Raw genomic sequence first — 56,915 nt, 5'->3', positions numbered from 1 at the left:
TCCTACTCCAAAACTTCCGTTATCACACCCGCGCCCACGGTGCGTCCGCCCTCGCGGATCGCGAACCTAAGCTCTTTTTCCATCGCGATTGGCGTGATCAGCTCAACGCTTATAGACACGTTGTCGCCGGGCATCACCATCTCCACTCCGGCAGGAAGGCTGGCAACCCCAGTCACGTCCGTCGTCCGGAAATAAAACTGCGGCCGGTAACCGTTGAAAAACGGTGTGTGCCGCCCCCCCTCTTCCTTGGTCAATATGTAAGCTTCCGCCTTGAACTTCCGGTGCGGGGTGATCGAACCGGGCTTCGCGCACACCTGCCCGCGCTCCACTTCCTCGCGCTTCGTGCCGCGAACAAGAAGCCCGACGTTGTCGCCAGCCATGCCCTCGTCAAGGGTCTTGCGGAACATCTCAACACCGGTCACCACGGTCTTCTGCGTGTCCCGGATGCCGATTATCTCTATTTCCTCGCCAACCTTCACCTTGCCGCGCTCGATACGGCCAGTCACCACCGTGCCGCGGCCCGATATGGTGAACACGTCCTCCACAGGCATCAGGAACGGCTTCTCGATGTCGCGCTTGGGCTCGGGTATGAAGCTGTCTATCGCGTCCATCAGGTCGAATATGCACTTGTTGGCGGCGGCGTCATCCGGCTTCTGCAAAGCCTGGAGCGCCGAGCCCTTCACTATCGGGGTCTTGTCCCCGGGGAACTGGTACTTGTCCAAAAGCTCCCGGATCTCAAGCTCCACAAGCTCGAGCAGTTCCGGATCGTCCACCATGTCCACCTTGTTGAGGAACACAACGATGTACGGAACGCCCACCTGGCGGGCAAGCAGGATGTGTTCGCGCGTCTGGGGCATCGGGCCGTCCGCCGCCGACACCACCAATATGGCGCCGTCCATCTGGGCCGCGCCGGTGATCATGTTCTTCACGTAGTCCGCGTGGCCAGGGCAGTCCACATGCGCGTAGTGGCGCTTGGACGTCTGGTACTCCACGTGCGCCGTGGCTATCGTGATGCCGCGCTCACGCTCCTCGGGGGCCTTGTCTATCTGGTCGAACGGGACGTACTCCGCCCACCCCTTCTTGCTCAACACCTCGGTTATCGCCGCCGTGAGCGTCGTCTTGCCGTGGTCCACGTGACCTATCGTGCCTACGTTAACGTGCGGCTTGTCCCTCTTGAATGACTCTTTCGCCATAATCTCCTACCGGCCTCCCAAACGAGCGAACGAAATTGTAAAGTTTAATTTAGCCAACCAGCACTGTCAAGCGGCGTCCTTACCGCCCTTGCCGTTGTACTTGGCGACTATCTCTTCGGCTATCTGGCGCGGCACTTCCTCGTAGTGCGAGAACTGCATGGTGTACGTGGCGCGCCCCTGCGACATGCTGCGCACGTCCGTGGCGTAGCCGAACATGCCGGCCAGCGGCACGTTGGCCTTTATCACCTTGGCGTTGCCCCGCTCTCCCATCTCCTGCACCCTGCCGCGGCGGGACGAAAGGTCCCCCACGATATCTCCCATGTATGTGTCCGGCGTCACCACTTCCACCGCCATGATAGGCTCCAGCAGAGCGGGGGACGCTTTCCGGCAGCCGTCCTTGAACGCCATGGAACCGGCTATCTTGAACGCCATTTCCGACGAGTCCACCTCGTGGTAAGACCCGTCCGTGAGCGACACCTTCACGTCCACCACCGGATATCCGGCAAGGACGCCTGTGTTCATGGCCTCTTCGACCCCTTTTTGCACCGCAGGCACGTATTCCCTGGGAACCACGCCGCCGACGACCTTGTTCTCGAACTCAAAGCCCTTGCCCGGCTCCTGCGGCTCCACATCCAGCCACACATGGCCGTACTGGCCGCGTCCGCCGGTCTGCCGGACGAACTTGCCCTCTATCGAAACTTTCTTCTTTATCGTCTCGCGGTAGGCCACCATCGGCTTGGACACGTGCGCGTCCACCGAAAACTCCCTCTTGAGCCTGTCCACGATGATTTCCAGGTGAAGCTCCCCCATGCCGGATATAAGGGTCTGGCCCGTTTCCGGATCTGTGTTCACGCGGAAAGTGGGATCTTCGCGGGTCAGCTTGGAAAGCCCTTCGCCGAGCTTCTCCTGCTCCGCCTTCGTCTTAGGCTCGATGGCCACGGCGATGACCGGATCCGGGAAGTCCATCGACTCCAGCACTATGGGCCTGTCGTCCACGCTCAGAGTGTCCCCCGTGGTGGTGCTTTTCAAGCCCACCGCCGCGGCGATGTCCCCCGCGCGCACTTCCTTGATATCTTCGCGCTTGTTGGCGTGCATCCGAAGAAGCCGCCCGACGCGCTCTTTCTTCCCCTTCGTGGTGTTGTAAATGTACGAACCGGCCTCCAGCTCCCCCGAATATACGCGGAAGAAGGCAAGCTGCCCCACGAACGGGTCTGTGATTATCTTGAACGCCAGCGCGGAGAAAGCCTCGGCGTCGTCCGCCTTGCGGCTTTCCGTTTCGCCGGTGTCCGGGTTGATCCCCTCCACCGACGAGATTTCCAGAGGCGACGGCAGGAAGTCCACCACCGCGTCCAGAAGGGCCTGCACCCCTTTGTTCTTGAACGATGCGCCGCAGATCACCGGGATGATCGTCATCGCGCAAGTCCCCTTGCGGATGGCCGCTATTAACTTTTCGGCGGGTATCTCCTCGCCGCCAAGATACATCTCCATCAGGTTGTCGTCCACGTCGGCCAGGGCCTCGATCATTTTCTCGCGGTACTGGGCGGAGATTTCCTTTAAGTCCGCCGGGATTTCAATATGCTTGTAGGTGGAGCCGAGCACGTCGTCGGAGGTGTATATCACCCCTTTCATCGTGACCAGGTCCACAAACCCGGTGAAAGTGTCCTCCGCCCCTATCGGAACGTGGAGGCTGACGGCGTTGTGGCCGAGCCTGTCCTTCACCTGCTTTACCACCTCGAAATAGTTGGCGCCCACCCTGTCCATCTTGTTGACGAAGGCGATGCGCGGAACTTTGTATTTATCGGCCTGGCGCCACACCGTCTCGGACTGGGGCTCCACGCCGCCCACGGCGCAGAACACGCCCACCGCGCCGTCGAGCACGCGAAGGGACCGCTCCACTTCCATCGTGAAGTCCACGTGGCCGGGGGTGTCTATTATGTTTATGGTGTGGTTCTTCCACTGGCAGGTGGTGGCCGCAGAGGTGATGGTGATGCCGCGCTCCTGCTCCTGCACCATGTAGTCCATCACGGCGGTGCCCTCGTGCACCTCGCCGATCTTGTGCGTGATGCCGGTGTAGAACAGGACGCGCTCCGTCGTCGTGGTCTTGCCCGCGTCTATGTGGGCCATGATGCCGATGTTGCGGACTTTTTCGAGAGCTACTTTGCGGGCCACTTGCCTATCTCCTGTCTATTACCACTTATAATGGGAGAAAGCCTTGTTGGCCTCCGCCATCTTGTGCGTGTCTTCCTTTTTCTTTACGGACGAGCCTGTGTTGTTGGCGGCGTCCATTATCTCTCCGGCCAGCTTGTTGAAAAAGCCGCGCTCTCCCCTGCCCCGGGCGCTGTCTATCAGCCAGCGGATGGAAAGGGCCGCGCGCCTGTCGGACTTGACCTCCACAGGTATCTGGTACGTCGAACCGCCCACGCGGCGGGACTTGACTTCCAGGAACGGCTTCACGTTCTCCACCGCCTGCTTGAACACTTCCATCGGGTCCTTTTTCGTCTTCTGGCCCACTATGTCCAGGGCGCGGTAGAAAAGCCCCTCGGCGGTGCTCTTCTTGCCGTCCTTCATGACGACGTTGACGAAACGGCTCACCAGCGTCTCCCCGTATTTCGGGTCCCCGCTTAGGCTTCTTTTTGTGGCTACTCTGCGTCTGGGCATCTTTACATATCCTCTTTATTTCTTGCCGGCAGGCTTGCCGGCCGGCTTGCCGCCCGCCGCCGCGCCCGCCTTGGGCATCTTCGCGCCGTACTTGGACCTGCTCTGCCTGCGCGCGTCCACCCCGAGGGTGTCCAACGCGCCGCGCACCACGTGGTAACGCACGCCGGGAAGGTCCTTCACCCTGCCGCCGCGGATGAGCACAATGGCGTGCTCCTGCAGGTTGTGTCCCACGCCGGGGATGTATGTGGTGACCTCATACCCGTTGGTCAGCCGCACCCTGGTGACCTTGCGGAGCGCCGAGTTCGGCTTTTTCGGGGTGGAGGTATACACCCTCACGCACACGCCGCGCCGCTGCGGGCAGCTTGTGAGCGCCGGGCTTTTGGTTTTCCTGGTGGACTTCTCCCGCCCTTTTCTGACCAGCTGGTTGATAGTCGGCAATTTACTGTCTCTCCAATATCCGTTTACTCTATCGCGGCCTTGCCGCGCTTCTTTATAAGAGCGCGCCGTTACATAAAACGGGCCGCCATCCGGTGAATCCGTTTTCACCGGAAAAGGTAAAGATTAATTGAAACAAAGGCTGATGTCAAGTTCCCAAATACATTTTTTCCAGGTTTCAGGATGGGGCGGGGCGGGCAAAGTAAGGCTTAGCTCTTGAAAAACCTCGGGAAGAACATCGGCGTCCTGCTCCGGTACTCTATATAATCGTTTCCGAGCCTTGTTTCAAGCTCCGGTTCCTCCACTTTTTTCACGAAAATCCGGGCTCCGATCACCAAAACAGGGGTCACAAGGAAAAACAGCGTGGCTGAATTCAATACCGCTCCCGCCCCGAAATACATCATGAATATCCCGCCGAGCATCGGATTGCGGGAATATGAGTATGGCCCGTCTGTCACAAGCCGTGGCGGCGGATTCAACGGAACGGGCGTCCCCCTGGCCGCTATGAACCGCGCTACCGCCCATGTGGCAAGAAAGGCTCCCGCCGCCAGCAGTGGTATGCCTATGAGCGCCGCCAGCCACCCCGGCAGAAATCCCTGGATTCCTAACCGTTTTTCCACAACCACAGGGATCATAAGCGCCGCGGACACAAATGACAAAAATCCCAGCCCCGTGACCGCCGACAACGCGGCTCGCGGACCGGCGGGCAACCTTAACGACCAGGCCATAAGCCTGATCCACTTTTCCTTAAAATCCATATGATGACCTTCGTTCATTGTATCGCCTTTCCTTTTGAAAGAGGATGGATGTTGTTATAGGATATAGACAGCCATCCGGGGGGTGTCCGCCGGGGGATAATAAAACTGATTATCGCAGTATTAGGAGGGTGAAAATATGAAAGCGATTTTGGGAGCCCTGGCCGCATTGGCGATTTCCGCCGGTCCGTCTTTGGCGGCGGATGGAGCCGATGTGTACAACAAGAAGTGCAAGATGTGCCACGATATGCCCGGCAGCGGCAAGACCAAGGTCGGCCCGGACATAAAGGGCACGACGATGACGCTCGAACAGTTCACCAAACAGGTAAGCGAAGGCTCCGAATGGGTAGGCAGGACGGCGCCCAGGATGGCCGGGTTTGAAAAGAAAAAAATGCCCCCGGTGAAGGGCCTTTCCGCCGATGAGATCAAGGCTGTTTACGAATTCAGCAAGGCCACGCACTGATCGAAGCTTCCTGACATTCCGGGGCGAAGCGTAAAACCTTCGCCCTTTTTTTGCCTCCTGATTCTTCTTTCACGGCCATTCATCTTTTCGCCCCTCTTTTAATCTTCAATTAATCTTCGCCGTTTATCCTTCAGGCATGGAACATGACAACGGAGGTCTGAACATGGCTGACAAAAAGGAGACCTTTGCGCCGGGGGAGGCGCATTCGCATTCATAATGACCGGTTGACTTATATGTTTTGACCGTGTGATATTAAGAAGCTATGGCAAATCCGGGGCGTAGCGCAGCCTGGTAGCGCGCCTGCTTTGGGAGCAGGATGCCGGAGGTTCAAATCCTCTCGCCCCGACCATTCTAAAAAACGCGGCGCCACCTTCAATACCGGGGCGTGTCTATATCCAACCCTCTTCACGGTACCACTCGATTGTCCGCCGCGCTCCTTCGCGCACGTCAACTTTCGGCGAGTAGCCAAGCTCCTTTTTCGCCCGTTCTATGGAAAATGCCCGGTTCTTGGCGAAAAACTCCACCCGGCGCCGGAACAGCGGCGGCTCTATTCCGAAAGGCCGGCAGACAGCCTCGCACACCGCCGCGGCCAGCCACACCGGCCAGTACGGCACCGGCGCCTTTTCAAGCTTCACTCCCGCCTCGGCGGCGATTGTCCGGGCCCATTCGTTGAGGGTCAGATATTTCTCACCGCCGATTATGTACACTCCGCCGGGGGAGCGGGGGGACTCGTAGGCGGCGATAAGCCCTTCCACAAGGTCGTCCACGTACACCGGATGGGCCAGGGTCTCCCCGTCCCCGATCATGCGGAACGAGCCGTCGGCGATGAACTTGAACAGCTTTAGCATCCGCCTGTCGCCCGGGCCGTACACCATCGCCGGGCGGGCCACCGTCACCTCCAGCCCCTCGTTTCCGTTAAAGCCGAGCGCCACGCTCTCCCCTTCCGCCTTGGTCACCTGATAGATGTCCTCCGCGTTCACCGGATAGTCCTCGGTGGCGGGGTGATTTTTTATGTTGCCCAGCACCCCGGTGGTGGAACAGTGCAGCGCGCGTTTGGCGCCGTGGCGCGAGGCGGCCTCCAGTAATGCGCGGGTGGCGTGGACGTGCACGTCCCAGAAATCGCTGTCCGGCAGGGCGGCGGACGTGACGATGGAGGCGAGGTTGAAAAGCCCGATGGCGTTGTCCATGAGCCAGTCCACCACTTCGGGGTCGCGTATGTCCCCCTTGTATATCTGCGCCTCCAGCGATTCGAAATACCTGTCGTCCCGGGAGGAGCGCACAAGCACACGCAGCTTGTATCCTCTTTCATACAGCGCGCGGCAAAGCCTTTTGCCGACGAATCCGGAAGCGCCGGTGACCACCACCCTTTCCGCGGGGCCGCGCGGGGCGCGTTCCAGCGCCTTGTCAGCAGGCAAGGGGGTGTTTATCGGGCAGGAATCGTTATCGCCGCTCATGGCTTTCCGGCCAGCAGGTTGTCTTTTATGAACACTCCAAGGTAGTTCACCGGCACGCCGAGGATTGTCTTGCGGGCCAGCATGTCGCACGTGGCGCACGGGTCCAGCCCGGCCACGGCGCGATCTTTCATCCTGCGGCGCATGGCGCGCATCGCATCGCCGTTCCAGACGGAGGCGACGGAAGAGTCCGCCACGGAGCCGATCTTTATCTTGCCGAAAAAGTCCTGTGGGCAGGCGGCCACCGTGCCGTCGAAGAATATGGTCATCGAATACCACAGGAACGTGCAGGGAGTGAACCTGCCGGAGCCGACGCCGCGCCCGTATTCCGAAAAATCGCCGGCCCAGTTGTGCGGCGCGCGCACCACGAACCTGTCCAGCGGCAGCCCGTTGAAGTTTTCCAGGAAGGCGGAGCGCCTCGCCTCGCGCCCTTCCGGCGCCTCCCCCACCTCCATCACCTGCACGATGGAAAAGGGGCCGCGCCCCATCTCTTTTTTTATCGCCAGGAATCTCCGGATGTTCTCCATGGTCGTGTCAAAATCGCCGCCAAGCCGGTTTTTCCCGTACACCTCCTTCGTGTATCCGTCCACAGAGAACGATATGTACGAAAGCCCGGCCTCTATAAGTTTTGCGGCGCGCTCTCCGGTGAGCAGACCCGCGTTGGTGTGCAGCCTTGTCTTGATCCCCCGGTCCGAGCAATAGCGGACCATCTCGTTGAGCTTGGGGTGGATCAGCGATTCGCCCCGGTGGAACAGGTTCACGTCGTTTAGCGCGCCCGCAAGCTCGTCAATCACCCGGGTGAAAAGCTCCATTTTCATCAGACCCTTGTCGAATTTCGCGTCCTCCATGCCGTTCGGGCAGTATCCGCAATGGAAGTTGCACGAAGGGGTCGGCTCTATCCAAATCCGCGTGGGGAGGTGGGGCGCGATCTCGGCCCGTTTCAGGTATGAAATATATACCCGCGAAAGCCTTGCCAGGGACGTTAAGCGGGACATGGTCAGATCTTCTTTAAAATGTGTGAAATGGTGTTCGGACTGAGCAGCCGGAAAAAGTCCAGCCTGGGCGCAAGGTAGCTTAGATACTGGTTTAAAGGGCTCACGCAGGTGACCCAGCATATGGGGTGGTTGCCTTCTTTTATCTCACGGCGCACCTGGTCGGTCCGGGGTGAGAACCATATTTCGTTGAAAGATTTTTCCGACAGGTTCCCAAGTTTCTTGAACGCCACGGGGCACGGATACAGGTCTCCGTTCGGGTGTATCTGCGCGGTGGTGTAACCGGCCACGCAACGGTATTTATACAGCTCGTCCGGCCTGTTGAGGTAGGTCTCGAACTCGTCGAAATAACCTCGCGGATGGGGGAGCATGTCCGGATAGTCGCGGAACAGCCCGTCAAGCTGCTCTTTTAGCGTGGGCAGCAGGTCTTGCGGCAATATCAGGTCGCGGTTGGGCGAATACTTGTCGAAGGTGTTGGTCATCTCGATGGTCAGCCCGTTTATCCCGGCCTCCCTGGCAAGCTTTGCGACGCCGTTGAGCTGCCCGACGTTTTTTGCGTTGATAGTGGTGTTAAAGAACAGCCTGATGCCCGGCTTTGCGGCCCGTAGGTTGCGCACTGCCTGGAACACCCTGTCAAACGCCCCTTTCACCCCTCGGATTTCGTCGTGGGTGGCGGCGTTGTCCCCGTCCATGGAAATGTACAGCATGTCCAGCCCGCAATCGGCGATCTTGCGGGCGATCTTCCCGTTTATCAGGAAGGCGTTGGAATTGCCCCCCACCTTCATCCCCAGCGATTTTGCGTGGGCTATGAGTTCGTAAACAGTCTTCTGCAAAAACATCTCGCCGCCGGAGAAGGAGACATGGCGGACGCCGGATGCGGCCAGGTCGTCCAATATCTTCTTCTGCTTGTCCAGCGGCAGGGTGTTCTTGCGGACCTCTTCGTGCGGTATTTTCCATATCTGGCAATGCTGGCATTTCAGGTTGCAATGGTATGTAAGCTCCCATTGGACCTTCATGGGGCCGCATACGGGGCGCACCCCCCCCAACTTGAACTTCGCCAGGTTTAGAAGCTGCTTTATCATTGCCATAAAATAAATCAAGGGGCCGTATAAGCCCCCTCTTCAATTTCCATCATATACGTAAACGCCGGTCTTTTCTCCTTTCCCCTCCTTTTTCAAGGAGTGGTGGCGGCCTCCGCCGGGGTGGTAATGCAACACAAATATCACCCCCTCCCGCCTTTGGCGGACTCCCCCTTATAAAGGGGGAGAAACATCGCCCTGGCCGGAAGGCGCCGGGAATCCTGCGTAAGCTTCCGCCGTTTTGCGCTTGAAAACATCGTAATTGAAGTTGCGTTCGACAAATTCCTTGCCGCGGCCGCCAATCTCTTCACGCAACTCCTTACTTTTTAATAATAACAGAATGGCGGAGGCGTATTCCACCTTTTCCGGCCGCGCCAGCACGGCGATTTGCCTTGTGAGCGCCTGCGTATGCACCGGCAGGTCGGTTGCGGCCACCGGTTTGCCTGTCTTCAAATAGGTATATATTTTCAGCGGCGTATTCGTCCCCTCGATCCGCGGGGATAGCAGAACGTCCGCCATCTGATAATACAACGCCATCAATTCCACAGGCTTGGGGCCGGTGAAGATCACGTTGCGCCCGATCCCCAGAACGCGCGCGGCGGAGGTATATTTTGCGATGGACGCGGCGTCACCGCCAACGATAACAAAGCGCGCCTCCGGCATGACGGTCGCCACTTCGGCGGCCGATTCGAGCAAAAGGTCTATCCCCTGGTATTTTTCCAGGTTGCCGGTATATACGGCTATGGGGGCGTTTTCAGGGATGTGAATATCGCGCCTGACAGTCTCCACGGTGATCCCCTGAGGCGGGGGGGGTGAGTCCAGCGGGATGTCCTCTATCTGGTGGATGATGGACGGATCAACGTATTTTGCCGCCGCGTCCGTCAGGTATTTGCATACGGTGATCACGCTTGAAGCTTTCTTCAAGGCGTCCGTCTCCATTTTCCCGAAAGCGGACAGCAGCGGCCCATCCTTGAAAAACCCGGAATATTTCAGCTGGTCGGACATGTGCGAGTCCATGTCATAAACATACGGTATCCCGAAAAACATCTTGAGCAAACGCGCGATAAATACCGATTCCTCCACCGCGTGCACAACGTCGTACTTGTTGGTAAAGGCCATCATCGTGGCCTTTGCCATCATCAATGCGTCATAGGCTATTTTCGTTTTGGAGGGGCCGATTGGAGCTTTCCCAAGCCCCGGCGTTTGCCAGACCCTGTGTATGGAAACGTTAGGGATGGCCACGTCCGCCCCGTGGGGGAACGCAAGGATGTCCACGGTGTGCCCAAGCTCAGACAGGGCCATGAGCATCAGCCGGACGTTGAACGGGGTGCCCCGCTCCTCGAAAAAAGGCTGGGGGGCCAGGAACAATATCCGCATCTTTTACGCCTTGAAAACTTTGGTCAATCATAGCTTTTGGTAATGCCCGATGTCTAGAAACAAGAGGAGAAAGTTGAATATATTGACATATCAGGGGCATGGGCATATCGTAAAGCTAGGGAAACAGGAGAATTGGAATATTATGCCTGAAAGAGTGGATGCAGTTGAAAAGGCTCCGCCTCCTCCTCCAAGGGAAAGGCAACGGCCTGCGGAAAGAGCGCCGGAACCCGAAAGGGAGCCGCCACCACCTCCGCCCCCACGGGAGGAAGCGCCTCCACCGCCACCACCTCCGCCACCGCCCAATAGACCTGTGGCCGAAAAAGAGATTGGCGGCACGGTGAACGTGGAAACGTGAATTTCGCGTTTCCCTGGGAAGGTTATTTTGGGTAAACTGCCCAAGGGTGGAAATATTCAGCGTTAAATGAGGAAAACCACATATGCCTGACGTTGGAATGGCCAGGAACGGCATGGACGTGCCGTCGCCGGGCAGACGCTTGAGAAACGCCGCCAAGAAAAGGGCGGACGCTTATGTTGAAAAGAAGGTGATGGACGCCATGGCCTCGCCCAAAGCGGCGCCGGAGGCCACAAACGCCGCACCCACAAAGAACGCCGAACAGGCAAAGACCGCCGCGCCTCAAAAAATGGCCGCGGCCGCGTCAACAGCCGGAGCGAAAATAGACGCCAAGGCGTAAGGGGCGGGAATCCGCCCCCGGTCTTTTATTAGTTAAACCGGTTCCAGGCGGGGATGACGGCGGCCACTTCAAACCTGAACGCATAAGTCCGCAAGTCCCCTTTCACCTTCACCGGCAGGTCCAGCCCGATGGTCTGCCCTTTGTTGGCCTTCGCCTTGTCGTCCTTCAGGTTGAAAAGAGGATACACATACCACGTCCATTCCTCCAGCTTCTCCACGTTCTTCACAGGGGAGACGTAATCTTCCACCGTCTCGCCCGGATTTAGGGTGGAAGGCTCCGGATCGTCCCGTTTGGCGGTGAATATGGATCTCATGTTCGCTAGCGAGTGTTTCGCCCCGTCTATGTTCACGAAGGCCCCCCTCCCCCAGTCAATCACCACCGGCTCGGCGGACACGTTCTTCACGGCGAAGTGTATCTTCTTCTCGTCGAACCAGAAGTTGATCTCCAGCGCGTCGTCCTTGAACTGCTTTTCACTGGAGTAAACGGGCTGGGTCAGGGCGTAATAGTTGGTGTACACATAAGGGGACACTTCCGAGCATCCCGCCGCCGCCATGACGGCCGCCACAAGGGCCAGCGCCGCCGCAATGTTTGGACGTTTCATGCGCGTATCACCTCCATCAATCTCTCCGTGACAGGCACCACGTCCCCCACGTCCTTTCCATAAGCGTCCGCCCCGATCTCCGTGGCGAATCCCTGGGTCACCACCGCGCCCCCAACCATCACCTTGTATGGCAGCGCGGCTGACTTCACCTGGTCCACCACTTCTTTCATCCGCATCATGGTGGTGGTCATCAGCGCGGAAAGGGCTATTATATCAGCATCGTTCTCCCTGGCGGCCTTGAGTATCTCCTCGCATGGGACGTTGCGGCCAAGGTCTATCACGTTGAATCCGAAGTTGGACAGCATTATCACGCACACGTTCTTGCCGATGTCGTGTATGTCCCCCTTGACGGTGGCGAACACCACCGTCCCCTTGTCGGCCTTGCGTCCGCTCGCCTTCAACACAGGATCGAGCACCGCCACGCCCCGTTTCATCGTGTCCGCCGCCGCCACAAGGTGCGGGATGAACTTTTTGCGCTGGGCGAAAAGATCGCCAAGATGCCGTATGGCCGGGGTCATCACGTCCACGAAAATGCCCATCGCCTCGTGCCCTTCGGACAGGGCCAGATTGGTGAGCCCCTCGATGCTGTCCTTGTCCCCGTCCACGATGGCCGAAGATATCTTCTCCAGCGTGGTCTTCGGCGCGGAAGGTTCGCCCGGCTTTGCGGCCTGCTCGTCCTTCGGCTCCATCATGTCTATGTACACCCGGCAGCCCGCGTCCCGCCCGGAGAATAGCGATGCGGCGGCCACGGTGCGCGTCATCTCCTCGTCGTATGGATTGACTATCGCCGCGTCCAGCCCCGCCCCCATGGCCATGGCCAGGAACGCGTTGTTTATCGCCTTGCGCTGGGGCAGGCCGAAAGAGACGTTGGACACCCCCGCGATGGTGGGGCATCCGAACTGGCGGCGCACTTCCCGTATCGTGTCCAGCGTCTGGCGCGCCCCGTCCTGCATGGCGGACACCACCAGCGCCAGGCAGTCGAATATCACCCTGTCCCTGGGTATCCCGTTCTCCTCGAGCCTGCGCAGTATTTTTTCCGCGATCTTCAGCCGGTCCACCGCCCGCTCGGGGATATAATCCGCCGCCAGAAGCGCGATCACCGAAGCGCCGTGCCTTTTTATTATCGGTATCACCTCTCCGAGCCGCTCGTCCTCCCCGTTGATGGAGTTGACCAGCGCCCTGCCCGGGTACAATTTCAATCCGGCTTCCAGCGCGGATGCGTACGAACTGTCCAGCACCAGCGGCAACGGGGTGACGTTCTGCACCGCCACCACCGCTTTTTGCATCATCGCCGCCTCGTCCACAAGCGGCACCCCCATGTTCAGGTCCAGCGCGGTGGCGCCCATCTCGAACTGCTTGCGCGCGTCCGCCACCACCATGTCCATCCGCCCTTCCTTAATCGCCTCGGCGAAGGCTTTGCGCCCGGTGGGATTTATTTTCTCCCCCACCTTCACGAAAGGATGCCCCTCACCGGCGAACACGGTGGTCATCCTGCTGGAAAAGGCCATGCCAGCGGTTTGCGAGCGTTCCCCAGGCTTCTCCCCCTTCACGGCGGCGGCGGCCATGCGTATGTAATCCGGCGTGGTGCCGCAGCATCCGCCGATGATATTCGCCCCGGCGTGCACGAAAGGTTTAGCAAACGAGGCCACCTTGTCCATCGGCATTTCGAACACGGTCTTGCCGCCGCGGTTGATGGGCAGGCCGGCGTTGGGCTGGACCGCCACATACCTCCCGCACGCCGTGGAAAGCCGCTCCACCACGTTGACCATCGGCTCTGGCCCGATGGAGCAGTTCACCCCAAGGATGTCCACCCCCAGCGCGTCGAGGGTGATGGCGGCGGTGAGGGCGTCTGTTCCGGTGTCGGTCAACCCGTCGCCGGTGAATGTCATGGAGGCCATAAGCGGCACGGAGCCGCGCACGTCGTTGGCGGCGATGACGGCCGCCTTTATTTCCATAAGGTCGAACATGGTCTCGATGGAGATCATGTCCACCCCCGCCTCCACCAGGACTTTTATCTGTTCGCGGAATATGTCCACGGCCTCGTCGAAAGAGACCTCCCCTGCCGGGGCCACGATGGCGCCCAGCGGCCCCACGTCCCCCGCCACGAACTTGCCCGGCGCCCCTTTGCGGGCCAGGGCCACGGCGGCGCGGTTGATGTCCGCCAGCTTGCCTTGCGCGTTGTATTCGGAGAGGCGCAGCCTGCTGGCCCCAAATGTGTTTGTCAGCACGATGTCCGATCCGGCGTTGGCGTACTCGCGGTGGACGTCCGCTATCGCGTCGGGATTTTCCAGGTTCCAAAGGTCCGGGGCGTACCCGGCCGGAAGGTTGCGCCCCTGCAGAAGCGCCCCCATGGAGCCGTCCAGGAGAAGTATCCGTTTTTTCAGTTCATCGAGCAAAGCCATCAGGTCACCACGATTGTTTGAACACTTTTATAACGCGGAACGATTTGGAATTATAACCGATGGGGCGGGGAAGACGGTTTTTTATTGTTGCGCTGGTAACCCCGGCGAGCGTAAACCACCCTCGGCGATTCTTGTCATCCCGGCAACAGAAGAACACCGTTTCGCCGGGATCGCCCGGCCTGAACTTCGGTTTTTAGGAATCCGTGGTCAGCGACCACGGGGAAGCGCTACTAGAGGCGACCACCGGGAAGCACTACTAGAGACGGCCACCGGGAAGCACTAAGAATCCGTGGTCAGCGACCACGGGGAAGCGTTACTAGAGACGACCACCGGGAAAGCACTACTAGAGGCGACCACGGGGAGGCGCTACTAGAGACGACCACCGGGAAGCGTTAATAGAGGCGGCCAGCGCGTTTGCGGCCAGAAAGACCCGGCGCCGGACCAGTTGAACGCTCACCGGGGTGTTGTAGCCCGTAAGGGCGGTCACCCCGGTGTCCTATATGCGTGATACGAAGAGTCCGGGATGGCGCGCTTGCGCGCTCAAACACCCCGGACAGCAATAAAACATATCACCCCGGCGAGCGTAAATTCCGTGGTGAACCCCACCAGTGGCTTAGGCCGCCCTCACCGCATGATATAATTGGCATAGATTCAGCTGTATGTGGCAGCGACATCTTTGACCGTCAATATAAAAAAATGTTTTCATGTCCAAATTAAAGGCCAGGCAGTCGAAAAAAGACGGCGTTTACGAAGAGGGGGAGTATCCTGCGGACGACGCCCCCTTGGACGATTCCGCCGTCATGCTCCCCATAAAGCAGCGTCTTTACATGAAGTACAGGCCGCTTCTGTCGGGGCTGTCCGCCCGGTTCACCAACATTTCATACAGCATAGACGACGCTTCGCTGGCCACAAACCTCCATTTCGTGCTGGAGAAGGCCGGATTCACCATGCGTTCCCGCCCCAACCTGCGGGCGCTAAACCTCACCCAGTACCTGGCCCACTGGCTCAAGCGAGGCCACCTGATACTGCTGCATTACCGCCCAAAGCTGACAGACTACAACCTGATCGACCTTTTAAAGGAAATCCGCGCAATCGAGCCCGCCCTTTCGCTGGCTGGGCTTTTGCCGATCTTCGTGAGTCCCGCCTCGTCCAAAAAACAGCTTGAGGTGTTCCGCATGCTGTCCGGATTCGGCGTGCGGTTCGCCATGTTCCTGACGCCCAACGCCTCGCTGGAAAAGAATCTGGATGAAGCGCTGCAAAGCCTCGCCAGCTACCATGAGGCCCTCGAACGCGATTTCTTCGTGGAGGAAAAGGAGCCGAAGGGAGTTTCCGCCAGGGAGACGTCGAAGATCGAGGAGTACGCATATCTTGTGCAGACCGGCGAGGAGTTGATGAGAAAAGGGCGGCTGGAGGACGCCATCAACGTCTTCACCGAGGCCATCGCGATAAAGCCCAATTTCAAGGCGCTCATAAACCGCGGGGACGCATACTACAAGCTTCGCAAAGTGGTGGCGGCGCTCAACGATTACCGCGAGGCGCAAAAGATGCTGGACACCGCGCCGGACCCATACGCAAAGATCAGCGCGTGCTGTTTCACGCTGGCGCGGGAGGCGGCCAGATCCGAAGATTCCGGGAAAGCGCGGCGCTGGGCGGAAGTTGGGATGAAGCACATAAACGACGCCGTGGGGGTGATAAAAAAAGTCCAGCGCGAAGCGAAGAACATCCCCGGCATGACAGCCCCGGCCACCCCATACGGCCCAGTGCTTTTCGCGCTGACGGAGGCGGATTTCCGCGAAATGGGGCTGGAAGACGAATGGAAGCGGATAACCGAACTGGCTTCCCGGGTGATCGAGGAGACACGGGACATAAACGCGGACAATCAGGACGTGGAAATCGAAGCTCGCATAGACCGGGCCATAATCCTGGCGCGCAACAGGCATTACGAGGAGGCGGAGAAGATTTTCCGCGACGTGACAGAAAAAGATCCCGGCTCCGCCGGCCCGGCGTTCAACAACTTCGCGGTGGAACTGCGCAAGAACGGGGAGTTCGGCAAGGCGTTCGAGATATACCAGGAGCTTTTGAAATTCAGGATCCCGGACAGGGAGATCGTGGTGGAAAACATGGTCACCGCCGGGCTGCGCTACGGCGCGACGCTGCGCATGGCCGGCAGGGGGGAGGTGGCCACTTCGGTGTACCTGAGCGTGCTGGGCCAGAGGGTGCGCGAAAAGACCAGGCAAAGCGTCCTGTGCGAACTTGCCGCCACCTGCCTTGAAACAGGCGCCCCGGCGGAAGCGTCCAGCAGGCTTATGGAAGCTGTGTACCTGAATCCGGCGCTGATGAAAGAGCCCGGCTTCGCCGCCCGCTACCCCCGCCTTGTGGAGCTTAGCGCGGAGATGAAGGACAAGCTCGACGAAGCGGCGGGAAAACGGTAGCCACGCCGCGTTTCAAACTATTATTCCGCCCCCGCCCTGTCCACATGCACCGTCCGCGTGGGGTATGCAAACTGTATCCCGAGTTTTTCAAACTCCTCCATGATCTTCAGGTTCACCCGCTGGCGGACATTCATGTATTCGCCATAGTCCGGCGTTTCCACGTAAAAACCGGTCTCGAACACTATCGCCGATTCGCCCAGCTCCGCCAGATGCGCCCGCTCGAAAGTCGTCTTCGGCTCCGATTTGACTATCCTCTCGATCAGCTCCGGGATCCGCGCCACTTTCTCCCGCCCGGTCTGGTATGTCACCCCGATGCGGAAAAATGCGCGCCGGCGTTCCATCCGCTTGAAGTTGGACAGGCGCGACCCTATGAGCGCGGTGTTGGAGATTACCACCTCCTCGCCGGAGACGCTGCGCACCCGCGTGGTCTTCACCCCCACTTTCTCCACCACCCCGGAGGTCTCCCCGAACGTTATGGAGTCCCCCACCTCGAACGGCTTGTCGAACAATATGACGAAGTAGCTGAACAGGTCGCCAAGCACCGCCTGTGAAGCCAGCGCCAGCGCCACGCCGCCGACGCCCAGCCCGGCCACAAGCGCGGACACGTTGAACCCGAGATTGTTCAAAAGGAAGATAAGCGCCAAGCCCCACACCACGATCTTCACAGCCGTGACAAGGGCCCCCGGGGCGGCGCTCTGGGCCTCCCCCTCCCATCGCCCGCTGATCACGGCCGAGGCCGCCTGCGTGACGAACCTTGCGCCGTAAAAAGCGAGAAACGCGGCGGCGGCGATGTCCACCGGGCGTTCGATACGAGGGATCGAAAGGCTTTTCACCGCGGCGTACACCACTGCGAAGAACAGGAGCGGCGCCACGTTTTCCCGGAGGGCATGGATCATGGCGGCGGCATGAAGGCCACGCAAAGCCGCGTCCACCTCGCGCCTTTTGAGCAGATAAGAGACAGAAAGAACCGCCGCTCCCCCCATCAATACAATCAGCGCCGCGATGGCGTAATCGTAGGTCATATCCGTCCACCTTCCCTGATCAAACGGTGATTTGCAGCTTATTCGGTTGGATTTTATCAGGTTGGCGGCGGAGGGGAATAATAAATGCGGCGCCCGTCATCCCGGAAGCCGTCCTCGGCTATCCGGGATCATTTCCTCGTACGGGCACGGCGCGCGGCGCCCCTACATTCCCGTCGTAAAATTCCTCACGGGGCTGTCGGTCGCCGCGCCTGTGGCGGTCTCGGATGTCACCTTCCAGTAATAGACCGTGCTTGGCTTAAGCCCGGTCACGGTCTGTTTTATCGAATTGTCGCTGGTGGTGGACTTGGACGATCCGCCGCCGCAGGAGGCAAACGCGGAACCGGCGATGAGTAAAAACGCTATCGCCAGCGTTCGCCCCCGCCGCGTCCTCATCCCCAACGGCGCCAGAAGCCCCATCACCACCACAAACGCCGCTGGAACCACCGCGCCTGATGACCTTGCCGTCGCCGTTGGTTCTGAACATCCGGTAAAGTCCGCCGATTCGCATACAAAGACCTTGTTGGTCACCGAGCCGCCGTCCGGCGCCTGGCCCGGCGTCCATTGCAACGTCACCGATGTCCCTGTAATGGTCTCGCCATCGCCTGGCGCCATCAGCGCTGGCTCTGTGGGCGGTTGGCCGGAACTTGCGCCGGACAACGCAATGGTCAATGGATAATACCTGGAGTTATTCGTCCATACCTCCACAGTTCCTGTAACATCACCCTCGGTTCCGGGATTGAACGCGATCACTATTTCGCACGACCTGCCCGGTATCACCGGCTGGTTGGTGCAAGTGTCGCTGACAATCGTGAATCCGGTTCCCGATATGTCCACCCGGTGGATGAACGTTGAGATGCCGCCGCCGTTCTCTATGACGATGGTCTGGGTGGAGCTTCGTGATATCGCCACTGGGCCGAAGCTGACGGTTTGCGAACCAATGTCGCCAAGATCAGGATCGGGGAAAATACAACTGCCGTCATTGGATGTGGCGGATGGACTATAGTTTGTGGCGTGATAGTCCGTGCAACCAGAGGTGGAGGAAGCGGATGAAGATGAAGAGCCCGCCTCCACCACTGGAGCCACGGCTCCATACTCATACGACCCGATGTCGCATGCCGAACCGGATGGGCGAGTGTAACCCCGCTGGTCTGTGGTGACGGACCCGCCGTTGCAATCGCCAGCGTCTATGGCCGCGCTGCCAACCTGCAAAGCGTGTGTCTGCGTTGAACCGCCATTGTTCGCAAGCGCGGCAAGGTTGGCCAGAGCCGAGTTGGAAATATCCCCAGCCCCGCCAAGCCCGCACGTCCCATCGCTGTCCAGGTTATGGCCGTTGGAAGTAAATCCACCATTGGAACAATCCCAGTCAGCGGCCTGATTGACAATGATGCTGTTGGATATGGTGACAATCCCTGAGTTACGGTAAATTCCGGCGCCGCTGTTGTTTGTTATGGTGGAGTTTATGACGGTGACATTAAAGTTGGCTAATATTCCTCCGCCAATATTGGTCGCCGCCGTGTTGCCGCTGATGGTGCAGTTGGTGATAGTGCCAATTTCGTCGTCATAAATACCGCCGCCCCAGCCGTTTGATGTATTGCCGGTGATGGTAGTGTTGGTGACGGTGATCCTGCCGCCGTTATAAATGCCGCCGCCGCCGCCAGCGCCGCCGAAGGTTGTCGCGTTGCCGCTGATGGTGGAGTTGGTGACCGTGGCCGTGCCGCCCAAGCTGTTATAAATGCCGCCGCCGTTGCTGGTCGTCGTATTTCCGCTGATGGTGGAGTTGGTGACGGTGAGCGTGGCGACGCCGTTATAAATGCCGCCGCCATCACCGGCGTTTAATCCGTTTTGGATGGTGACCCCGGAGAAGGAAACTGTCCGCCCCGCGCCGATATGAATCACCCGGTCTAAGGCGCCGCCGTCTATAATGGAGCTTCCGGCCCCGGCGCCGGTGATGGTGACGTTTGCGAGAATGTCCAGGTCCCCCGTGGCGTTGGCGTCTTCACCGATCCCCCCGGCGATGGCGTTGGTATATGTCCCTGCCGGGATGTTTATGGTGTCGCTTGTGCCATAGGCGGCGCCGGTCTTGGCGCAGTCGGCGAAGGTGTCGGCCCCGTCGTTCATGTTCTTGATCGCTTCGCGCAGGGCGCAACTGCCGTCCGCCCCGTTTAGCGCGTCCGCCGCGTTTGCGGTGACGGTGATGGTGGCGGCGCTTGCCGGAAAGGTCAATATGAGAACAGCCAGCAACGACAATAGTGTGACACGCATTTATTGACCCCTCTGCGTAAACATTAATAAACTTGCAACCCCAAGCCCTGATCCCGGCTCGCGTTTGCCGTTCGGCCGCGCCGCGCCGCAGCCGGAATGACAAATAACTTCGGCTATTTTCCAGCATGTCGAGTTGTGAGATATGGTCAAATACTTGTGCGAAATGGATTTAATTGTTTTAATACGGCCCATATGTGTCATAAAATGAAACTTGTATCCATGCCGGGGAGAAACGTGGACTTAAAAAAGCCTTTGTATTCCATCAAAATAGGGCGGGCGGACAGCGATCCAGCGGGGGAGGAGCACCCAACTGACGGTGAGACGACCTTTACTTCGTCGGACAGCAACGTAAAGTCCAGCATCCACATAATCCCCCGGCGGGCCAAAGACGCAGTGGTGACCCACTCGCGGATAGAAGTGAACAGGGATGAACCTTTCGTGATGAACATCACCCGTCCGGTTGACAGCGACAGCCTGGGCATTACGGTGGTGTTCAGCGGATCGTCCTCGATAACTTTCGAGAACGGGGACACATGCCGGTTCGTGCAGGGCCATTGCACGATGATGGGCATCCACCCCTACGGCATGGCCGAATGGAAGATCAATCCGGGCAGAGTGTACGAGACGACGTCCTTCACCTATTCGCGGGATGAGCGGCTTGAAATGTTGAAGGACATCAAATTGCCGCCTGCATTAGCGGAGCTGGCCGCCGATCATATCAAAACAAGGGTGATTTGGGAGGCTCCGGCCTTGCCCGCCTTCCTGCGGATCGCGCGGGAGACGAAGGCGAACCCCTATCGCGGCGCGGCCAAACAGTTTTTTCTGGAATCCAAGGCGCTGGAAATGTTCTCGGAACTGGTCACCATGCTAGACCAGACTCCCCGTGAGGGAAATACCATAGGCGAACAGGAATTGAAGCAGTTGAACAACATCCGGGACTCGCTGGTGGCGCGGTACGACAATCCGCCGTCTCTCATAGAGCTTGCCGCCGAGGCTGGCATGAATTACAAGAAACTAAACCAAAAGTTCCAACAGGCGTTCGGGACGACGATGCACGGCTTCCTTCGGGATTACAGGCTGGAACGTGGGCAAAAGATGATAAAAGAGGGGATGGGAGTAAAGGAGACCTCCCATAAGCTCGGATACACCCACCCCAGCAACTTCATCCACGCATACCGGCGCAAATTCGGCCATCCCCCAGGCGCCGGGCGCAGAATACCGGAATAAAAAAAGCCCTTTGCCATCCTGGAAGCCGACAGGCTATCCGGGATCGCGCCGTAGGGGCGAACCTGCGTGTTCGCCCTCATAATAATTGGGCAGACACACAGGTCTGCCCTTACAAAAAGTCCTGATCCCGGCTCTTCGGCCGGGATGACAAAATGCAAAACCACCCTCCCGCAATTGCCCCCTACTTAGCCTGCTTCACCGCCTCCGCGACAGTGATCATTAACGTCAGAGGATCCACTGGCGAGGGGTAAAAACCGAGGCTCTCATAAAAGCGCTTCGCCTCTTCTGAAATAGCATGAACCAGTATGCCCCTGATTCCGGCGATTTGAGCCGCCCGCAGGGTGCGCAATATGGCGTCACGCAACAACCCGGTCCCGACGCCCCTGCCCTGAAACCGCTTGTCAACCGCAAGCCTCCCTATCACCATCACCGGCAAAGGATCGGGCATGTTACGCCTCACCCTTCCCGGCGAATCCACCCTCGCGGCCGCGCCAACCGCCAGGGTATAGTAGCCCGCCACGCGCCTGCCGGCGCAGGCGATATAAGTGCGCGACGCTCCACTCGCCTCGTTTTGAAGAGCGCGGCGGCGCAACCATTCATCCAGGACCGGTTCTCCGGAATCAAATCCGGACAGGTCATGCTCCGCGGACAGTTTAACGGGAGGGCTTATTTCACCGCGGCTTCCGCTTAACGGTTCCAAGGCGCCTTTGCATGAAGAAGCCGCCGCAACTTCGGATTGCTTTCGGGCGGGTTGTCAAGCATGGCGGCAAAACGCGCGAACGCGTCTGGTGAGAGCGCAAAAAACCTGCGGTCAAGCAGGATCGCTTCCGCTTCCCTGCACGCTGATTCGAGCATGAAATCAGACCGGCTCCTGCCAAGCGTTTCCGCCGCCCGGTCAATCAACGCTTTCTGTTTGCGGCTGGCGCGCAGGTTGATTGTTTCACCACGCCCCGCCGCATTGCTTGTCCCCATTTGGCCATCGCCTCCATCATGTATACGCAACCACTATACATAATTGTATTTACGTTGTAAACACATGGGGCGGCAAGGGGTTTCCTGCCCGGCGGGGCCGTTCTTCATCCCGTCGTCCTTAGCCTGTGAAGGAGTCCGGGGTGAAGAACACCCACGGACAGCATTTAGAAAGGCCTCCCTGCAAAGGGGGAGAAAGGGAATGGCGAGACGCCGGCGCCCTTACTTCGCCTGTTTCACCGTGTAGGCCATAAGCCCTCCGGCTGCGATAAGCTCCTGCATGAACGGGGGAATGGGGGCGGCCTGGTATGTCTTGCCGCTGGTGTGGTCCTTTATCACGCCGGTGGCATAGTCCACCGAAAGCTCGTCGCCGGTCTTTATCTCGTCGGCCGCCTCTTTGCACTCCAGTATCGGCAAGCCCATGTTAAAGGCGTTGCGATAGAAAATCCGGGCGAAAAACGGCGCGATGACGCAGGAAACGCCAGCCGCCTTGATGGCAATCGGCGCGTGTTCGCGGGAGGAGCCGCACCCAAAGTTGTCCCCCGCCACGATGATGTCCCCTCCCCTCACATTGCCCGCGAAGGCCGGATCCGCGTCTTCCATCACGTGCTTTGCAAGTTCCTTCGGGTCGGACGTGTTCAGATATCTTGCCGGTATTATCAAATCGGTGTCCACGTTGGAACCGAACTTGTGCGCTTTGCCTGATACGCTCATCTTGTTTTCCTCCTGCTAACCGGCCACGTCGTCCGGATTTGTGATCACCCCGGTCACCGCCGAGGCCGCCGCCACCGCAGGCGACGCCAGATATACCTCTGATTTCGGATGCCCCATCCGGCCCACGAAGTTGCGGTTCGTGGTGGCCAGGCATCTCTCCCCTTCCGCCAGAATCCCCATGTGCCCGCCAAGACACGGCCCGCATGTGGGGGTGGACACCACCGCGCCCGCGTCTATAAAGGTCTCCAGCAGGCCGGCCTTCATCGCCTTCTTATATATCTTCTGCGTGGCGGGGATGATTATCAGCCGCAAACCCTTGGCCACATGGCGCCCTTTGAGTATGCCGGCCACGATTTCCAGATCGGCGAAGCGCCCGTTTGTGCAGGAGCCCACCACCACCTGGTCAAGCTTCACCCCGGCGGCCTCGCCGATGGGCTTTGCGTTCTCCGGCAGGTGCGGGAAGGCAACCTGCAGGTCTATGTCCGCCCCGTCAAACTCCAGCACGCTGTGATACTCCGCGTCCGCGTCGGACTCATACGTTTTCCATTCGCGCACTGGCTTGGTGTCCTGCGCGGCGATGAAATCCAGCGTCTTTTTGTCCGCCTTCACTATCCCGTTCTTGGCGCCCGCTTCCACCGCCATGTTCGCCAGGGAGAATCTGTCGTCCATGGTGGCATCTTCTATCATAGGGCCGGTAAACTCCATGGCGCGGTACAGTGCGCCGGAAACGCCGATCTTGCCTATGGTGTACAAAATCAGGTCCTTGCCGGATATCCACTTGTTCTTTTTCTTCCCTTTGAAGACGAACTTCATCGTCTCGGGCACCTTGAACCATATCTTGCCGGTGATCATCGTGGCCGCCAGGTCCGTGCTGCCGATGCCTGTGGCGAAGGCGCCCAGCGCGCCGTATGTGCAGGTGTGGCTGTCCGCCCCGATGATGACGTCGCCGGGAAGTGTCAAATTCCGTTCCGGCAACAGGGCGTGCTCTATCCCCATCTCGCCGACCTCGAAATAATTCTCAATATCGTGCGTCCTGGCGAAAATGCGCATGGCTTTCGTCTGCCCGGCGCTGGCGATGTCCTTGTTCGGCGCGAAATGGTCCGGCACAAGGGCCACGCGCGACCTGTCGAAAACTTTTTTGGCCCCGGCGTTCTCGAATTCCTTTATGGCGATGGGCGCCGTGATGTCGTTGCCCAGGGCGATGTCCACCTTGCAGTTGATTATCTCGCCCGGTTTAACGGAATCCACCCCCGCGTGGGCGGCCAGAATCTTTTCAGTGATCGTCATTCCCATTTTTCGCGTCCATACCTCGATAATTTACCTACGAAACAAGAATGATATCAGACATCCCGGCGTACCGTTAAATGAATAAATCAAAACCCTTGCCGCCGGGCATTATTTTTTTAATTTAATCCGCTGTTTTCAGGAAAAATTTGATCTGTGTAATAATCGGTTGCGATATATACTCTCGTTGAGGGCCACTGGTTGGTTTGCGCTGTGAAAATCATCCACAAAAGCTGTGGAAATCGCTGTGGAAAACCATGTGGTGAACGTTAAGAAAGGATTAATTTTAAACGACTTATGACAAATTGCCTCATTATCGCGCAACATTATAACCTATTGTTTTCACGACCCTTGCAGCCAAGCCGCCCCTGTGGGGAATGCAATGGCACTTTAAACTTAAGCAACATTATAGTTTTTCAACAGATTTTAAGTATTTATTCAAGTGGCAATATTTTATGCAACTGAGATTCCCCTTTCCAACCACCCGGAAAGACACCTTCGCAAACCTTATTGTGGATGAGCGGAACGCCCATACTGCAAGTATCTGCAAGACCTTCGCCACGGGAGAGGATGTTTCAGTGAAAAGTCTCGTGGTGTATGGCGCGGCAGGGTCTGGAAAGACCCATCTTCTATGCGCGATGGGGGATATGGCGGCGAAAGACGCCGGGGAAGAGGCGTCCCTTTACCTGGACGGAGCGGCGCTTGTGGAGGCGGTGGAGTCCGCGGCGACATATGAGGAACTGAAGGGCCGGATACAAAATTTCGAGAGCGCTTTCTTCCTCGCCGTGGACAACCTGGACATTATCGAGGGGAACAATGCCGCCGAAGACCAGGTGTTCCATCTATATAATGCCGTGGTGCAGTCCGGCGGAAGGTTTGCGGCGGCTGTCGCAAAGCCCCCTGTGGATTGGAAGTTCCAGGATCACCTATCCACAAGGCTTTTGTGGGGCCACGCATTGGCTGTAAATCCGGTGGGGGACGGCAAAAGGGTGTCCGTATTGATAAAAGTGGCGGCGGATCTTGGAGTGAAGCTTCCGGAGAACGTGGCGCAATGGCTTTTGACGAGGCTTTCGCGCGATCCGAAAGAGCAGATCGCGGCGATAGAGGCAATAGACCGCCATTCGTTGACAACGGGCAAGAAAGTGAGTATATCCCTTGTCAGGGAAGCGCTTGGCCAACCACCGGAAATGGACGGGAGCATATGAGCAAAGCCGAAGGGACCAAGGTGGAATACCAGATATGCCCCTCCTGCGGCCTGCCGCACAAGATGACGGACACCGCCTGCGCCTACTGCGGGTCACCGTTGAGCGGAAAGATTTCCATCGCCGAAAAGCTGCGGAGGCTTTACGAAAAGTTCAAGTGGCGGCACAAGCTGAAGGGGCGCAGGAAAAGCCCTGCATCCGCAGTCAAGCGGGCGCTGTCAGGCTCCGCCTCCGTCATCCTGGGGATACTGCTTCTTTCGGCAGGGGGATGGATGCTGTACGCGGCGCTCCGGTCGCAATCTTTTTCGGAGTTCATCATTGGGTTGCTTCTTGCGCTGTATGGCGGATACGCGGTCTATCACGCCGTGAAAAAACCTAAGTGACCGGCCCTTCGGGGCTACAACACCCCGGTGAGCGTTGAATTGCCGGCGTGACGCCGCGCTACTAAAGATTTTACCCGCCGCTCACCGCAATTTCGCGGCGCAGTCTTTCTCCAGCCCGGCCACTATGGCGCCGAACACTTTGTCCGCCTCTTCGTCGGTGAGGGTGCGGCCCGCGGCGCGCATCTCCAGCGAGAAGGCCACGCTCTTCTTCCCTTCCCCCAGCTTTTCGCCCCGGTATATGTCAAAGGGGGTGACTCCGGCGATACCGGCGCCGCCATGGGCGCGGATCACTTCGATGAGCCGTGCCAGCGTCACCTTTTCATCCACCACCACAGCCAGGTCTCTTTTCACCGGCGGGAATTTTGGAAGTTGGGCAAACTTTTTTACGCCGGGCCCGATAATTGCGATGGCGTCCAGGTTCAGCTCGAAAACGAAAAGCTCACCGGATATTTCATACGCCTCCAGCGTGTCCGGATGCACCTGCCCGAAATGCCCAACAACCTGATCGCCGACGGACACGTCCGCCTGCCGCTTCGGATAATAGAACGGATGCCCGGAAGGGACGAACCTTGTGTCCGCGCCATGTCCCAGCGCGTCCATCACCGATTCCACGATTCCCTTGATGTCGCCGAAATCGCGTTTGCCCGCCCGGCCGCTGTAAAGGCCCGGCTTTATGGCCTCCGTCACCGCCCCGCACAAAGACCACCATTCCAGCGGGGCCGCCTGATGGCCCCGGCTTATGAACACTTTCCCGATCTCGAATATCTTCGCGTCATCGGCGCCGCGCATGGAGGATACCATGCCGGGGATCAGCGTGGTGCGAAGATGGGTCCACTCCGACGACAACGGATTGTCCAGCGGCGCCGCAGCCCGGGCCCCGTGGTCCGCCGGAAGATAAAGCTTGTCCAGCGACTCCATATTGATGAAACTGAGCCTGAATCCTTCCATCATCCCAAGCGAGCGCAGATGGTTTCGCACAAACATCCGCTCCGTAAGCCCGCGTGAAACGCCGTCCTCGCTCACCGCCACCTGCGGGATGGAGGGGATAATCCGGTCGTAACCTATGTGGCGCGCCACTTCCTCGATAAGGTCTATCTCCCGCTCGATGTCGGAACGGGCGTATGGAACGGATACGGTGACGCTGGCGGCGTCCCGCTTTTCCGCCGGCATCTCCAGCCGGTTGAGAATCCCCGCCGCTTCGTCCGCGTCAACGCTGATCCCGAGAATCTTGTTCAGCCGGGCAAAGCGCAAAGTGACGCTTCGTCTGGCGATGGGCTTTGGATACGCGTCCACCCTCCCCATCATCACCGCGCCGCCGCCTGTTTGCGCAATGAGTTTCGCCGCGCGGTCCTGGGCGTATATCAGCCCATCCACGTCCGTCCCGCGTTCGAAACGGTATGACGATTCGGACGATATGGAAAGCGCCCGGGCCGTCCTGCGGATGCATGCCGGATCGAAATAGGCCGCTTCCAGCATTATTTGTGTTGTGCCGGCGGTGACTTCCGAATTCTGCCCCCCCATTATCCCGGCCAGGGCCACGCCTCTGTTCGCGTCGGCGATAAGCAGGTTGTCTTTCGTCAGGGTGTGCGATTTGCCGTCCAGCGTGGTGAACTTTTCCCCCTCCGCCGCGCGCCGCACGACGATCTTAGCCCCTTCCAGGTTTTGGTGATCGAAGGCATGGAGCGGATGGCCGGTCTCCATCAAAATGTAATTGGTCACGTCCACTATATTGTTTATCGAACGCACTCCCAGCGCAGAAAGCCTGCGCCGCATCCAGAAAGGTGTTTTGCCCACCTTCACGCCGGTTATCATCCTGCCAGCATACCTGGGGCAAAGCTCCGGCGAGGCGATCTGGACGGAGATTTTCGATGAAGCCGGGTCGGACGATTCCGCGATCTGGGCCGATGGTCTTTTCACGCTCCCACCCGTCGCGGCGGCCACCTCCCGGGCGATGCCGATCATGCTAAGACAGTCGCCCCGGTTGGGGGTGAGGTCGATTTCAAGCACCGTGTCGCACACTTCGAACGCATCCGAAAACGGCGTTCCGGGCTTTATATCCCCCTCCAGAACCATGATACCGTCGTGGCCGCCGGAAAGCTTTAACTCCGCTTCGGAACATATCATCCCTTCGGACATCTCGCCACGCACCTTGCGCGGCTCTATCTTCAACCCGTCCGGCAACACCGCGCCGATGAGCGCCACAGGCACAAGCTGCCCCGCCGCCACGTTGGGCGCGCCGCATACAATCCGTTTGACCCCCAGCGGTCCCACGTCCACCCGGGTCAACCGCAGTTTGTCCGCGTTTGGATGGGCCGTCACCTCCAGCACTTTGCCGGCGACGATGTTTTTATACCACCCGCGCCGGTCGTCCCGTAGCGCCGTCTCCAGCCCGAGGCCAGTGAGCGTGGCGGCCAGTTCCTCCGGCGAGAGGGCAAAATCAACAAGCTCTTTGAGCCAAAGACAGGATATGTTCATGGCGCCTTAAAACTGCGAAAGGAATCTTACGTCGTTTTCAAACAACAGGCGGATATCGTCAATGCCGTACTTGAGCATCGCGATCCGCTCCACCCCGTATCCGAAGGCGAACCCGGTCCACTCCTCCGGATCGTACCCCACGGCCTTTAGCACGTTGGGGTCTATCATCCCCGCGCCGCCTATCTCAAGCCAGCCGCTCCCTTTGCACACCCGGCACCCCCTGGCGCCGCAGATCACGCAGCTTACGTCCATCTCGGCGGACGGCTCGGTGAACGGGAAAAAGCTTGGGCGGAACCGGAGCTTTGTGTCCTTGCCATACAGCCTGCGGACGAAAAGCTCCAGCGTCCCTTTAAGGTGGCCGAAGTTGACGTCCCGGTCCACATGGAAACCCTCAAGCTGGTGGAACACCGGCGAATGGGTGATGTCCGAATCGCAGCGGAACACCCGGCCCGGCGCGATCACCGAGAAAGGAGGCTTGTGCTTTAACATCGAATGTATCTGCACAGGGGACGTGTGTGTGCGCAGAAGCCGCGCGCCGTTCTGGAGGTAGAAAGTGTCCTGCATGTCCCGCGCGGGATGATCGTCCGGGAAGTTTAGCATGCGGAAGTTGTAATCGTCCGTCTCCACCTCCGGCCCTTCTTCCACCCGGAAGCCCAGGTTCGTGAAAATGCCGATAAGCTCTTCCATCACCGAGCCGATGGGGTGAAAATGACCCATGCCGATTGGGCGGCCGGGGACGGTGATGTCGAACTCTTCGTTGGCCAGCCGTTCGGTGACCTCTTTTTTTCTTATATCGGAAAGTTTGGCGGCGATGGCGCCCTCTATGGCGGTCTTGACATCGTTGAAGGCGGCCCCGGCGGCGGGCCGTTCGGCTGGGGGGATGCTCCCAAGCGATTTCATCATCCCGGTAAGCTCCCCCTTCTTGCCCAGGACCGCCACGCGGATGTTTTCTATCGTGGCGCCGTCCGCGCTTGCCCCGATTTGCGCAAGGATACTGGCCTTGAGCTGTTCAAGCTTTCCGGTAAGTGAAATGTCCCCCATCGTCCTTTTCGCCGAAAATTAAAAAAGGTTTACGGCCGTTGCGGTCCGTAAACCCCTGTTATGTACGCTTCCAGACGGCTTGCCGGCGATAACGCCGGAGCCTCAAAAATTTCAGGCGGCAGCGGCCTTGCCCGCGTTCTCCCTGGCGATTTCCACAAGCTTTCCGAACGCGGCGGCGTCTTTCACCGCCAGATCCGCCAGAATCTTGCGGTCCACCTCCACACCGGCCTTGGACAGCCCGTCGATGAACCTGGCATAGTTCATCCCGAGCGCCCGGACGGCGGCGTTGATGCGCACGATCCAAAGGCCCCTCATGTCCCTCCTCCTGGCGCGCCTGTCGCGGAAAGAATATTTGAGGGCCCGGGTGACAGTCTCCTTGGCCTTCTGGTACTGGGAACCACGGGATCCGACGTACCCCTTGGCCATCTTCAGCATTTTCTTGCGCCTGGCCCTGGACGCAGGGTTGTTAGTAGCTCTCGGCATTTTCCTTCACCTTTAAATAAAACATGCGGCAGTTGACGCCGCCATTGTAAACCTTTAAGACCTGCCGCCTAAAACATGTACGGCAGAAGGCGTCTGGCCTCCTTGACGTCCGACGCGTCCAGCATGCCGCTCTTGCGCAGCTGCCGCTTGTTCTTCGCTGTCTTGCTCGTCAGAATGTGGCGCAAAAACGCCTTCTTGTGCTTGACCTTGCCGGAGGCGGTCACCCGCAACCGTTTGGCCGCTCCCTTGTTCGTCTTGTGCTTGGGCACCTTCCATCACTCCTTAAAAAATCCGTTATTCCACGCCGGACGGCTCTTCGTCCGCCGCTTTAGGCTTCTTAACTTCACCAACCAGATTCTTGGGCGCCACCACCATGTGCATGTTGCGCCCTTCCTGCCGGGGCTCCTGCTCCACCACGCAAAACTCGGTGAGGTCCTCCTCGAACCTTTTTAGCACCTTAAGCCCCAGTTCGGAATGGGTGATCTCCCTTCCCCGGAAGAACACCGCTATCTTCACCTTGTCGCCATCGGCCAGGAAACGCTTGGCGTGGGCGAGCTTGAACTGGTAGTCATGCTCCTCCGTGCCCGGCGTGATCTTGACCTCTTTTACCTTTATTATCTTCTGCTTCTTCTTGGCGTCGTGCGCCTTCTTGCTCTGCCGGTACTTGAACTTGCCATAGTCCATTATCTTGCACACCGGCGGAACGGTGTTCGGCGACACCTCCACGAGGTCCATCTCCGCCTCATACGCCTGGCTCAACGCTTCTTCTATTGGCAGAACGCCAAGCTGGGCGCCCTCCGCGCCAACCACCATCACCTCACGCGACCGGATCTGGTTGTTGACCCTTAACGACTTTGTTATAAAAACACTCCTGAACAAAAGGCCGCCGCGCCGCCGTGGCGGTCCAGCACCGCCTTGGGCCAAAGCGCCCGGCCGTCAATAATCAGCAAACTTTCCGGCGGCCCTCATGGTGGGCACGGATGGTTTCGAACCATCGGCCTCTTGCGTGTCAAGCAAGCGCTCTCCCCCTGAGCTACGCGCCCAGCCGTCAGAATAGGTTATTTTCCTCAAATAGTTACCGCCAGTCAAGATTTATTATTGGGAGGATGCGTCAACAGGGGAAGGGGCTAAAAGGAAGAGCCCAGCGGCCAGGACGCTACTGGCTTATCACCACGCGGTTGCGGCCGTTGGCCTTTGCGTTGTACAGCGCGGTGTCGGCGGCGTTTATTATCTCCACAGTGGTCTTCCCGTCGTCCGGGAATCCGGCCACTCCGGCGCTCATGGTCACGCTGGCCTCTCCTTTGCCGTTTAACGAAATGGGGTCCTGCGAGAGTTTTTCGCGTATCCTTTCGATGGCCAGCGCGGCGCCGTCCTTTTTTGTCTCCGGCAATATCACCACGAATTCCTCGCCGCCGAAACGGGCCACCACGTCCATGTCCCTCAGGCTTTTTATCAGCCGGTCGGCAACATGCCGCAGGGCCACGTCCCCGGCCTGGTGCCCCATCTTGTCGTTGAACTTCTTGAAGTGGTCCAGGTCCACCATGGCCACGGAGAACATATGGCCGTAACGCGCGCTGCGCCGGGTCTCCACCTCCAGCCTTTTGTCCATGGCCCGCCTGTTGAGCGCGCCGGTGAGAAAATCTGTCTCCGATTCGTAGCGGACCTTGTTCACCCGCTCCATGTTCACCCTGATGCGCGCCGCAAGTTCCTCCAACTGGAAAGGTTTGGTCAGATAATCGTCCCCTCCCACGTCAAAGGCGGCAAGCTTGGTGTCCAGGTCGTCCTTTGCGCTTATGAATATGAACGGGATGTCCTTCCAGAAACTTTCGGCCCGTATTTTCCTGCAGAGCTCGAACCCGTCCATGTCCGGCATCTTGATATCGGCGATGATCACGTCCGGGACGAACTCGTACATTTTGGCAATGGCCTCAACGCCGTTCTGGGCGGTGATGATAGTGTGGCCGTCTTTCTGCAAACGGCGCTCCATCAAATGGAGGACTGCTTCGTAGTCCTCCACGATCAAGACCTTGCCGGATGGTTTTCCCTGACTGTTGGTCATCGGGACTCCCTGTGGTCAGACTGAAATAACAAATATTGAATTAAGGAGGAAATATAGCACAAAAGAGCCTGGCACACGCAATTTTTTGGAGGCGAGATCATTGGCGGCGCGGTACAATGGAACTTGAGAAAAGGAATGGTCCATTCAAAAGGGCCATCGCAAACAACTCCATTACGGAGGTGTCTATGAATCCCACAATCAGAACGATCAGAACCATCATCGGCGTTTTTGCGGCGGTGATTTTCGTGTCCGGGCTGGCGCTGGCCGGAACGGATTCAATTAAAGCTCCCACTGGCTTGAAGGCGGCGGCCGGAGAAGGCGGGGCCATCACGCTTGCCTGGGACGCGGTCAAGGGGGCCGAGTCGTACAACATCTATATGGCGTCCAGACCGGGGGTGACGGTGAAAGGCTACAGGTCGCTGGCCGACGCCATGACGCATAGCGCGAAGGCCAATTCTTTCACGCATCCGGGGCCGGGAATCGGCAAGACTTATTATTTTGCCGTCACAGCGGTCGGCCCCGGGGGTGAAAGCGGAGAGTCCGCCGAGGTCTTCGCCCCCGCGGGCGGAGCGATGGAAAAAAAGGCGCGCCGAGGCTGGGGATCGTATTGACCACGCAAAGCGCGTCTGAACCTTAGTATTGTATTTATACGCGGCGGGGTGTTATGCGCCCCGCCGTTTTATCCGGGAGCGATTGCCGGCAAGATGCCGGCGCTACGATCAGGAACCGTGGCCGGCGGCCACGGGGAAGCGGAGCTACGCGGATTTAACGCTATCGAAAACCCAGCCAAGATATTTTTCCGACCCGGCCGTCACTGGCATGGCGATCACTTCCGGCGTGGAATACGAATGCAGCTCCGCCACCGTCTCCGAAAGCCGCGTGAACTTGTCCGCCGTGGTCTTCACTATCATCAAAGCCTCGCGCCCGTCGCAAATCTTCCCTTCCCATCGGTATATGGAGCGCGCGCCGGGGATGATGTTCACGCACGCCGCGAGCCTGCGTGATACAAGTTCCCCAGCTATCTTTGCCGCCTCCTCCTCGCCGGACGCGGTGACAAGGACCACAATCGGGTTTGAAGGACTCATCCTTTGACCCCGCCGAACACGATCAGCCCGTAGCCGATATAAAACTCCGCAAGCCCCGCCCCGGCAAGCTTCATCATCGTCCCCATCTGGCCGTCCACGTTGAAGAATGCGATAAGCGACGCCGCCGCGGTGAGCATCCCCATCACCTGCATCGCCCTTCCCAGGTAATACGCCGCGGCCCGGATCACGCCGCCACCCCCACAAGGTCGTACTCGGACGACTGGGTGATGAGCGTCTTGATGAACGTCCCCGGCTCTGCCTCCACACCGTCCAGAATCACGCATCCGTCTATCTCCGGCGCCTGGGTGGCAAGCCTGCCGGTGAGCAGCGGCTCCTCCGGCTTCGGATCGTCCACAAGTATCTCGTACACCTTGCCCACCTTGCCGTTCAACGTCCCGGCGGAAATCTCCGCCTGGGCCTGCATCAATATTTCAAGCCGCTCTGCCGCCGCCTCCGGGTCCACGGCCTCTTCCATGTCAATGGCCGGGGTCCCCTCCTCCGGGGAATATGTGAAAGCGCCCATATGGTCGAACCGGGCGTCCTCCACCAGGCGCAAAAGTTCGTTGAAGTCCTCGTCCCGTTCCCCCGGGAATCCGGTTATGAACGATGTGCGTATGGCCGCGCCTGGAACCTTTGCGCGGATATTTTCGAGCAAGGTGCGGATGGACGAATTGGTCTCAGGCCGTCCCATGCTCTTTAATATACGGTTCGAGGCGTGCTGGAGCGGTATGTCGAAATACGGCACAACTTTCCCCTCCCCCGCGAACACATCCAAAAGCCCGTCGTTTATCAGCGCCGGATACATGTACATTGTCCGTATCCACTGGATGCCGTCTATTTGGGCAAGCTTGCGCAAAAGCGACGCCAGGCCGTTTTTCATCTTCAGGTCCGCCCCGTACAGGGTGGTGTCCTGCGCCACCACAACAAGCTCTTTTACCCCCCTTGCCGCGAGGTTGGCCGCCTCCGCCACCACCGGTTCCATGTCCACGCTTTTGTACGGCCCGCGGATGGAAGGGATCACGCAGAATGTGCATTTGTTGGAGCACCCCTCGGCGATCTTCAGATAGGCCCAATGGCGCGAAGTGGTGATGATCCTGGAGCCGGTGTCCGGATCGGCGGCGGCGTGGGCTTTTTCGGGAGCCAGGTCCGCGATTATTGTCTCCAGTTCCGCCGTGCCATACAGATGGTCTATCTCCGGTATATTGGCCTTCAGTTCGTCGCGATAACGCTCGGAAAGACAGCCCATTACCGCCAATTTAACGTTGGGATTGTCTTTTTTAATCTGGGCCATTTCAAGGATGGTGTCCACAGACTCTTCCTTGGCGTCCGCCACGAAACCGCAGGTGTTGGTGATTATGATGTCCGCTTGGGACTCGTCGGTGACGATCCGCAACCCGGCCCTTTTCAACGCGCCGAGGGTCTTTTCCGAATCGACCCTGTTTTTGGGACAGCCCAAGGAGACAAGAAAAACTTTCTTCATCTTTCAAGTATAACAGAGTGAAGTTGAATAAGCGCTCCGGTGAAAGCGGGAGAGGCTTTGGAATAAGAAACCGGCGGGGTCTTTCCCCCCCGCCGGCCTATTTGTGGTTGAAAATCCGCTTAAGCGGCGCTGGCTTTCCTGCCCTGTTTTCTGGATGCGCCAACCACCTGTTTTTCAGTCTCCAGATTCCTGCAATTATCGCAAACGTGTGCGTACGGACGTCCGCACATCACGCATGTAAGCTCATCAAACCTGTCTATCATGGCTCCACCGCAATGCCTGCAGGCAAGGGAATTTTTCGCTTTGACCACCATATCCCAAACCTCCGAAAAAATTTACAAGAACGTTCATTTTAACCCACTTTTTAGACAAGATCAAATAATATTGAGCCCTTTATTTTTGGAATGTTTTATGACATTATTTTAACCGTGCATTAAGATTCATCGGTCATCTATCTTATGTTTTCCGCCGTGTGAAATCTTAACTTCCGCGATGTGGCGATGGGGGCCGCGGCCGCGGAACTGCGGTTGACTTTTTCACTTCCTTTCACCATAGAGAAAAAGAGGACGCCATGAAAAGCCTGCAAAGCAAGTTGACCGGCATGATATCGCTGATGCTGGCGGTAAGCCTTGGACTTTCGATTTACCTGGTCAAAGGCGCTCTGGGCGACAGGAGCGAGGCGGTTCGCTATTCCATCCTCAACGAGATGGCGGGGCATTTGAACATCGCGGCGGCCTGGCAGGCTCTGGAAAGAGGGATCGGCGCCACGATCATAAGCTCCCAGGACCCGCCCGCGCCCCTTTTGGCGAAATTCGGCGAAACCGGGGCGAAGGGGGACGTGGAGGCGGACGCCGCCGGCGAATTGTGCGAAAAATACCTGGCCGGCTACGTTGCGCCGGATTTCAGGGCGCGGTATGACGAGTGGAAAAATATCCGCGCGGAGGTCAAATCGCTGAGGGAATCGGTGAAAAGCAGGGCTGTCCCGCAGGGCGAATGGTTTGCAAAGGCCACCGCGAACATAGACGCGGAGTTTAGCCTTCGGAACACGGCGTTCGTCCCCGAAGATCCGAAAGAGGGTGTTTTGTATTACAACGCGGCGCTCCGGGCCAACGTGGCGGCGCTGGCCGAATACGCCGGACGGGAACGGGCGCAGATAGGCTCGGCCATATCGTCCGGAAAACAGATATCGCCGGAGGCCGTGGAAAAACTCAAGGCGTTCCGCGCGGTGGTGGAATACGCCGCGGCGCAGACGCTCGCCGTCAAGAATCTAAGCACCGCCCCGCCGGAGCTTAGGTCCGCCATAGGCGCGTTCGAGGAGGATTTCCTGAAAGATTACCAGAAAACGCGGCTGGAGATATTCAAGGCCAGCGCGGAAGAGGCGCCCTACCCGATGACCGCCGCGGCGTGGATAGAACGTTCCACAAAGGCGATAGGGACGGCGCTGGACATTTCCAGGGCTGTCGGCCAGATATCCGGGGCGGCGGCGGAGAAAAGCGTGGCCCAGGCGCGGAACACCATCATCGTAAATTCGCTGCTTTCGCTGTTCGCGCTGGCGGTTTTCGCGGCGGTGCTGTTTTTCGTGACAAGGTATGTGATCCGGCCGGTGTTGGGGATAATAAACGCGCTTTCGGAAGGCTCCGCGCAGATCACCTCGGCGGCCGGGGAGATTTCCAAGTCCAGCTACGCCCTGGCGGAGGGAGCGTCCAAACAGGCCGTCGCCCTGGAGCAGACCTCCGCGAGCCTCCAGAACATCGCATCCACCACCGGCCACAGCGCCGCTGGCGCGGCCAACGTGAACAGCCATGCGGGCAACGTGAAAAGCGAGGCGGAGGACGGCGCGAGGCTCATGTCCGGCCTGCTGACCACGATGGAGCGGATCAAGAAGCTTTCGGACGATTCGAAGTCTTTCGCGGAAAACGGCCGGGCAGACATGGGTGAAATGACCGAGGCGATGAAATCCCTGCTCGTCTCCACCGAAAGGATAAGCAAAATCATAAAGGCGATTGACGAAATCGCCTTCCAGACGAACCTTCTTGCGCTAAACGCGGCGGTGGAGGCGGCCCGGGCGGGCAAGGCGGGCAAAGGGTTTGCCGTGGTGGCCGAAGAGGTGCGGAACCTGGCCGGGCGCAGCGCGCAGGCGGCCAGGGAAACTTCCACCATAATTGACGAGGTGATAGAACGGGTCGGCAAAGGCGCCAACGTGGCGGCCAAGGCGGGCGCCACGCTGGAAAACATCATCGCCGGCGTGGAAAAGGTGGACAGCGGCGTGGAGGAGGGAAACCGCATGGCCCAAAGCGCCGGAGCGGCCCTTTCCGGAATCACGCAGGACATAAAGGAAATGGCCGCCCTCATCGAAGGGATCGCCAGCGCATCCATGGACCAGGCCTCCAACATCTCCCAGGTGAACACCACCATCAGCCACATGGACGACGTCACCCAGCAGAACGCCGCCACCGCCGAGCAGACCGCCGCCGCCGCGGAGCAGCTGGACGCTCAGGCGAAAAGCTTCGACGACATAGTGCGCCGGCTCATCACGATGGTCCACGGCTCCGGCGGAGCCAATTCCAGAACGGACAAACATCCGGACGGCGCAAAGGCAAAGGCCGAAAAAGCCTGGCTGGCCGCCAACGTTTGAGAGCGCGTCCGGGGCGGGTCTGATTTTTAATACCTCACGAGGCCTATCAACCGGCCCCATCTCCCGGAACCGGTAAATATGTATTTTAAAAGAGTGTTTGCCGGCCTTAAAGATTTTGACAAACAAATATAACCGGGGGCATAATCAGCTTCAATGATCGGCCATCGGGCCGGGCATTCCATATCTCATCTCCTGGCTGGCGTCCGGCCCTTGTTTAATACGTTGCAATGGGGGAAAATATGTTCCGTTGGTTTACCCGTCTTGGTCTCGGCAAAAAACTCATGGTCTCCCTTGCCGGGATATTGGGTGTTTTCTACGCTTTTAACATCCTTTTTTCGCTCAACAGGGCCGACGAGCAGGCCACGGAGCAGATGAAGGCCTTCGTGGACGGCATTGCGGAGACCGTCTTAAGCTCCCTGAACACAATGATGATACAGGGGACCATCGGCGAGCGGGAGTCCTTCTTCAAACTTATGAAAAACACCACCGTCGGCCTTGAGGAAATCAGGGTTTTCCGGAGCAAGGCGCTGGCCGAACAGTTTGGCGGGGGAACGGCCGAGGAGCACCCGAAGGACGAGATGGAAAAGCGGGTGCTGGCGACCGGCGTCAAGGAATATGTGGTGGAGGAAACGGATGGACGCAGGATATTCCGGGCCGTGGTCCCGTTCATCATGTCGGAAAACCGTGGTGGCGTGATCAACTGCATGGACTGCCACGAGGGGAAGGCCGGAGTGGTGAACGGCGCGGTGAGCATGACGATATCCATGCAGGCCATAGATCACCGCCGCAACGTGGACGCGGCCTGGATGAGCGGCCTTTTGATCGTGGAGCTTGTGGCGATTATCGGCATGGCGGCCTTTTTTGTGGGCAGGTACATCACCGGTCCGTTGCGTTCGGCCATGGGGAAGCTTATCGAAAGCGCGGAATCCGTGGACAACGCCGCGTCCAACGTGGCGGAGGCCAGCCAGTACATAGCCGAATCGGCCACCAAGCAGGCCGTGGCGCTCGAGCAGACCGCCGCGAGCCTGGAGACGATCTCGGACATGACCGCCCACAACGCGAAGGACGCGGACAACGTGAACAGCCACGTTACGAACATGAAAAGCGAGGCGGAGGACGGCTCTTCGCTGATGAACGCGCTTCTTGTGACGATGGACCGGATAAAGGACCTTTCCGGCGGCTCCCGCAGCCAGGCTGAAAACGGGAGGGGAGACATCGGCGAGATGACCGAGGCGATGAAATCGCTGCTCGTCTCCACCGAAAGGATAAGCAAGATCATAAAGGCGATAGATGAAATAGCGTTCCAGACGAACCTTCTGGCGCTCAATGCCGCCGTGGAGGCGGCCCGGGCCGGAAAGGCGGGCAAGGGATTCGCCGTGGTGGCCGAGGAGGTGCGAAACCTGGCGGGGCGCAGCGCGGACGCCGCCAAGGAGACCTCCACGATCATTGACGAGGTGATAGAGCGGGTCGGCAAGGGGAATAACGCCGCCGTAAAGGCGGGAACCACGCTGGGAAACATAATCGCCAGTGTGCAGAACGTGGCCAAAGGGGTGGAAGACGGCCATCATACGGCGCTGAAAGCCGGGGGCGCGTTGAACGACATCACAAGCAACGTCAACGAGGTGGCCGCGCTGGTGGAAAACATCACCAACGCCTCGCGGGACCAGGCTGTGAACGTGGACCAGGTGAACACCGCCATACGCCACATGGACGACGTCACCCAGCAGAACGCCGCCACGGCGGAGCAGACCGCCGCCGCGTCGCAACAGTTGAAAGACCAGGCCCGGAGTTTTGAAGGGATCGTGCAGGAACTTGTTGTGGTGGTGGAAGGGGCGAAGGGGAAAAACACTCCCGCCAAGCCCGCCCCGCCCGGAGGCGAAAGCAAAACAGATGAGCACGCCTGGCTGGAGGAAAACGTTTAGGGCCGAACCTGCGTGTTCGCACTAATAATTGGGGCCGACACATGGGTCCGCCCCTACAAATACCCCCACTTCTTCATCAGCGATTCGAGTTCCGGGTCCAGCTTCACCCCCTCCGCCACGTCGGAGCGCCATTTGGCGAATGGGATGAGGGTGATGTAAACGCCGTCCGCCGTGGCCCGTTCGTCCACAAGCCGTTCCGTGTCCACCATATAAAAGTTTTCGCGCCCGGCGTTCATCGTCACAGCCTCACCATCGGCGGGCAACGCCACCGGGCCCAGCCGCACAGAGCCCGCCGGGAGATTGCCCCCCTTTTCATCCCGCGCAATTATCGTCACCGGCGCATCTGGTGGCGACACTTCAAAAAACACCCTGGCCACGCTGCCTATGCCGGAAAGGTTCACAGTCCGCGCCGAACCGCCGTTCTCTTTTACTTCCATCTTCAAATTCGGGTTCCCCTCGGCGGGCACGGTGTCCAGAAAAATGAATTTTCCTTTCGTGGAGATATCCAGCGAGACGTTCTTCATTTTGTCCACCCCCCGTGCCACGATTTTGTATATGTGGAGGTGCGCCGGATATTTTTGGGCGAACTCCTCCCGCAGACGCGACATCAGTTTCGGATCGCCGCCGGAAAGGTCATGCGTCTCATGCGGGTCGGCGATGATATTGAACACCTCCTCCCGGATGGAGCGCGGGGCGCCGCCGGGTGTGTCCACAATTCGGGGCATGGCAAGGCCGCGCCGGATGTATTTGAAGCCGCCGGCTGTCAGCATGGACCACACCTGCTCCCCTTCGGCGGTGATCACGCGGTCAATAGATACTTCACCCCCCTTCCCCGTGGCCTGGGGGGCGAAGCTGACGCCGGGCCAGTCAACTTTCGAATCTATCCCGGCAAGCTCCACCATCGAAGGTGCGATGTCTATCAATCCCCTGGGCGCTTTATATACCTTGCCGGCGGGGATTTTTGCCGGATATCGCACTATCAGCGGCACGCGGGACTCTTCCTCATACAACGTATGCGTGTGGGTTGCGGCGAACCACTCGTATTCCCCTTTCGGGTGCGCCTTCACCGCGCCGGGGCGGTATAGCACCACGCCATGGTCGGCGGTGAGGACGATTATGGTGTTGTCGAGCAGCTTCAATTTTTCAAGCGCCGTAATGGACTTGCCGAAATACTCGTCGGCATAGGCCGCCACCCCGCGGAACAACATCGCCTGCGGATTTTGAAACAGTTTCATATCCCGTTTGAATCCCCTCGCAAAGTACTTCAGCGGCGGGCGGAAGGGGCTGTGGGCGGTGTTGAGCGTGAACATCATGAAGAACCGTTTATCGTTATTTTCCTTCACCCACCGTATCATTTCGGCTGTGGAAAAATCGGTGTCATACGGCTCGCGCTGGATGTCTATCGCCTGGTCGAAACCCAGATGCAGCCCGACGCCGCTGCCATCGTACACGAACGGGTTGTTGCCCACGGATATGGTGGTGTATCCGTTCTTGCGGAACTCGTCGGCCAGCGACGGGACGCCGCGTTTGTTGTAAATCGCTTTTTCCTCCCGCCCGAAACTCCACCTGTCGGCAAACCCGAAAGCGGGGGTAAGCTGGCCCGTGAAAATGGAGGCGAACGAGCCGCGAGACCAGTTGCCGTGGGACCTGTTATGGACGAAGTCCGCCCCTTCGGCCGCCAGTCTGTCGAAATTGGGGGTCAGCCCCGCGGCCTCCGGATTGTTCGCGCCGATAAAATCGGGCCGCAGCGTGTCCATCACCGCCACAATCACGTTCGGCTTTTTGTCCGCGTCCGGCGCAAAAATCCGGGGATTGCCGATAAAGCCGTGGGACAAGGCGCCCGCCGAGTCCGCCGAAAATGTCAGGCTCACACTCTTGCCTGCAAACCGGGAAAGATCAATGTTATGCGCATACCACTTGCCATTCCAGAATCCGCTGTCTATCCGGATGAACTTGCGGATGGTGTGATACCAGAAATCTGTCTCGCTGTATGGGAACTCGGGCTCCGGCTTTAGCGTCCCGCCGAAAAGCTCCACCGCGCCGCTTCCCGCTTCCTTGACCGTCACCTTGAAGGTGACAGGGGGCATGGCGCCGCCGTTTAGCCTGCTCATCATGGATGTGGCGAATGAAAGGGACGCGCCTTGGGGAATGAAGACATTGTCAAACGTGACGGATGCTGGCGTGGGCATGTATATGGCGTTGCGCTGTTCAAGGAACATGGCGTGCTTGCCCTGGGTCATGCTCACGGCCATGGTGGCGCGCCTGGCAAGATGGGCGAAAGGATATTCGGCGAAAAAATCTGTCCCCTTCATGGCGCCAAGGCCTATGGGCAGGCTTGGAGCGTCCACCCGGGCGCCGTCCAGATCGAAAATCAGGTCCCGATAAATCGCAAGACCGGGCTTATCGCGCGGGGCGGCGTCCTTTATAATCTCCAGCGGGTCGGCCACCCTGGCCGGATTGGGCAACGCGAAAACGAGAAAGAACGCAAGCCAGAGGAAAAATGCGGCCAGGACCAGCGCCACAGCGGCTTTTGCGAGACTTTTAATAAGCCTCACTCCGCAAAGTCCATCCTGTTGAAAACGTATCCGCCGTAAAACGCGGTCTGGGAGGGGTTCTTCACCTGCGCGCGGAACTTTTCCATCATCATCGAAAGAGCCGCCGGATTTTGCGCCGAAATGTCCCGCGTCTCCTCCGGGTCGTCCCGCTGGTCATAAAGCTCCGTCACCACCCCCTTTTCCGTGGGCATCACGATAATCTTGTATTTGCCGTCGGACACCATCCTGTGTTTTGCCGTGACGGCCAGCGGATGGTACCGCTTTTTTATCACCACTTCCTCCCGCCAGTCGAAGTCTATCTCGCAAAGCTGGGTGATGCCTGGATAATGTATGCGCTGTTTCTGGAAGAAAAACGGCCCCTCGTCCACGTACCAAAGGCCGCTTTCAGAGTACGCCAGCCTGCTTTCCGTTTCTTCTCCGGCCAGCATCGGCGCCAACGATTTGCCAGTGGTGGAAAATTCCGCCGCCCCGGCAAGCTGCGCCAGAGTTGGGGCAAGGTCAATCATCCTGGCCTGCGGCTCCACACGCTTTATCTTGAAATCGTTTCCAGGCGCGTACAATACCAGAGGCACTGTGACGGCGTGGGGGCCGCGCAAATGGTTGCCGTGGCCGATCTCCGCCCGGTATTCGAAGAAGTTCTCGCCATGGTCGCCGGTGATGGCGATCACGGTGTTGTCCGCGTATCCGGCTTCCTTTAGCGCGTCGAGCAGACGGCCGATCTGCGCGTCGGTGGCCAGAAGGCTGCCGTCGAAAAGGTCTTTCACCTGCCGCACGGAGGCGTCCGTCTCCACGTCCGTCTTCATGAGCATGTTCTTTTTCTGGAACCTGTGCGGCCCGTCGTAGGCCGGGTCGGTGAACTTCCTGTAATACGGCCCGGGGGCGGAATAGGGTATGTGTGTGGCCGAATAGAACAGCGCGAGGAAAAACGGTCTGTCCCCGTTGAACGACTTCATGGCGCCGATGGCCCTATCTGTCACCACTTTCGGGTCGCAGTTGTACGCCAGTTCCCTTATGGCGGGGAAAAGCCGGAATCCCACGGCGTTGTTCAAAAACGCCAGCGACGCCGGATGTATCTCCAGGTTTCGCATCCTGACTATCTGGCCGAAGGTTAGGTCCGGGGTGTCCACAGTGTCAAACCCGAAATCTATGCGGGGGAAAATGTCCCCGGCGAAATCGGAGACCACCGCCGTCTGCCACCCCTGTTCGCGCAGCGCCTTGGGGAGCGGCTTTTGCGTCAGCTGGCGTTGCTCCACCGTGGGGAACATGTGCCGCACGCCGTGGGTGGTGGTATATACCCCGGTCATCATGGACACCCAGCTTGGGAACGTGCGTGGCAGGTCCACGATCACATGCGGGAAGAAGGCCCCCTTGCGCGCGATGGAGTCCATCACCGGGGTGGTGTTCCGTCCGTAGCCGTTGATGGAAAGATGGTCCGCCCGGAGCGAATCAAGCGCGATTAGCACAACGTTGCGTTTGGCATTGCGTTGCGCGGGGGCGATGGAGGCGGATGCGGCGTTCCACGCGAAAATCACCACCGCCAGGATCGAGACGGCGGCGGCCCTGGCTTTTTTCGCGAACAGCCATTTAACGGCGTCCATCAGCGGGACCGCGATCAGCATGGCTATAATGGCCATCACAATTATCTGGGCCACGGATGGATCAAGCCACATCGTGGGCCAGAACACGATTTTGGAAAGCAACGGGCGCTTGTCTAAAAACGGACCGTCGAAAAACTGGGGCTGGATGACAAGGAGCTTTAACTGGACGGCGAACCATAAGGCAAGAGGAAGGCCGAACGCCACCACGCGGCCCCCGCCAACCCGCCCGGCCAGACGGCCGGAAAGAAAACCCGCGGCGGCGCCGATAATTGCCGTGGCAAAGAATATGGCCGCCTGATAAAAGATGTTGAACCAGAAATAGTTTGATTCGACGAAGGACTTTATGGTGTTGTCCGTCTCCCCCATCACCTCGAATCCGGAATAGGCGGCAAGTTCCGCCGCGAACCATGCGGAAAAGAAAACCGCCCCCATGACCGCCGATTTTAACGGGGAAACACCCGCCAACCTTCGCGCCATCGCAGCTTCAGTCCTCGAACACCCCGGCAAGCCTGCCAAGGTCGCTTATGTCGATTTTCTTGCCGTCCACCTGGATAAGCCCGTCATCCCGCATTTTTTTCAGGCAGCGCTCCACCACCTCGAAAGATGTGCCGATGATCTCCGCGATGTCTTTCCTTGTCATGCCAAGGGATATGCGGCATCCCTTGCCGCTTTTTTCGCCGATGTCCTGCGCCAGCTTGTAAAGGAAACGGGCCAGCCGCTTGTCCACCGTCTGCACCGCCAGAAAACCGAGGTTGGAGGTAAGCTCGCGCAGCTTGCCCCCCACGCTGGAAATTATTTTAATGGCCACGTCCGGCTCTTTTCGCAGAAGCTCCACGAACACTTTCGCGGGTATGGCGCCTGCCCGGCAGTCCTCCATCGCAACGCAGGTGGCGGGATACGGCTTGCCGTCCACCGCCGCCACCTCCGCCACCAGCGCCCCCGGCCCCATCATTCCGAGGATGGCGTTCTTGCCGCTGGAATATTCTTTCACAAGCTTCACGGCGCCGCTGTCTATGAAATAAACGTTTTCCACCGGGTCGCCTTCGGCGAACAGCCGTTTGCCCTTCGGGAACTGTTTCCACACTGTTTTTCCCGAAAGCCACTCCAGGCAGCTCTTTGGCAACGCCGCGAACAATGCTGACTTGGAGAGATGATCTGGCATAGTATTTATGAACTAAGGCAAATACGGCAAATTATCTGTAAATATCCACTGGCCACACGCGCCGTTATGATTTAAATCATAACCTTATGATTGTAACTCAATTTATCTTTGAGTGTATGATTAATGTTGTGGCGGCATGCCGGCAGGATGCCGGCGCTGCGAGTTGGCGAAGGATGGAGTGATACCGATGGACAAAAGCGCGAAGCTTTTTATTAAAGCGTCTTTATATTACATAGCGGCCGGGGTGTTCCTGGGCGCGCACCTTTCATTTTTCGAGCATGCGCGCGAGCAGCTGCGGTTCGTGCACGTCCATGTGATGCTGCTCGGATTCATGGCGATGATGATATACGGCGTTGCTTACCACATCCTGCCAAGGTTTAACGCACGGCCTGTCCCCTACCCTTCGCTGATACCTGTGCAGTTCTGGATGGCGAACATCGGGCTTTGGGGGATGGCGGCGTTTTACATTCTGGGGGCGTATTGGAGCGAGGGGCCGCTGCGGCTTTTCTTCGGGCTGTTTTCCGCTGTGGAGGCTGGCGCCATACTCATTTTCGTGGTGAACATCCTTGGCGTGTTAAAGGAAGAACCAGAGGCTCAAACGGTGGTGACGCTGGAAGTCCCCCCCGCCCCGCAGGAACCCCCCGCCGAGCCGGTAAAGGTGGCGCCCTCCATGAAAATAGCGGAGATACTCGACAAGTGGCCGCATCTGGAAGAGGTGTTCTTTGCGGAAGGTCTGCACAGCGTGGCCAACCCGGCGGTGCGCGGGACGGTGGCCAGAATGGTGACGCTGGAGATGGCGGCGAAAAAGGCGGGCAGGAGCCTTTTTGAGCTTATCGCCGCGCTGGAAGGAAAAAAACTGGTCTCCGGAAGCGGCGCCCCTGCCGCGCCTGCCCACCCGGAGGGTTTTCTCCCCATGGGCGCCCAGATTAAAAGGGGCGAAATGGCCACATTGAAGACCCAGATAGGAAACCTGCTGGAAGTGTATCCGGAGACGAAAATAATTTTCGAGAAAAATTACGGCGCCGCATGCTTCACCTGCCCCGGGCAGAAGACGGAGACGGTGGAGCAGACCGCCATGATGCACAACATGCCCGGCGAAACGATCCTCGGCGAGATAAACCGGGTGATCAAGGAAGCGGCCGGATAATCCAGGGCTGACACTAAAATCCGTAGGGGCGAACCTGCGTGTTCGCCCCTAATAATTGGGGCTGACACACAGGTCTGCCCCTGCATAATGATTCAAGTGGACGCTTCTTTTATTGCGTTAATACCGCTATGCCTTATAATCTCCACTGTGTCCTTGCGGTATGATTTTCAACATGTTCATTGTGGAGACTTCTTTTGAAGATCAGCGTCGTCATCCCCTGTTATAACGAGGAAAATACCATCCAGACCATCGCCAGAAACGTGATGGCGCTTCCCATATGGAAAGAGCACACCCTTGAACTTATCATCGTGGACGACCATTCGCGGGACGATTCCAAGGGTAAAATCGAGGAGCTTATCAAGGAAGACCCCAGGATCAGGACCGCCAGCCACGACGTCAACCAGGGGAAAGGGGCTGCCCTGCAGACAGGCTTTGACCAGGTGACGGGCGATGTGATCATCATCCAGGACGCGGACATGGAGTATGACCCCCGGGAATATCCGCATCTTCTGGAACCGATACTTTCCGGCAAGGCGGACGTGGTGTTCGGAAGCCGCTTTATCAGCGACAGGCCTCACCGTGTGCTTTTCTTCTGGCACATGATTGCAAACAAGCTGCTCACCCTTCTGTCCAACATGTTCACGAACCTGAACCTCACCGACATGGAGACCTGCTACAAGGTGTTCCGGACCGATGTGATAAGGCGCATCCGCATCGAGGAAAAGCGTTTCGGTTTCGAACCGGAGATCACCGCCAAAATGTCGCGGCTGCGGGTACCGATATACGAAGTTGGCATCTCGTACCACGGCAGGACGTACGAGGAAGGGAAAAAGATCGGGATCAAGGACGCTTTCCGGGCGCTGTACTGCATCGTCAAATACAACCTGCTTTGATGGAAACCGGCGGGAGCGCCATGAAGACCGTACTTGTCACCGGCTGCTCATCGGGCATCGGGCTGTGCGCCGCGCAGATACTTTCAAAGCGTGGCCACAGGGTCTTCGCCACGGCGCGAAAACAGCGCGACGTCGAAAAGCTCGCCTCCATGGGCCTTGAAAGTTTTCCGCTCGACCTGGCGGACAGCGGTTCGATAAAAAACGCCGTGGATACGGTGATGAAAAAATGCGGCGGGGCGCCTTACGCGCTTTTCAACAACGGAGCATACGGCCAGCCCGGCGCCGTGGAGGACCTTACCCGCGCCGCCATCCGCGAACAGTTCGAGACAAACGTTTTCGGGACCATGGAGCTTACCAACCTGGTCATCCCAGCCATGCGCGCCCGGGGCGAAGGGCGGATCGTTATGAACAGCTCCGTGCTCGGCCTTGTGGCGGCGCCCATGCGCGGAGCGTACAACGCCAGCAAGTTCGCGCTGGAAGGTTTTACGGACACGTTAAGGCTGGAGCTTTGGGGAAGCGGCATAAAAGTATCCCTCATCGAACCGGGGCCGATATACACAAATTTCCGGGAAAACTCATACGAGGCGTTCAAGAAACATATCGTCCCGGCGCAAAGCCATCACCGACAGACATACCGGAAAATGGAAGAACGGCTCACCAGCGAAGGGCCGGGAATGAGCGGGACCCTTCCGCCGGAGGCCGTGGTGGAAAAGCTGATACATGCGGTGGAAAGCGGCAGGCCGAAGATTCGCTATTACGTCACGCGGGTGACCTATGGCGCGGCGCTGGCGAAAAGGATTCTGCCGTCCGTGGTGATGGACGAGTTGCTTCGAAGGAGGATATAAGTTCCGCTGCCATAGTTTTTGTATGAAATGCCACATATTAAAACACTTTATTTTCTTTGCGGTTTACATGGCATTGACAAGCGCTTTTGGCGAAACTAAGATGTTTTCTATATTAATTGGCGGTTTTTCATCAATAACCGCCGAAAACTGGTGATCGGCAAAATAAAGGACAGGCACTAATGTTGAAAATAAATGGCGCAATATTTTTTCCAATAATTGCCCTGCTTGTTTTCTCCCCTGGCATCGGCAACGCTGAAAAACCTCTAAAACCGGAAAAGGCCGCCCAGCGCGAGACGATACCGCTGGATGAATCCATATTGGAAAACAAACGCGCTCTGGTCCTGGCGCAGGAGAAGATAATTTTCGAGGAGTACGTCAAGCATAAAGAGTTGGGGACAGCCATCAGCGTGTCCAAAATAGAGGGGCTTGAGTTTGACGCGGGCGATCAGTCCGGCAGGGTCAAAATCAAGCTGACTCCCCTCCCCGGCGCGGCGCTGACAAAATTGACCGAGATATTCAACAAGGACTATTGGGACTCCAAGGGGAAGCCTGTCGTATTCTATAAACTATTCTCCCCGGAGGCCGCGAAGAAAGGGGGAGGGGACGACGACCGCAAGTCCTGCGCGCAGTCGCTTATTTGCATATCAGTGCCCGGATTGCGGGATGATGACGGCAGACAGGTCTTTGCGTACTTGAAGATGGACAACGGCAACCAGAACATAAAGGCCTTCGCCGACGTGATCAACCGGATAATGGTCGAAACACCCGGTTTGCCGGGCAAGTAGGCTCCGTCCGGGGCTTCTTCGCTACCGCCCATTCAGGTGATAGTACGGCGGGAGGGTGTCCAGCCTCGTGTCCTCGATGGGGCCGCCGACGGTGAAGTGATACAGGCTCTGGAAATCAGTCCCGCGCAGCCCCAATAGCTCGTGGAAAGAGTCGTCGAAAAAACAGCCGATGCCAGTCCCCCGCAGTCCCGCCGCCTCCGCCTCCAGGTAAAGGACCTGCCCCACCATCCCCGCCTCCCAGAACATCCTGCGATACCACCACGCCCCCTGTGTCAGGCTTGAGCCAAATTCGGCCAGCATGCCCAGGCTCAACACGCTTTCGGAGGCGATGTCCTGATGGCACGACACCATCTGGGCCATGCGCCGCTCGTCGGAGGCGGCCAGGCGGAACACCGGCAGGTGGGGCGGAGCGTTGTCCGGCCTGATCCAGTCGAACTGCGGGAGCATGGCCGAACGCAGTTTCGGGAACACCCCCTCGCGCCGGAGCAGAGTGTAAATTCCGGGGACTAATCCTTCCACCCTGTGCACGAACATCGCAAGGTGTATCCGTGGGCTCCACGAAAGCGCGTCCCACGGGGGGGCGCCGTAGCGTGGCAGTGTGGCGTCCAGCATGCGGTAGAATACTTCCTCGGGCATCACCGTCTTCCCGTCAAACGCCTGGGCGGAGCGGCGTTTGCGTATCACATCCGCCGCGGGGTCGTCGCACCCGCATTGCTGGACGGCGCCGATGGCCGGGGCGCTCCACGGCGTCTCCACGGTGACCGGCTTGACGCACCCGGTCTCCACCTTGTCCCCCTCCGTCCAGGTGTACTCATGGCCGTAGCTCAATACATTCGCCGCGCCGCTCCAATTCCCCTCCGCCGCGATCTTCGCCAGCGACTCCACCGCTTTAGCGTCCACGCCGCCGATGTTGTTTCCAGCGGTGACAAGCATAAGCCCCACCGGCTCCTCCGGCTCGGCCTGCCCATAGTCTTCCTGCCTGGAAAGCCCGAGCAACATCGCCACATCATTGTCCGCCGGTTCGCACAGAAGATTTGCGCGCCATCCAATGGCCTCGGCGGCGATGCGCACCGCGGCGATGGCGTGCCCCGCGTCCAGTTGGCAATAGCGGTAAGCCCGCAGGCCGTATTTCCATTCCTCCCGCCAGCGGATGGAGGAAAGGCCGTGATGAAACTCCCATCCGGCGCCGAATCTTTAAAACTTTCAGCCGGAGCGCATCGGCGTTCAAGGGCATGCATATACGGGTCGTAATGATATACCCCGGCGGCAAGCCCGGCCATCCCGCCGGTGACGGCGTACCACTCGATGGGGTGCAGGTTGCCGCTGGAGGGATTGCACCGCAACGCCCATTTGCTCTCCCCGAACTTTTTCCATGCGGATATGCCTGCCGACAACTCGAAAAGCGCCGCCAGCCATTTCATTTCAAGGGGGGCGGACGCCGCCTTCTCAATCCCGAACATGGAGGAGTACGGATGACCGGCATGTTTGGCCGCAAGGGGGAGATTGACAATCCGCGCGCCGGTGAAATTGCGGACCGGGTTTGGCTGCGTGTCCCAGTCCAGATGGCCCGGGCCGTCCGCATAGCGAGTGATGCGGTGGCGGCTCAGGTCGTGATATTTTATTACCGCTTCGATGTTGTGCATGGAAAGCAGGTCCATTATAAAAATGATTCAGAACCGCCGCATCGCCTCTTGGCATCAATTATACGACACAGGGGGGCGGGCGGCGGATGTAAAATAGCCCTGTTCCACCCATGCCCGGAAAGGGGATAATATATATGCTCCACCGGGCCAGGGGATATCGTCCATAATAGTTTTTATAACGAGGCGTGACCGGCTGTGAAAGGCAAGTCCATGCGTTTTGCGATTGCTACGGCCATCTTGGCGCTATCCGGCGTCACCGCCATGGCCGGGGAGTTGGACGGGCTGTCGCTGCGGCAGGCGGTGGACTACGCCCTTTCCCACAATCCCCGTTTGAACGCCCAGCGGGCGGACATACGCATAGACGAAAACCAGGTGAACGCGGCCCAGGCCGAAAAGGGGCCGAGGATAGACCTTGGCGCCGCCGCCACGCGAGGCAGGTATTATTCGCCGCTGACCCCCATCAGCATTTTGCCGGGCGAGCCTATGAGCTTTCCCGAATTTAAAAACCCGGTGTATGACGCTGGCGCGTCGTTTAGCCTTCCGTTGTACCGGGGGGGCAGGCTTGAAAGAAACGTCAACGCCGCCATGCTCAAAAAGACCATGTCCGAGGAACTCTACAAGGGGGGTGTGGAGGACGTGATCTTCAACGTCACCAGCGCATATTACAAGATCATGCAGTTGAACAAGCTTGTGGACGCGGCCGAGTCCAACGTGAAAAGGCTCACCGGGCACAAACGCAACGCGGAGCTTTTTTACAAGACCGGTACCGCCGCCAAGCTCGACCTTTTGAAGACGGACGTGCAACTTTCCTCCGCCGTCCAGAGCCTGCTGACGGCGGAGAACGGACTTAAAAGCGCCCACGAGTTTTTAAAGGCCCTTCTTGGGGTGGACGATCCGGGATTGGAGATATCCATCTCCGGTGAAACGGACGGCAATCCCGAATACCCCGCCGGGGATACGGCCGTCACCCTTGCCCTTGAGAACCGGCCGGAGCTTGCCGCCGCGCGCGCCCGGATGAAAATAGCCGAGGAGCGGGTGAGCATGGCCGGGGCGAAACGCCTGCCGAGCCTCACCCTTTCCGCGGATTACGCGGGCCGGGCCGGGGACGCGCTGGCGTTCAATGAAAACTGGAACGCGTCGCTTAAAATGACCCTCCCTTTCTATGACGGCGGGGCCATTAGCGCCGAGACCGCCAAGGAACGCGAAGAACTGGAAAAGGCCCGTGAAGACGAACGGGGGGCGCGCATCAATATCGTCCGTGAGGTGAAGGAAGCGCAATACGCCATAGAGAACGCCGCCAAACGGATGGAGGCGGCCAAATCCGCCGTGGACGCGGCCAGCGAGGCGCAGAGGATAGAAACGTTGAAGTACAACGCCGGGGCGGGAATCTCCGCCGACGTGCTGGACGCGAACGCTTATCTGCTCCGGTCGGAGTCGGACTATCTGCAGGCGCTTTTTGACAGGGACATCGCCGTCGCCGCGCTTCGCCGGGCCATCGGAGGCTCCAACGGAAAGGAAAGCTGACATGGCAAAAAAGATCATAATCGCCGCCGCCGCATTGCTGATTGTAACGTTTGCGGCCTGGTCCTACCTTGCATCGCGCAAATCCCAAAACTCCGGGGCGATGGCCCTTTCGGGCAACGTGGAGGTCTTGGAAATAGACACGGGATTCAAGACCCCCGGACGCGTGGCGGCGCTTATGGCCGACGAGGGGATGAAAGTTGAAAAAGGCGCCGTGATCGCACGGCTGGAAAGCGCGGAGCTGGAAGGGCTTGCCGCCGCCGCCACCGCAGGGATGGAGGAGGCCAAGTTCAGGCTGGCGGAACTTCGCGCGGGCGCCCGGCCACAGGAGCTTGCACAGGCGGAATCGGGTGTGGACTACGCGACAGCCGAACTTGAAAAGGCGCGCAAGGATTATGAACGGTCCAAAACCCTGTTTGACAGCGGGGCCGTTTCCGCCCAGCGGATGGACGAGGCGGAGAAATATCTGGAGCTTGCCGAATCGGGCCATAAACGGGCTGAGGAGGCGTTAAGCCTTGTGAAGGCCGGGGCGCGCAAGGAATCTTTGTCCGCCGCGGAGCGGAGGTTAAAGCAGGCGGAAGCTTCCCTGGCCGTGGCCATGGAAAGGCTAAACGACGCCACGCTTCGCGCCCCCATCGCCGGGGTCATTTTGAAACGATACTCCGAACAGGGGGAGACTGTGGCGGCCGGCTCGCCTGTGTTCCGAATTGGCGACATGGAAAACCCGTGGGTGAAGGTGTATGTGAAGGAAAGCAGGCTTGGCGAGGTGAAGCTTGGGCAGAAGGCGGAAGTGCGGGTGGACACCTATCCGGCCAAGGTCTATGAGGGTACGGTAAAACAGATATCCTCCGAGGCGGAGTTCACGCCGAAGAACATCCAGACGAAAGAAGAGCGGGTGAAGATGGTGTTCGGGATGAAGGTGGCGGTGAAAAACCAGAACGGGGAGCTTAAGCCCGGTATGCCGGCGGACGTGAAAATCCTGACCCATGAGTGACCAACCGGCCATCCTCGCCCGGTCTTTGACGAGGCGGTTTGGCGCCGTGACGGCGGTGGACGGGCTTGGACTGGAAGTGAAAAGCGGCGAGCTTTTCGGCCTTGTGGGCCCGGACGGGGCCGGCAAGACCACCGTGATGCGCCTGCTGGCCGGCATTCTGCGCCCCACATCGGGCGAAGCGTGGGTGGAGGGGCATTCGATCATCCATGAAAGCGAACGGATAAAAGAAAAGATCGGCTACATGTCCCAGCGGTTCGGCCTTTACGAGGACCTGACCGTGATGGAAAACCTTGTCTTCTACGCCGACCTTTACGAGACCCCGCAAAAAGAGCGCCCCGGAAGGATCGAAAGGCTTCTTACCTTTTCAAACCTCGCCCCTTTCACAGACAGGCTCGCTGGCGCCCTCTCCGGCGGGATGAAGCAAAAACTGGGATTGGCATGCGCGCTGATCCACACCCCGAAAGTGCTGCTGCTCGACGAACCGACAAACGGGGTGGACCCCGTATCCCGCCGCGATTTCTGGCGCATCCTGTACGCCATGCTGCGCGAAGGGGTGACCATATTCGTCTCCACCGCGTACCTTGACGAGGCGGAGCGGTTCGGCAGGGTGGGCTTTCTGGACAAGGGAAAACTGCTCGTCACCGACGATCCGAAGGCCATTAAAAACTCCCTGGGCAGGCCCATGTTCGAACTTACCGCAGACAACGCCCGGGCCGCGGCCCAGATCGCCGTCAAGACGCCCGGAGTGGCCGGGGCGAACGTTTATGGACATAAGGCGCACGTTTCAACCGAGTCGCACGAGGTTGCGGAACTTTTGAAAAAAGCTCTGACGGAGGGGGGTGTGCAAATCAAGGATTGGCGGCAGATCACCCCGTCGCTGGAGGACATGTTCATCTCCATGGTGGAGCGTTAGGGAGAACCATGGAAAACGCGGTGGAAGTCATTGGGCTGACAAAGAAGTTCGGCGATTTCACCGCCGTGAACAACATCAGCCTTTCGGTTGGCAAGGGGGAGATTTTCGGCTTCCTCGGCCCGAACGGGGCTGGCAAGTCCACCACCATCAAGATGCTGTGCGGGCTATTGAATCCCACTGCCGGGGCTGGCCGTGTTGGCGGGCTGGACGTGGCCACGCAAAGCGAGGAGATAAAAAAGAACATCGGCTATATGTCCCAGCGGTTCTCACTATATGACGACCTGACGGTGGAGCAGAACATAAACTTCTTCATGGGGATATACAACGTCCCAAAATCCAGGGCCTCCGCGCGCAAACAGATGGCGCTCGAAATGGCCGGGCTTGGCGGGGGCGGAAAAACACTGACCCGGAACCTGCCCGGCGGGATAAAACAGCGGCTCGCCCTCGGCTGCGCCATACTGCATGAGCCTCCCATCATTTTTCTGGACGAGCCGACGTCCGGGGTGGACCCTGTGTCGCGCCGGAATTTCTGGAGCCTGATTTACACAATGGCGGAGGGGGGCGCCACGGTGTTCGTCACCACCCATTACATGGAGGAGGCGGAGTATTGCGGCAGGCTGGCGCTCATATACAGGGGGGGGATCATCGCGGAAGGATCGCCGGAGGAGCTTAAGACAAAATACATGAAACGCCGCGTGATCGAGGTGGAGGTGGACCGGCCCATAGAGGCTATGGAGGCGCTCGAAGAGGCCGGGATGGAGGCGGCGATTTTCGGCAGCATGATCCACCTGACGGTGGACGAGGCGGCGGGAGACGGTGACAATGCGAGGAGTGTGCTCACCGCAAATGGGTTCGCCGTGAAGGGGATCGCAAATATCGCCCCATCGCTGGAGGACGTGTTCGTGTCGTTGATCGAGGTGGCGTGACATGAACATCGCCAGGACCATCGCCGTCGCCCGCAAGGAGTTCATCCAGATAAAGCGCGATCCTATCAGCATGGCGCTGGCGTTCCTGCTGCCGCTGATCCTCCTTTTCATTTTCGGCTACGCCATATCCATGGACATAGACCGCATCACCGTGGCCGTGGCGGACAACGACAAAAGCTCGCAAAGCCGCGGCTTTGTAAACAGCATGACAGCCAGCGGCTATTTTACGAACATCGGGTACACGGACAACGAAAGCCAGCTTGCCTCCCTTGTGGACGCCGGGAAGGCGAAAGTTGGGGTGGTGTTCCCCAACGATTTTTCCAGGAACCTTGTTTCCGGCGTCCCGGCGCCGTTGCAGGTGATCGTGGACGGGGCGGACGCGAACACCGCCACCATAGCAATAGGCTACATGGCGGCGGCGGCGGCGCGGTTCACTTCGGAATCGGCCCCCGGAATACGGCCCGTGATTGAGCCGAGAGTGCGCGTCTGGTACAACGAAGACCTGAAGTCCCGCAACTTCATCGTGCCGGGGCTTATCGCGGTGATCCTGTCGGTGATAGCGGCGCTGCTCACCTCCCTTACCATCGCCCGTGAATGGGAACGCGGGACGATGGAACAGCTTATCTCCACCCCGGTGAAGACCGTGGAGCTTGTCACCGGCAAGATCATCCCCTATTTCGCCATCGGGTTTGTGGACATGGCCTTTTCCGTCGGCGTGGCGGTGTTCCTGTTCAAAACGCCGCTTCGCGGCAGCGTCGTCCTTCTCATGGCGCTCTCATGCGTGTTCCTGTTCGGCCTATTAAGCCTCGGTGCGCTGATATCCATCATCGCCCGCTCACAGCTTCCGGCCAGCCAGTTCTCCCTTGTGGCCACGTTCCTGCCGGCGTTTCTGCTGTCCGGATTCATCATCTCCATAGCCAACATGCCCCTCGTATTGCAATACATCACAAACGTCATCCCGGCCCGGTATTTCGTGGCGATCCTCAAGGGGATATTCTTGAAAGGGAGCGGATTGGCGGACGTGGCCTACGACGCGTTCCTGCTATTGGTCTTCGGGATCGTTGTGTTCACCGCCGCCAACCTCAAGTTCGTCAAGAGGATCGGCTGACAATGTTCGAACGCATACGGATGATGGTGGTAAAGGAGTTCATCCAGGTGTTCCGCGACACACGGATGAAGTTCTTCATCTTCGGCGCCCCCATCCTGCAGACCATCGTTTTCGGATACGCCGTCACCCTGGACGTGAACAACGTGGCCACGGCCGTGTGCGACATGGACAGGTCGTATGAATCCCGTGAACTTGTCCGGCGCATGGAATCGTCCGGTTATTTCCGGATAGTGGACCATGCCGTTTCGCCTGATGGCGCCCAGCGTGTGATGGAAAAGGGGAACGCTACACTGGCGGTGATCGTCCCCTCCGGTTTTTCAAAGGACATAAAAAGGACGGGCGAGCCCGCCACCGTGCAACTGCTGGCCGACGGGACCGACTCCAATTCCGCCACCATAGCCATAGGCTACGCAAGCCTCATCATCAGCGGCTATTCCGCGCAGATGGGGGCGGGCGCGGTGAAAGTCCGCCCGGCGATTGTGGACCTGAAAGTGCGCGCCTGGTACAACCCGGAGCTTCGCAGCCGCAACTATAACGTCCCCGGGGTCATCGCCATAATCGTGATGCTAATAAGCCTGTTGCTCACCTCCATGGCGGTGGTGCGGGAAAAGGAGATCGGCACCATGGAGCAATTGATGGTGACGCCGCTTAAGCCCGTGGAGCTTATTCTGGGCAAGACGATACCCTTTGCCATGATAGGGTTTGCGGACATGTTCTTCGTCACCGCCGTGGCGGTGCACTGGTACCAGATACCGATCAAGGGCTCCATACTGCTGCTGACGTTTTTCACGGCGATATACCTTTTGTCGTCGCTCTCCCTGGGGCTGTTTCTTTCCACCATCGCAAAGACACAGCAGCAGGCGATGATGGCCACGTTCCTGATTTTCGCCCCGGCGGTGCTGCTCTCCGGCTTCATGTTCCCGGTGGTGAACATGCCCGGGCCCGTGCAAATCGCCACGCTGGCCAATCCGCTGCGGCATTTCCTTGTGCTGATAAGGGGGGTGTTCCTCAAGGGGATGGGGCTGGACACATTGTGGCCCAACGCGCTGGCGCTTTTCGCGCTCGGCTGCGTGTTCATGACCCTGGCCACGATGAGATTCAAGAAGAAGCTTGGATGACGGCTGATGCAACCATTATCAGTCGCACATTTATTTTAGTGTTATAATACGGACTGATGAGCAAAAGAGAAAAGCTTGTTGGCAGGTTCAAGAATGAACCGCCTGATTTCACATGGCAGGAGCTTGTCACCATGCTCAAAGGGATGGGATACCGGTTGTCAATCGGGGCTGGATCGCGGCGCAGGTTTGTCCATGGAGATTTCCCTCCGATATGCCTGCATGAGCCGCATCCGTCGAATATTCTAAAACGTTATCAGATTGGGCAAATCAAGGAAGCGCTGGAGGAAAACAATCTCATATGAGGCCACAATCAGCTTCGGACATGATGGAGCGCAAGGGATATTACGGCTCTATCCATATGGACCAGGACAGCGGCGTTTTTTTCGGCAAGGTGGAATTCGTCCGGGCGCTGATCAGCTATGAGGGCAAGAACGCCAGATCTCTGATAAAGGCGTTCCGGGAAGCTGTTGACGATTATCTTGCGCTTTGCGATGAAGAGGGGATAAAGCCTGAAACGCCTTTCAAGGGGAGTTTCAACGTGCGAGTCGGCAGCGAACTGCATCGCAAGGCCGCCCTTGCGGCAAGACGAAAAGGCGTGTCGCTTAACAACTTCGCAAAAAAGGCCTTTCAGATGGTCATAGAAAAGGAATAGGCGCGATGCTTTTCGTGGTGCGGCCAAGCGCACCTAAATTATCTGCGTAACGGACATCATCTTAGAAGGCCATTTTCTTCCACGTGGCTGCCGGCCAAGGCCATATATTCAGCTCCACCTGCATATTGTTTTTATACTTTGCATCACTAGTGTCCCAACGTTAGTCGAACAAAAACAGCTGATTGTCTGAAACCGGCTGAAATCCGTTTGTGACAGTTTCCGCAAGCAGTTGATCCAACGGGGTTTTCTCGAACATTGTGAGGCTCAGAATCTGTAGAATTT

The 56,915-nt window shown here is 58.6% G+C and carries 51 protein-coding genes, 2 tRNA genes and 1 pseudogene; 22 read left to right on the top strand and 32 right to left on the bottom strand.

The genetic code is table 11. The features are described 5' to 3' along the window. Positions 1-2: 2 nt before the first annotated feature. The 5 genes from tuf to HZB29_00775 all read right to left on the bottom strand — a co-directional run bounded on the left by tuf (position 3) and on the right by HZB29_00775 (position 5,062). Positions 3-1,193, bottom strand: a complete 1,191-nt coding sequence (gene tuf, locus HZB29_00795; GenBank protein ID MBI5814130.1) for an elongation factor Tu — start codon at positions 1,191-1,193, stop codon at positions 3-5. A 66-nt stretch (positions 1,194-1,259) separates the two neighbouring features. Further along, a complete protein-coding gene (fusA, locus tag HZB29_00790) occupies positions 1,260-3,362 on the bottom strand; it encodes an elongation factor G (protein MBI5814129.1) in 2,103 nt (700 codons plus the stop codon). 18 nt (positions 3,363-3,380) lie between these two features. Then, on the bottom strand, positions 3,381-3,851 hold the full coding sequence (gene rpsG / locus HZB29_00785) for a 30S ribosomal protein S7 (GenBank protein ID MBI5814128.1): 471 nt from the start codon (positions 3,849-3,851) through the stop codon (positions 3,381-3,383). A 15-nt stretch (positions 3,852-3,866) separates the two neighbouring features. Then, positions 3,867-4,289, bottom strand: a complete 423-nt coding sequence (locus HZB29_00780) for a 30S ribosomal protein S12 (GenBank protein MBI5814127.1) — start codon at positions 4,287-4,289, stop codon at positions 3,867-3,869. Between the two features lie 206 nt (positions 4,290-4,495). After that, on the bottom strand, positions 4,496-5,062 hold the full coding sequence (locus tag HZB29_00775; GenBank protein ID MBI5814126.1) for an isoprenylcysteine carboxylmethyltransferase family protein: 567 nt from the start codon (positions 5,060-5,062) through the stop codon (positions 4,496-4,498). Between the two features lie 118 nt (positions 5,063-5,180). On the opposite strand from HZB29_00775, the gene HZB29_00770 reads away from it, so the two are divergent. Both HZB29_00770 and HZB29_00765 read left to right on the top strand, forming a co-directional pair. Beyond that, on the top strand, positions 5,181-5,504 hold the full coding sequence (locus HZB29_00770; protein MBI5814125.1) for a cytochrome c: 324 nt from the start codon (positions 5,181-5,183) through the stop codon (positions 5,502-5,504). Positions 5,505-5,776: 272 nt separating this feature from the next. Next, a tRNA-Pro gene (locus HZB29_00765) sits at positions 5,777-5,853 on the top strand. Between the two features lie 40 nt (positions 5,854-5,893). Here the strand turns inward: HZB29_00765 and HZB29_00760 are convergent. From HZB29_00760 to HZB29_00745, 4 genes are all read right to left on the bottom strand, one after another. After that, positions 5,894-6,958 (bottom strand): NAD-dependent epimerase/dehydratase family protein, encoded by a 1,065-nt coding sequence (locus HZB29_00760; protein MBI5814124.1) that lies wholly within the window; start codon positions 6,956-6,958, stop codon positions 5,894-5,896. Next, the gene (locus tag HZB29_00755) at positions 6,955-7,950 is read right to left on the bottom strand and encodes a radical SAM protein (GenBank protein ID MBI5814123.1); all 996 of its coding nucleotides are present in this window, start codon (positions 7,948-7,950) and stop codon (positions 6,955-6,957) included. The genes HZB29_00760 and HZB29_00755 overlap by 4 nt, the downstream gene beginning before the upstream one ends. Before the next feature lie 2 nt (positions 7,951-7,952). Then, on the bottom strand, positions 7,953-9,035 hold the full coding sequence (locus HZB29_00750; GenBank protein MBI5814122.1) for a radical SAM protein: 1,083 nt from the start codon (positions 9,033-9,035) through the stop codon (positions 7,953-7,955). Between the two features lie 165 nt (positions 9,036-9,200). Then, on the bottom strand, positions 9,201-10,403 hold the full coding sequence (locus tag HZB29_00745; protein ID MBI5814121.1) for a glycosyltransferase family 4 protein: 1,203 nt from the start codon (positions 10,401-10,403) through the stop codon (positions 9,201-9,203). Between the two features lie 437 nt (positions 10,404-10,840). Between HZB29_00745 and HZB29_00740 the strand changes: the two genes are divergently transcribed. Continuing rightward, positions 10,841-11,095: a hypothetical protein gene (locus tag HZB29_00740; protein ID MBI5814120.1), complete on the top strand. Its 255-nt coding sequence runs from the start codon at positions 10,841-10,843 to the stop codon at positions 11,093-11,095. Positions 11,096-11,123: 28 nt separating this feature from the next. Here the strand turns inward: HZB29_00740 and HZB29_00735 are convergent, their stop codons facing one another. Beyond that, entirely contained in the window at positions 11,124-11,696 is a 573-nt protein-coding gene (locus HZB29_00735) for a hypothetical protein (GenBank protein ID MBI5814119.1), read from the bottom strand. Next, positions 11,693-14,101: a homocysteine S-methyltransferase family protein gene (locus HZB29_00730; protein ID MBI5814118.1), complete on the bottom strand. Its 2,409-nt coding sequence runs from the start codon at positions 14,099-14,101 to the stop codon at positions 11,693-11,695. Before HZB29_00730 ends, HZB29_00735 begins: the two co-directional genes overlap by 4 nt. Positions 14,102-15,303: 1,202 nt before the next feature. Between HZB29_00730 and HZB29_00725 the strand changes: the two genes are divergently transcribed. Then, positions 15,304-16,530: a tetratricopeptide repeat protein gene (locus HZB29_00725; protein ID MBI5814117.1), complete on the top strand. Its 1,227-nt coding sequence runs from the start codon at positions 15,304-15,306 to the stop codon at positions 16,528-16,530. Positions 16,531-16,550: 20 nt separating this feature from the next. On the opposite strand, the gene HZB29_00720 is transcribed toward HZB29_00725, so the two are convergent. Further along, positions 16,551-17,552 (bottom strand): mechanosensitive ion channel family protein, encoded by a 1,002-nt coding sequence (locus tag HZB29_00720; protein MBI5814116.1) that lies wholly within the window; start codon positions 17,550-17,552, stop codon positions 16,551-16,553. A 162-nt stretch (positions 17,553-17,714) separates the two neighbouring features. Beyond that, on the bottom strand, positions 17,715-19,814 hold the full coding sequence (locus tag HZB29_00715) for a DUF1573 domain-containing protein (protein ID MBI5814115.1): 2,100 nt from the start codon (positions 19,812-19,814) through the stop codon (positions 17,715-17,717). A gap of 204 nt (positions 19,815-20,018) precedes the next feature. Between HZB29_00715 and HZB29_00710 the strand changes: the two genes are divergently transcribed. Continuing rightward, positions 20,019-21,041 (top strand): helix-turn-helix transcriptional regulator, encoded by a 1,023-nt coding sequence (locus HZB29_00710; GenBank protein MBI5814114.1) that lies wholly within the window; start codon positions 20,019-20,021, stop codon positions 21,039-21,041. Positions 21,042-21,222: 181 nt separating this feature from the next. Here the strand turns inward: HZB29_00710 and HZB29_00705 are convergent, their stop codons facing one another. From HZB29_00705 to leuC, 4 genes are all read right to left on the bottom strand, one after another. After that, positions 21,223-21,711: a GNAT family N-acetyltransferase gene (locus tag HZB29_00705; protein MBI5814113.1), complete on the bottom strand. Its 489-nt coding sequence runs from the start codon at positions 21,709-21,711 to the stop codon at positions 21,223-21,225. A gap of 17 nt (positions 21,712-21,728) precedes the next feature. Next, positions 21,729-22,013 (bottom strand): DUF1778 domain-containing protein, encoded by a 285-nt coding sequence (locus HZB29_00700; GenBank protein MBI5814112.1) that lies wholly within the window; start codon positions 22,011-22,013, stop codon positions 21,729-21,731. A gap of 219 nt (positions 22,014-22,232) precedes the next feature. After that, positions 22,233-22,724: a 3-isopropylmalate dehydratase small subunit gene (leuD, locus tag HZB29_00695; GenBank protein ID MBI5814111.1), complete on the bottom strand. Its 492-nt coding sequence runs from the start codon at positions 22,722-22,724 to the stop codon at positions 22,233-22,235. A 15-nt stretch (positions 22,725-22,739) separates the two neighbouring features. Beyond that, on the bottom strand, positions 22,740-24,017 hold the full coding sequence (leuC, locus tag HZB29_00690) for a 3-isopropylmalate dehydratase large subunit (GenBank protein MBI5814110.1): 1,278 nt from the start codon (positions 24,015-24,017) through the stop codon (positions 22,740-22,742). Between the two features lie 446 nt (positions 24,018-24,463). On the opposite strand from leuC, the gene HZB29_00685 reads away from it, so the two are divergent. Continuing rightward, entirely contained in the window at positions 24,464-25,213 is a 750-nt protein-coding gene (locus HZB29_00685; GenBank protein MBI5814109.1) for an ATP-binding protein, read from the top strand. Beyond that, the gene (locus HZB29_00680; protein MBI5814108.1) at positions 25,210-25,593 is read left to right on the top strand and encodes a hypothetical protein; all 384 of its coding nucleotides are present in this window, start codon (positions 25,210-25,212) and stop codon (positions 25,591-25,593) included. Before HZB29_00685 ends, HZB29_00680 begins: the two co-directional genes overlap by 4 nt. Positions 25,594-25,674: 81 nt before the next feature. Here HZB29_00680 and HZB29_00675 read toward each other — a convergent pair whose 3' ends face one another. The 7 genes from HZB29_00675 to HZB29_00645 all read right to left on the bottom strand — a co-directional run bounded on the left by HZB29_00675 (position 25,675) and on the right by HZB29_00645 (position 31,651). After that, positions 25,675-28,068 carry a phenylalanine--tRNA ligase subunit beta gene (locus HZB29_00675; GenBank protein MBI5814107.1) on the bottom strand — a complete coding sequence of 798 codons (2,394 nt, stop codon included), beginning with the start codon at positions 28,066-28,068 and terminating at the stop codon, positions 25,675-25,677. A gap of 6 nt (positions 28,069-28,074) precedes the next feature. After that, positions 28,075-29,109 (bottom strand): phenylalanine--tRNA ligase subunit alpha, encoded by a 1,035-nt coding sequence (gene pheS, locus HZB29_00670; protein ID MBI5814106.1) that lies wholly within the window; start codon positions 29,107-29,109, stop codon positions 28,075-28,077. Between the two features lie 111 nt (positions 29,110-29,220). Beyond that, complete coding sequence (gene rplT, locus HZB29_00665; protein ID MBI5814105.1) at positions 29,221-29,592, bottom strand: 50S ribosomal protein L20; 372 nt, start codon at positions 29,590-29,592, stop codon at positions 29,221-29,223. A gap of 68 nt (positions 29,593-29,660) precedes the next feature. Next, positions 29,661-29,861 carry a 50S ribosomal protein L35 gene (gene rpmI, locus HZB29_00660; protein MBI5814104.1) on the bottom strand — a complete coding sequence of 67 codons (201 nt, stop codon included), beginning with the start codon at positions 29,859-29,861 and terminating at the stop codon, positions 29,661-29,663. A gap of 25 nt (positions 29,862-29,886) precedes the next feature. Next, positions 29,887-30,453: a translation initiation factor IF-3 gene (infC, locus tag HZB29_00655; GenBank protein ID MBI5814103.1), complete on the bottom strand. Its 567-nt coding sequence runs from the start codon at positions 30,451-30,453 to the stop codon at positions 29,887-29,889. A gap of 107 nt (positions 30,454-30,560) precedes the next feature. Further along, positions 30,561-30,635: transfer RNA gene (locus tag HZB29_00650), tRNA-Val, on the bottom strand. A 113-nt stretch (positions 30,636-30,748) separates the two neighbouring features. Next, positions 30,749-31,651 carry a diguanylate cyclase gene (locus HZB29_00645; GenBank protein ID MBI5814102.1) on the bottom strand — a complete coding sequence of 301 codons (903 nt, stop codon included), beginning with the start codon at positions 31,649-31,651 and terminating at the stop codon, positions 30,749-30,751. 185 nt (positions 31,652-31,836) lie between these two features. Between HZB29_00645 and HZB29_00640 the strand changes: the two genes are divergently transcribed. Then, a complete protein-coding gene (locus HZB29_00640; GenBank protein MBI5814101.1) occupies positions 31,837-32,262 on the top strand; it encodes a fibronectin type III domain-containing protein in 426 nt (141 codons plus the stop codon). A gap of 144 nt (positions 32,263-32,406) precedes the next feature. Here the strand turns inward: HZB29_00640 and HZB29_00635 are convergent, their stop codons facing one another. From HZB29_00635 to HZB29_00620, 4 genes are all read right to left on the bottom strand, one after another. Beyond that, complete coding sequence (locus tag HZB29_00635) at positions 32,407-32,736, bottom strand: divalent-cation tolerance protein CutA (protein ID MBI5814100.1); 330 nt, start codon at positions 32,734-32,736, stop codon at positions 32,407-32,409. Then, positions 32,733-32,924 (bottom strand): hypothetical protein, encoded by a 192-nt coding sequence (locus HZB29_00630; protein MBI5814099.1) that lies wholly within the window; start codon positions 32,922-32,924, stop codon positions 32,733-32,735. Before HZB29_00630 ends, HZB29_00635 begins: the two co-directional genes overlap by 4 nt. Further along, a complete protein-coding gene (gene rimO / locus HZB29_00625) occupies positions 32,921-34,216 on the bottom strand; it encodes a 30S ribosomal protein S12 methylthiotransferase RimO (GenBank protein MBI5814098.1) in 1,296 nt (431 codons plus the stop codon). The genes HZB29_00630 and rimO overlap by 4 nt, the downstream gene beginning before the upstream one ends. Positions 34,217-34,335: 119 nt before the next feature. Continuing rightward, a complete protein-coding gene (locus HZB29_00620) occupies positions 34,336-34,530 on the bottom strand; it encodes a hypothetical protein (protein MBI5814097.1) in 195 nt (64 codons plus the stop codon). 257 nt (positions 34,531-34,787) lie between these two features. Here HZB29_00620 and HZB29_00615 point away from each other — a divergent pair, with 257 nt between their 5' ends. Both HZB29_00615 and HZB29_00610 read left to right on the top strand, forming a co-directional pair. Further along, complete coding sequence (locus HZB29_00615) at positions 34,788-36,851, top strand: methyl-accepting chemotaxis protein (GenBank protein ID MBI5814096.1); 2,064 nt, start codon at positions 34,788-34,790, stop codon at positions 36,849-36,851. 239 nt (positions 36,852-37,090) lie between these two features. Then, a complete protein-coding gene (locus HZB29_00610) occupies positions 37,091-38,773 on the top strand; it encodes a hypothetical protein (protein MBI5814095.1) in 1,683 nt (560 codons plus the stop codon). Positions 38,774-38,826: 53 nt separating this feature from the next. Here the strand turns inward: HZB29_00610 and HZB29_00605 are convergent, their stop codons facing one another. From HZB29_00605 to HZB29_00595, 3 genes are read right to left on the bottom strand one after another with little or no spacing between them, the layout of a single operon-like run. After that, the gene (locus tag HZB29_00605) at positions 38,827-41,328 is read right to left on the bottom strand and encodes a sulfatase (protein ID MBI5814094.1); all 2,502 of its coding nucleotides are present in this window, start codon (positions 41,326-41,328) and stop codon (positions 38,827-38,829) included. Then, entirely contained in the window at positions 41,325-43,403 is a 2,079-nt protein-coding gene (locus HZB29_00600; protein MBI5814093.1) for a sulfatase, read from the bottom strand. Before HZB29_00600 ends, HZB29_00605 begins: the two co-directional genes overlap by 4 nt. A gap of 7 nt (positions 43,404-43,410) precedes the next feature. Next, positions 43,411-44,010 carry a Crp/Fnr family transcriptional regulator gene (locus HZB29_00595; protein MBI5814092.1) on the bottom strand — a complete coding sequence of 200 codons (600 nt, stop codon included), beginning with the start codon at positions 44,008-44,010 and terminating at the stop codon, positions 43,411-43,413. A gap of 265 nt (positions 44,011-44,275) precedes the next feature. On the opposite strand from HZB29_00595, the gene HZB29_00590 reads away from it, so the two are divergent. The 4 genes from HZB29_00590 (at position 44,276) to HZB29_00575 (ending at position 47,758) form a co-directional block, all read left to right on the top strand. Further along, on the top strand, positions 44,276-45,235 hold the full coding sequence (locus tag HZB29_00590) for a DUF1858 domain-containing protein (protein ID MBI5814091.1): 960 nt from the start codon (positions 44,276-44,278) through the stop codon (positions 45,233-45,235). 194 nt (positions 45,236-45,429) lie between these two features. After that, positions 45,430-46,128, top strand: coding sequence for a glycosyltransferase family 2 protein (locus HZB29_00585; GenBank protein MBI5814090.1), 699 nt, complete (start codon positions 45,430-45,432; stop codon positions 46,126-46,128). Between the two features lie 20 nt (positions 46,129-46,148). Then, positions 46,149-46,973, top strand: a complete 825-nt coding sequence (locus tag HZB29_00580; GenBank protein ID MBI5814089.1) for an SDR family NAD(P)-dependent oxidoreductase — start codon at positions 46,149-46,151, stop codon at positions 46,971-46,973. Between the two features lie 179 nt (positions 46,974-47,152). Further along, positions 47,153-47,758 carry a hypothetical protein gene (locus HZB29_00575; protein ID MBI5814088.1) on the top strand — a complete coding sequence of 202 codons (606 nt, stop codon included), beginning with the start codon at positions 47,153-47,155 and terminating at the stop codon, positions 47,756-47,758. A 21-nt stretch (positions 47,759-47,779) separates the two neighbouring features. Here HZB29_00575 and HZB29_00570 read toward each other — a convergent pair. Then, positions 47,780-49,401, bottom strand: a pseudogene (locus HZB29_00570) (SagB/ThcOx family dehydrogenase). Positions 49,402-49,611: 210 nt separating this feature from the next. Between HZB29_00570 and HZB29_00565 the strand changes: the two are divergent. The 8 genes from HZB29_00565 to HZB29_00530 are packed head-to-tail and all read left to right on the top strand — an operon-like array spanning position 49,612 to position 56,633. Further along, the gene (locus HZB29_00565) at positions 49,612-50,925 is read left to right on the top strand and encodes a TolC family protein (GenBank protein ID MBI5814087.1); all 1,314 of its coding nucleotides are present in this window, start codon (positions 49,612-49,614) and stop codon (positions 50,923-50,925) included. A gap of 1 nt (position 50,926) precedes the next feature. After that, entirely contained in the window at positions 50,927-51,916 is a 990-nt protein-coding gene (locus HZB29_00560; GenBank protein MBI5814086.1) for an efflux RND transporter periplasmic adaptor subunit, read from the top strand. Further along, entirely contained in the window at positions 51,909-52,829 is a 921-nt protein-coding gene (locus HZB29_00555; protein ID MBI5814085.1) for an ABC transporter ATP-binding protein, read from the top strand. The genes HZB29_00560 and HZB29_00555 overlap by 8 nt, the downstream gene beginning before the upstream one ends. Before the next feature lie 8 nt (positions 52,830-52,837). Then, complete coding sequence (locus tag HZB29_00550) at positions 52,838-53,755, top strand: ABC transporter ATP-binding protein (protein MBI5814084.1); 918 nt, start codon at positions 52,838-52,840, stop codon at positions 53,753-53,755. A 1-nt stretch (position 53,756) separates the two neighbouring features. Next, positions 53,757-54,863, top strand: a complete 1,107-nt coding sequence (locus HZB29_00545) for an ABC transporter permease (GenBank protein MBI5814083.1) — start codon at positions 53,757-53,759, stop codon at positions 54,861-54,863. 2 nt (positions 54,864-54,865) lie between these two features. After that, a complete protein-coding gene (locus HZB29_00540) occupies positions 54,866-55,981 on the top strand; it encodes an ABC transporter permease (GenBank protein MBI5814082.1) in 1,116 nt (371 codons plus the stop codon). A gap of 56 nt (positions 55,982-56,037) precedes the next feature. Continuing rightward, positions 56,038-56,283 (top strand): type II toxin-antitoxin system HicA family toxin, encoded by a 246-nt coding sequence (locus HZB29_00535; protein ID MBI5814081.1) that lies wholly within the window; start codon positions 56,038-56,040, stop codon positions 56,281-56,283. A 23-nt stretch (positions 56,284-56,306) separates the two neighbouring features. Continuing rightward, on the top strand, positions 56,307-56,633 hold the full coding sequence (locus HZB29_00530; protein MBI5814080.1) for a type II toxin-antitoxin system HicB family antitoxin: 327 nt from the start codon (positions 56,307-56,309) through the stop codon (positions 56,631-56,633). The last annotated feature ends 282 nt before the right edge of the window (positions 56,634-56,915 follow it).

This window comes from Nitrospinota bacterium, from assembly GCA_016235255.1.
Taxonomy (GTDB): Bacteria; Nitrospinota_A; UBA7883; order UBA7883; family JACRLM01; genus JACRLM01.
This window is presented reverse-complemented; position numbering and strand designations above follow the sequence as displayed.

Bases quoted from the DNA above. Each gene is read 5' to 3' on its own strand.
- pheS (MBI5814106.1), bottom strand. From the start codon at position 29,109: ATGGGGGACATTTCACTTACCGGAAAGCTTGAACAGCTCAAGGCCAGT.
- rpsG (MBI5814128.1), bottom strand. From the start codon at position 3,851: ATGCCCAGACGCAGAGTAGCCACAAAAAGAAGCCTAAGCGGGGACCCG.
- HZB29_00770 (MBI5814125.1), top strand. From the start codon at position 5,181: ATGAAAGCGATTTTGGGAGCCCTGGCCGCATTGGCGATTTCCGCCGGT.
- HZB29_00555 (MBI5814085.1), top strand. From the start codon at position 51,909: ATGAGTGACCAACCGGCCATCCTCGCCCGGTCTTTGACGAGGCGGTTT.
- HZB29_00745 (MBI5814121.1), bottom strand. From the start codon at position 10,403: ATGCGGATATTGTTCCTGGCCCCCCAGCCTTTTTTCGAGGAGCGGGGC.
- HZB29_00545 (MBI5814083.1), top strand. From the start codon at position 53,757: ATGAACATCGCCAGGACCATCGCCGTCGCCCGCAAGGAGTTCATCCAG.
- leuD (MBI5814111.1), bottom strand. From the start codon at position 22,724: ATGAGCGTATCAGGCAAAGCGCACAAGTTCGGTTCCAACGTGGACACC.
- leuC (MBI5814110.1), bottom strand. From the start codon at position 24,017: ATGGGAATGACGATCACTGAAAAGATTCTGGCCGCCCACGCGGGGGTG.
- HZB29_00750 (MBI5814122.1), bottom strand. From the start codon at position 9,035: ATGGCAATGATAAAGCAGCTTCTAAACCTGGCGAAGTTCAAGTTGGGG.
- HZB29_00685 (MBI5814109.1), top strand. From the start codon at position 24,464: ATGCAACTGAGATTCCCCTTTCCAACCACCCGGAAAGACACCTTCGCA.
- HZB29_00715 (MBI5814115.1), bottom strand. From the start codon at position 19,814: ATGCGTGTCACACTATTGTCGTTGCTGGCTGTTCTCATATTGACCTTT.
- HZB29_00740 (MBI5814120.1), top strand. From the start codon at position 10,841: ATGCCTGACGTTGGAATGGCCAGGAACGGCATGGACGTGCCGTCGCCG.
- HZB29_00710 (MBI5814114.1), top strand. From the start codon at position 20,019: ATGAAACTTGTATCCATGCCGGGGAGAAACGTGGACTTAAAAAAGCCT.
- HZB29_00645 (MBI5814102.1), bottom strand. From the start codon at position 31,651: ATGACCAACAGTCAGGGAAAACCATCCGGCAAGGTCTTGATCGTGGAG.
- rimO (MBI5814098.1), bottom strand. From the start codon at position 34,216: ATGAAGAAAGTTTTTCTTGTCTCCTTGGGCTGTCCCAAAAACAGGGTC.
- HZB29_00575 (MBI5814088.1), top strand. From the start codon at position 47,153: ATGTTGAAAATAAATGGCGCAATATTTTTTCCAATAATTGCCCTGCTT.
- HZB29_00535 (MBI5814081.1), top strand. From the start codon at position 56,038: ATGAGCAAAAGAGAAAAGCTTGTTGGCAGGTTCAAGAATGAACCGCCT.
- HZB29_00590 (MBI5814091.1), top strand. From the start codon at position 44,276: ATGGACAAAAGCGCGAAGCTTTTTATTAAAGCGTCTTTATATTACATA.
- HZB29_00530 (MBI5814080.1), top strand. From the start codon at position 56,307: ATGGAGCGCAAGGGATATTACGGCTCTATCCATATGGACCAGGACAGC.
- HZB29_00560 (MBI5814086.1), top strand. From the start codon at position 50,927: ATGGCAAAAAAGATCATAATCGCCGCCGCCGCATTGCTGATTGTAACG.
- tuf (MBI5814130.1), bottom strand. From the start codon at position 1,193: ATGGCGAAAGAGTCATTCAAGAGGGACAAGCCGCACGTTAACGTAGGC.
- HZB29_00725 (MBI5814117.1), top strand. From the start codon at position 15,304: ATGTTCCTGACGCCCAACGCCTCGCTGGAAAAGAATCTGGATGAAGCG.
- HZB29_00600 (MBI5814093.1), bottom strand. From the start codon at position 43,403: ATGGCGCGAAGGTTGGCGGGTGTTTCCCCGTTAAAATCGGCGGTCATG.
- HZB29_00680 (MBI5814108.1), top strand. From the start codon at position 25,210: ATGAGCAAAGCCGAAGGGACCAAGGTGGAATACCAGATATGCCCCTCC.
- HZB29_00775 (MBI5814126.1), bottom strand. From the start codon at position 5,062: ATGAACGAAGGTCATCATATGGATTTTAAGGAAAAGTGGATCAGGCTT.
- HZB29_00755 (MBI5814123.1), bottom strand. From the start codon at position 7,950: ATGTCCCGCTTAACGTCCCTGGCAAGGCTTTCGCGGGTATATATTTCA.
- HZB29_00565 (MBI5814087.1), top strand. From the start codon at position 49,612: ATGCGTTTTGCGATTGCTACGGCCATCTTGGCGCTATCCGGCGTCACC.
- HZB29_00635 (MBI5814100.1), bottom strand. From the start codon at position 32,736: ATGAGTCCTTCAAACCCGATTGTGGTCCTTGTCACCGCGTCCGGCGAG.
- HZB29_00720 (MBI5814116.1), bottom strand. From the start codon at position 17,552: ATGACCTACGATTACGCCATCGCGGCGCTGATTGTATTGATGGGGGGA.
- HZB29_00615 (MBI5814096.1), top strand. From the start codon at position 34,788: ATGAAAAGCCTGCAAAGCAAGTTGACCGGCATGATATCGCTGATGCTG.
- HZB29_00580 (MBI5814089.1), top strand. From the start codon at position 46,149: ATGAAGACCGTACTTGTCACCGGCTGCTCATCGGGCATCGGGCTGTGC.
- rplT (MBI5814105.1), bottom strand. From the start codon at position 29,592: ATGCCGAGAGCTACTAACAACCCTGCGTCCAGGGCCAGGCGCAAGAAA.
- HZB29_00700 (MBI5814112.1), bottom strand. From the start codon at position 22,013: ATGGGGACAAGCAATGCGGCGGGGCGTGGTGAAACAATCAACCTGCGC.
- HZB29_00760 (MBI5814124.1), bottom strand. From the start codon at position 6,958: ATGAGCGGCGATAACGATTCCTGCCCGATAAACACCCCCTTGCCTGCT.
- HZB29_00735 (MBI5814119.1), bottom strand. From the start codon at position 11,696: ATGAAACGTCCAAACATTGCGGCGGCGCTGGCCCTTGTGGCGGCCGTC.
- HZB29_00540 (MBI5814082.1), top strand. From the start codon at position 54,866: ATGTTCGAACGCATACGGATGATGGTGGTAAAGGAGTTCATCCAGGTG.
- HZB29_00675 (MBI5814107.1), bottom strand. From the start codon at position 28,068: ATGAACATATCCTGTCTTTGGCTCAAAGAGCTTGTTGATTTTGCCCTC.
- HZB29_00620 (MBI5814097.1), bottom strand. From the start codon at position 34,530: ATGGTGGTCAAAGCGAAAAATTCCCTTGCCTGCAGGCATTGCGGTGGA.
- HZB29_00640 (MBI5814101.1), top strand. From the start codon at position 31,837: ATGAATCCCACAATCAGAACGATCAGAACCATCATCGGCGTTTTTGCG.
- HZB29_00550 (MBI5814084.1), top strand. From the start codon at position 52,838: ATGGAAAACGCGGTGGAAGTCATTGGGCTGACAAAGAAGTTCGGCGAT.
- HZB29_00610 (MBI5814095.1), top strand. From the start codon at position 37,091: ATGTTCCGTTGGTTTACCCGTCTTGGTCTCGGCAAAAAACTCATGGTC.